This window comes from Pelagimonas sp., assembly GCF_058892305.1.
Genome location: NZ_JBZXVN010000057.1, coordinates 1 through 53,235, shown reverse-complemented (window position 1 = coordinate 53,235; position 53,235 = coordinate 1). Strand labels below are relative to the sequence as shown.

The following is a 53,235-nucleotide window of genomic DNA, read 5'->3' as shown; positions in this document are numbered from 1 at the left end:
AAAACGGGGATGAGATGAAAACAATTCCAGCGCACTTAGACATTCGAGATGACCGATTTTTGCGTTTGGTTCATCCGACTGCTCCGCTGAACAAAGTTGCCGAAGGGTTCGTTTGGACAGAAGGACCAGTGTGGTTTGGCGATCATGAGTGCTTGCTGTTTTCCGACATACCTTCGCAACGCCTTATGAGATGGAGCACTGCGCATGGCGTCACGCTATTTCGTGACCGGTCGGGTTTTAACAACGGCAATACGCGCGATCTAAATGGCCGACTGCTTGGCTGTCGCCACGGGACACGGGATGTTGTGCGAACAGAATACAATGGCAGTTTAACGGTGCTTGCCTCCTCTTTCGATGGCAAGCGACTGAATTCTCCCAACGACTTGGTTGTGTCATCGGACGGGGCTATTTGGTTCACGGATCCGACCTATGGAATACTGTCAAATTTTGAAGGCTATGAAGCAGAGCCAGAACAAGACGCACGTCATGTATTCCGAATTGATCCTGTTACCGGGCAGGTGGCCCCTGTTGTTTCAGACTTCGTGCAGCCCAATGGACTGGCCTTTTCACGGGATGAAAAGCGGCTGTATATTGCCGAGAGCGGCGCAAGCCACGACGTCAGTGTCCCACGCGTCATCCGGCAATTTGACGTTGATGGCGCGTCCCTTGTGGATCGCGGGGTTTTCGCCACCATCGACTGCGGTTTTCCTGACGGGTTTCGTTTGGATGTGGCTGGAAATCTTTGGTCCTCCGCCGCCGATGGTGTGCATTGTTTTGCGCCAAACGGCACATTGCTTGGCAAAATCTTGGTGCCTGAAACGGTGTCCAACCTTTGCTTTGGTGGTAGCACTGGGCACAATATGTTCATCACCGCGACCACATCCGTCTACCAAATCTTTGTGAACCGAAAGGGTCTGGACCATTAGAAGGCGTTCACCAAACGCCCGCAGTATCAGGCAAGGTGCCTTGCGGAGGTATTGGATATGTTTGGTAAAAAATAGTGGGGTAGGGTAAGCGAGGCAATCGTCTTACAGCCAGAGGTGCAAATCTCAGGCGAGGTCACAGTGGGTTGAAAGCGGTTCGCAACGTCAACACACAAAAGTGCTATCGTTCAAGGCTGGCCATCAACTGATGAAACTTTTCGCCTTGTATGGCGATATGGTTGCGAAGAACCTGGGCTGAATTCTCTTGATCGCCGTCTCTGAGAAACTGCAAAATCTCAGTGTGTTCTTGCATGGACTGCTTCAATCTCCCGCGAAATCGCAGTTGAATACGGCGGTATGCTCTGAGACGGCTCTGCAATCTTAGCGCTTGTTTCTCTAGATAGGTATTGGCCGCACCTCGGTATATTATCTGATGAAAGATTTCATTTTCAGCGTAATAGCGATCGTGGTCTTCATCTTGGATTGCTTGCTGGCAGCGCTCGTTAGCAGCCGCCAAGGCCTCCAAGCTCTGATCGCTCATGCGTGTGGCGGCCAAGCGTCCGCAAATGGCCTCAATTTCGGCCATGGTTTCAAACATTTCCATTAGCTCGACGGGGCCGGGCTGACGGATGAAAACACCGCGTCGGGGAATTTGCTCGGCAAGACCTGATGCCACCAAAACCTGTAGCGCCTCGCGAATGGGGGTGCGGGACACGTTGAATTGCTCGGCAAGTTTCAGTTCGTCCAACCGGTCTCCGTCTTGAAACTTCCCGGCAAAAACGAGCTGTTCAAGCTGGTCTGCAATTTGGTCTGTGCGTCTGATTTCCATGGCTAATTGCTATCATGGCGCGGCCTTGAAATGCAATGCTGCATTTCTTGTATACAATATCGTTGACTTGTTATGCGATGCGTGTGACGCTCTCGCTTAATGTCAGCGAAAAGTTGATTTACACCCAGGGAGGGAACTATGAAATTTGCAAAGCTTACGGCAACGGCTATGGCTGCATGTCTGGCGATTGGATCGGCAGCAAGCGCCGAGACACTGCGCCTGTCGCACCAATGGTCAAACAAAGATGTTCGTCACCAAGTCGCCCAAATGGTGGCCGATGAAGTCGCAGCAGCAGATGTTGATCTTGAAATTCAAATTTTTGGATCCAAATCCCTTTTCAAACCGCGCGAGCAATATCGCCCACTAAGCCGTGGTCAGCTCGACATGACTGTTCTGCCGCTTAGTTACGCCGGTGGCCAACAGCCCGCCTACAACCTGACGCTTATGCCCGGGATGGTCAAAAATCACGACCACGCCGCCCGGCTCAGCGACTCGCCATTCATGGCCGCGCTCGAAGAGAAAATGGCCGACGATGATGTTATCGTACTGGTCCACGGCTATCTTGCCGGTGGTTTCGTCGGCAAAGACAAGTGCATCACGTCGCCGGATGACGTGAAGGGCCTGCAAACCCGTGCGGCGGGCAAGGCGTTCGAACAGATGCTAGCCGGTGCCGGTGCGTCGATCGCGTCGATGGCGTCATCCGAGATCTACAACGCAATGCAGACCGGTGTTCTGACGGCTGCAAATACGTCGTCGTCCTCGTTTGTGTCCTACCGAATTTATGAGCAGGTTAGCTGCTATACTCCGGCGGGCGACGTGGCCCTTTGGTTCATGTATCAGCCACTTTTGATGAACAAATCCAAGTTTGATGGGTTAAATGCGGATCAGCAAAAAGCCCTGATGGATGCCTCCGCCAAGGCCCAGGCCTTCTATCTTGAAGAAGCCAAAAAGCAAGATGCCGCCTCGGAGCAGGTTTTCCGCGATGCAGGTGTCGAAATTGCTGAGATGACAGCAGAAGACTTTGAGGCGTGGCGCGCGCTGGCACAGGAAACCTCCTATGCCAAATTCGTGTCCGAAGTTGAAGGCGGTCAGGAACTGCTGGATATGGCGCTTTCCGTCGAATAATTCGACAGTCAGAAGGGCCGCTCCACGATGCATGCGGCCCTTCGTTTTTCTACACTTCCGAGGATACTGTTATGGCGGGCCAAGGCTCCGCTGCGATTGCCCAGACCGGGAATAACCCGTTTCTGCGGCTCGTGGCTGCACTTTCTACACTTGCGGGCTGGTGCTCGGCTGCGATGATTGTCGCGGCTGTTGCGATCACCTGCCAAATGATTTTTATCCGCTTTGTCTTAAACGGCTCAACGGTTTGGCAAACAGAGGCGGTCATCTACCTTGCGATCGGTGCCACATTGATCGGATTGCCCTACGTTCAGCGGTTGCGGGGCCACGTAAATGTCGACCTCATTCCTCTGGCGCTTTCGCGGCGTGGTCGTTTTGTGATGTCGATGTTCACCCTGTCGCTGTCCATCGTGATGGTTGCGATCATGCTCTGGTATTCCTTTGAGTTTTGGCACCTCACATGGGAGCGCAATTGGAAATCCGATACGGTTTGGGGCGTCCGCCTTTGGATTCCGTATCTGGCTTTACCTGTGGGGTTCGCGCTCTTTCTGTTGCAACTCGTTGCGGACATGGCCGCAATCCTTCTGAAAATTGAAAAGCCGTTTGGCATAGAGGAGGTGTAATGGATCCGCTCATTCTTGGCGCGATTGTCGCCATCTGCACTATCTTGGTTCTGTTCTCCGGCGTCTCTGTTGCCCTTGGCCTGTTGATCGTCTCAACCGTGTTCATCATGATCTTTGACGGGGTGCGGTCGCTTGAACTTTTGCCGGAAATCCTTTTCGGCAAGCTCGATAACTTTGCGCTTTTGTCGATCCCTATGTTTATCATTATGGGATCGTCCATCGCCTCAACCCGCGCCGGTGCCGATCTCTACGAGGCGCTGGAACGCTGGTTGACGCGTGTGCCAGGCGGGCTGGTTATTTCCAATCTTGGGGCCTGTGCGTTGTTTGCCGCCATGTCAGGCTCTAGCCCGGCGACCTGTGCGGCAATCGGCAAGATGGGCATCCCAGAGATGCGCAAACGTGGCTATCCCGATGGCGTCGCGGCCGGGTCAATTGCGGCTGGTGGCACATTGGGCATCTTGATCCCGCCCTCTGTCACCATGATTGTTTACGGGATCGCCACAGAGCAATCTATTGGCCGTCTGTTTCTTGCCGGAGTGTTGCCAGGTCTGATGTTGGTCGGCTTGTTCATGGCTTGGTCGCTCTATGCAACTTGGCGGTCTGGTGATCAGCAGTTGCTGGCTCAGGGGAACTATACTTGGAAAGAAAAATTCGAAATCCTGCCGCGCGTTCTCCCCTTTCTGCTGATCATTGTGGGGGTACTTTATGCCATGTATGGCGGCGTTGCGACCCCATCGGAAACTGCGGCTGTGGGCGCTTTGCTTTGCTTGTTGATTGCCATGGTGATCTACAAACTTTGGAACCCGCGTGACCTTTGGACAGTCTTGCGTGACAGCACCAAAGAAAGCGTGATGATCCTGTTCATCATCGCGGCTGCGGGGGTGTTCTCCTACATGCTGTCCAGCCTGTTTATCACACAATCCATCGCTGCGTGGATTGGGACGCTGGATGTCAACCCTTGGGTTTTGATGGCGGCGGTCAACGTGTTTCTTCTGATTGCGGGTTTCTTCCTGCCGCCGGTTGCGGTGATCTTGATGGCGGCACCGATCCTCTTGCCGATCATCACGACCGCCGGCTTTGATCCGATCTGGTTTGCAGTTGTGCTGACCATCAACATGGAAATCGGCTTGATTTCCCCGCCTGTTGGCCTGAACCTATATGTGATCAACGGCATTGCACCGGACATTTCACTAAAGACTATCCTGACCGGATCGTTGCCCTTTGTGGCCTGTATGGTGATCGCGATCATTCTACTGTGCCTCTTTCCGGGCCTTGCCACATGGTTACCAAATGCTGTGATGGGAGTCGCGATATGAGCTATCTTGGTGGTCTGTTTTCCACGGTCTTTGAACGTCGTTTTGCGCGCTCGGTCTCTACTGACGCACAAGGGCTTGGCATAGAAGAACTGTGCCTTGCGCTGCTCGGTGCTCAGGGTGAAATATCAGGCCAAGCCCATGCGGGTCTGATATTTGACAAATACGCAAGCGCTTCGAGCGACGAAAAACAGCGGTTTTTCGAGTTCATGCTAAGCGAGCTTGAAATCGACCCCGTTGAAGTTGTCGAGTGTTTGAAGACGTACAAAGAGATACCGTCCAAGAAAAGTTACCGCGCCTATGCGCGTGCGAGCGAGCCAAGACGGCAGGAATTGCTGCGTAGGCTCAATCGACTTCCTGGCGGAACCCAGCGTCTTGTCGCCATGCGAAAAGATATTTTGAAAATGATGCGTAAGGACAAAAAGCTAGAACCGCTGGACGTGGATTTTCAGCACCTCTTTGCCTCTTGGTTCAATCGGGGCTTTTTGGACCTGCGCCCAATCAATTGGTCCAGTCCGGCAGAAATTTTGGAAAAGATCATCGCCTATGAGGCGGTGCATGCCATCGACAGCTGGGAAGATCTGCGCCGGCGTCTGCAACCGACGGACAGACGGTGTTTTGGTTTTTTCCACCCCGCCATGCCGGATGAGCCATTGATTTTTGTTGAGGTCGCGCTGACCAAAGGCATCCCAGACTCAATTCAGACTCTGTTGGCCTCTGGGCGCGATCCCATCGACGCCGAAGACGCAGATACGGCTGTCTTTTACTCGATATCAAATTGTCAGCCCGGCCTTGCGGGGATATCATTTGGCAATTCCTTGATCAAACAGGTCGCCGCGGATCTGTCGCATGACCTGTCGGGGTTGCAAACATTCGTCACGCTGTCGCCGATTCCAGGCCTGTCCAAATGGTTGGCGAAAACCACCAACACGGCGCTACAGGCGGCATCGGTCCAAGTGCAAGCCGCCCATTATCTGCTCGAAGCAAAACGGGACGACAAACTGCCGGTTGACCCCGTGGCCCGTTTCCACCTTGGCAATGGGGCTGCAATTCACGCGGTTCATGCCGACGCGGATACCTCGGACAACGGAATGGCGCAGTCTGCTGGGGCCATGGTCAACTATCTCTATGAGATGTCTCAAGTCACAACCAACCACGAACAATTTGTGACAGAAAAAACTGTCGCAGCATCGAAAGCAGTGCGCGCACTCAGCGCGTCAGTTTCGTAAGAACCTAAGGAAACAGGTCATGCCAAACCCGCTCTATGATACGCTCTTCGGGCAACATGCGACCAGTGACGCCGTCTTTTTGCAGCTCCCCAAAGGGGCGACGCTTAGCTACCGAAACTTTCTTGAACTGGCGGCTCAATTTGCGGGGCAATTCACAAAATTTGGGCTGCAACCGGGCGATCGCGTTGCGGTACAAGTCGAAAAGTCACCTCAAGCTCTGGCTGTTTATGCCGCCTGTACCCAAGCTGGGTTGATCTTTTTACCGCTCAATACCGCCTACACCGCTGATGAGGTTGCCTATTTTGTGGAGAATAGCGGTGCGGGCATTCTGCTCTGTGATGACCGCAAAAAAGACGTCTTGAATCCGATTGCAAATCGCTGTGACGCGCGGCTCGAAACTCTGAATGCGGATGGCTCGGGAAGCTTTACCCATCAGGCGGCTTCTCAACCGACGACCTATCCGACGGTGTCGCGCGATCTGGATGACCTTGCCGCATTTCTCTATACATCGGGAACGACCGGGCGCTCGAAAGGGGCGATGCTAAGCCAGGGGAACCTGTTGTCCAATGCGCAGACCCTGAAAGATGAGTGGCGCTTTTCCTCTGATGACGTGCTGCTGCACGCTTTGCCGATTTTCCACACCCATGGGCTGTTTGTCGCCAGCAATGTGACGCTTCTGGCGGGGGGGCAAATAATTTTCCTTCCGAAGTTCGACTTGGACCAGATGATCGCCGATATGCCCCGCGCCACGGCGATGATGGGCGTGCCGACGTTTTATACCCGCCTGCTGGGCGATGCGCGGTTTTCCAAGGATTTGGCGGCGCATATGCGCCTCTTTGTGTCGGGCAGCGCGCCTTTGCTGGCCGAAACTCATGTACAGTTCGAACACCGTACCGGGCACCGAATTCTGGAACGCTACGGCATGACAGAAACCAATATGAACACCTCTAATCCCTATGATGGCGAACGCCGGGCAGGGACGGTGGGCCTACCTTTGCCGGGGGTCGAATTGAAAATTACCGACAGCCAGACCGGCGAGCCCCTACAACAGGGCGAAATCGGTGAAATCGAAGTGCGCGGCCCCAACGTGTTCCAAGGCTATTGGCAGATGCCAGAGAAAACCGCCGAAGAGTTGCGCCCGGATGGGTTCTTTATCACCGGTGATCTCGGGCAGATCGATGCGGATGGCTATGTTAGTATCGTCGGCCGCAATAAAGACCTGATTATCTCAGGCGGGTACAATATCTATCCGAAGGAGATTGAGCTGTTGCTGGATGAACAGCCGGGCGTCTTAGAAAGCGCCGTCATTGGCGTACCCCATGGTGATTTTGGTGAAAGTGTTGTCGGGGTGTTGGTGGCAAAACCCGACCACGACCTTGATCTTGAACAGATTGCTGCCAGCATCGGGACATCATTGGCACGGTTTAAGCAGCCTCAAAAACTGATGGTTCTACCGGAACTTCCGCGCAACACGATGGGCAAAGTCCAAAAGAAAGCCCTTAGGGAAACGTTTGCAACGACGTTCAGCTGACCGCTTGTCGGAATGACGGCAAGGTCGCCAGCCGAAGTTTTGAGCCTCCCGCGGGATAGTTTGAAGCGACTTTTCAACGGTTCTTAGGGCCGGCTTGATCCGTATGAGGACATCAAGTCGGCTGGCCCCTCCTCCTCTCAGACCTTCGAGTTGCCACAGCTTTGAGGTGAGCGACTTACCGATGTCAGTCATCGTTCTCATTCTGGGCGGCAATCTCACGTCATGGCGATAGATCATTTCACTTGGATTGGTTTTGGGGGCAACACCAAGAGCAGGAAGATCGTTCTCGAAGCGCTGCCTGCGGATGGAGTTTAATACGACGACACAGCGGGTTGTACCTGAGCCCAGAGGACCTTGGCGTCGCTCTCAAATAGTCAGGCGAGGGTATCGGTCGATCGTAGGCGACCCGTCGCAAGGCCCATGTGATCAATCTGTCACCTTTGCCCCCTCGCGCCTGCACAAAACATGCACATCATATGCGCAAGGTCTAAGCCGCCCTTCGTGTCACCTATGGGGTGGATTGTATATGTAGGAGAGAGTGATGCTCAAATCCCCCGGTCGCCGGTTCATTATTGTCGGCATTCTTGTTTTATTGATGTTCATCCCGCTGTTCTTCGCAGCCGAGGTGATCAATTCACGCAAATTCTATTCCCAAGACACCATTCGCAATGTCGGTATGGAATGGGGCGGGCAACAGACCCTATCGGGACCGTTTTTGGTTATCCCGGTAGAGCGCGAGGTCACAACGTTGAAATCACGCCCCAAGATTGACCCCGACACCGGGTTGGTGATGACCCACGCGGACACCGGCGAAGAGCTTAAGGTGCGCTATGAGGAAACGGTGATCAAATCCGGGCCAAGCGTCTATTTGTTGCCGCGCAAGTTTGATGCCGATTTGGCAACCCAAACCCAGATGCGGGCGCGCGGGATTTTTCAGGTCCCGGTTTATACGGCACAGGTGGGCATGGCGTTTGATTTCGACACAAGCGCCGCCGAACCATTGCTTGCCAGCAATGAGACCCTGTTGTGGGACAAGGCGCGGATCGAGGTCGAGGTTTCCAACAACAAAGCGTTGCGCGGCAAGGCCGAGATGTTGGCGGAGGGTGAGTCCTTGCCTATGGCCCCAATGGCCGGGCGGCACGGGTTCACGGCCACCACGGGCGACCCGCGTGGGCGTGGTGAATACAATCTGGCGCTGGGCCTAAACGGGGCGCAAAGCCTTATGGTGACGCCGGTTGGGCTAACCAGTCAGATCAGCATGACAAGCGATTGGCCACACCCGTCGTTTAGCGGCGCGTTTTTGCCCGATGGCCATGAGGTGAGCGAAAGTGGCTTTACCGCGAATTGGACAATCCCACATCTGGCGCGGCCTTTGCCGCAGGCGGGGCGCGAAGACGTGGCCGCCTCGGCGCGGCAGGTGTCGGGCTTTGGGGTGCGTTTGATCGAGCCGAATGATTTCTACCAAAAGGCCTATCGCGCTGCCAACTATGGCATCTTGTTCATTGCGCTGACCTTTTTGACGATCCTGTTGATCGAACGCGGCGCGGGCAAGCCGGTACATGCGGTGCAATACATTTTGGTCGGCCTGACCCAATCGGTCTTTGTGCTATTGATGGTGGCCTATGCGGAACAGATCGGCTTTGCCGCGGCCTATGCGGTGTCTGCGGGGGCGGTGATCGCGTTGTTGACGATGTTTGGGTTTATGGCGCTGAAACTGGGGCGGCGGGCCTTGGTTTTGGGCGCAGTATTGGTTGTGGTCTATGCGGTGCTTTACCTGATTTTGGATAGCGCGGATTACGCTTTGTTGGCCGGATCGACCTTGGCGTTCTGTGCGATTGCGTTGACGATGTTTGCCACTCGAAATGAGGATTGGTTTGGCCCCGAAAAGGAAAAAGGCCCCGGTTTGATGACGCGGATGTTTGGCCCGACGCGGCCCGTTGCTCCAGTCACACCACCAGTCACTCCGGCGGTTGGGCCTCCGAGCACGGGCCAAACCCCGCCTAAGGACCCGCCCAAGGACAGGTAAACCCCCATGGGCGAAGTTGCGCGCTTTTGCTATACTTATAGCGGAGCGCGCGACACCCTTTGAAAGGACTTCGCCATGGCAAAAGCCTCGACAAAACCCCAAGCCGAGAAGACAAAACCGGAATCGGTTCGATCAGCCTATCAGCCCTATTTGGATGGTGATCCACGCACACGCGGGCCGGTTGAGATGCCGGACTTGGATGGGCTGATGTTGTCTGTTCAAAGCAGCGACCGCAGCGGGGCGCTTGATGATTTCGATTTGGCCGATGCGCCCGCCCCTGTCGATGTCAAAGCCCTTAACCGTCACCTGATCAGCTGCACCGCCTTTACCCGAGATATCAAGGGCAATGTCAGCTTCTTTTCCTCGCTGTTCAAGGCCGAGGCTGAGGGCAAGCAGGTTGGCGTGGTGCAGGAAGCGAAGGTGTTTTACGTTAAGGCGGATAGCAAGGGCGTGGCGGTTGAGCATGGCGTCGCGGTGCGGTTGCAGGTTGATGCGTCTGAGTTTAGCGCCGAGGCCAATGTCTCGATCCCCAATATCGCCGCGGAAGCCCAGCTTGGCATGAGCGAGGCGCAGATGGAGATTAGCGTACGTGGGTTTTCCGGGTTTTTGGGCGATCTGTTGCCCGCGCCCGATACCGTCAATTTGACAAGCTATGCTGCCTATATGGAGGCGTTCCAGAAGATACAGAAACACGTCTTTTGCGAAGAAAACGCCGAGTATCTGGTGCCGGTGGTATTGGGCAAACACCAGCCGGTTGAAGATTTAGCATCTTAGCGAAAGGGCCCCGGTTTGCGCCGGGGCCTTTTGGGTCTATTCCACGGTGATGGTGATCACTTCCGATACGATGGGCGTGCTATGGGGCACATGTCCGGCGTCGCCCATGACCAATTGCAGCGTGTGCATGCCGGGAGAGAGATCAAGCGTGACCTCGGTTTGCCCGCCGCCGAAATGGCGGTGATGGTCATCCGAGGGCAGGCCCATCATCATTTCCTCTTTGCCATCTTCGCCCATGCCAAGCGGCGGGCGATCAATCAAAAGATGGTGGTGACCGGTGTTTTCTTGTTCGACACCAGCGGGCGCAACGCCCATCCCCGAGAGACCAAAGATCACAATCACCGGATTGGTCACCGTGTCACCATCGGACATATTGGCGAAATAGACATAGGCCCCGTCGGGTGCAGGGGTTTCGCCACCCTCGGCCCAAAGCGGCGAAGAGAGCATCAATGACGTGGCAACAAGCGCAGTTCGAAAAAACATGTTTGGCTCCAGTTTGATGAAATCGAATAAGGTGAGCGTAGCATGACTCTTTTGTTTCCCTAACGTCAATTTTGCGGGCTTGCGTGTGACCGGGCTTTGGTGTTTTCAGAACGGGCTACGTGCGCGGCCTCTTGGCCGGGTCGGTTTTGCGCAGGTCATTTCTGAAATGGGGCCACGATGATTTTCACCACAATCCTACTTGGCCTGCTGCCGTCGTTTTTGATGGTTATCCTTGGTGGTTTGCTGCGCAATCGGCTAAGCGAGAATGCTTGGCAGGGGTTGGACAAGCTCAACTTTGAAATCCTGTTTCCGGCGCTGATCTTTGTTGCGGCCTCGGGGCGGCCGATTGCGGTGGCGGATGTGTTGCGCATCGCCCCAGCGGTTTGGGCGATTTTGGCGGCGGGCATGGCGCTTGGCTATTTGGCGCGCCGCTATGGGCCCGAACGGTTCTTGGATTTCGCCGGCGGCTGGCAAACCGCGTGGCGGTTCAACACGGCCATGGGGTTTATCGCCGTGGCGGTTTTGCCGGGGGCGGATTTGGGGATTTTGGCGGTCGCCGTGGGCATGGCGATCCCGATGGCGAATTTAATGGCGGTGACGGCCCTGTCGCGCGGCGGCAGTTTGGGGTTGGGCGCGACGTTGAAAAAGATCGCGGTGAACCCGTTTCTGTTGGCCTCGGTCTCGGGGGTTTTGGTTGGTCTGTCGGGGCTGAAAATCCCGGCCCCGGTTTTGGCCCCGGTCGAGATGTTGTCGGCAGCGGCGATCCCGGTGGCGTTGATTTCCATTGGCGCAACGATGGATTGGCGCGCCTTGGCGCGGTTGGATCGGTTCAGCGCGATCTTGTGCGGTGTGAAATTGATCGCCCTTCCGGCGCTGACCTTTGCGGCCTGTGCCGCTTTGTCGGTTGAGACTAGCCTTATGGGTGTTTTGGTGATCTTTGCCGCACTGCCAACGGCGTCGGCGGCGCATGTTTTGGCGGCCGGGTTTGGCGCGGATCGCCGGTTGGTGGCGACATTGATCGCGCAAAGCACCTTGCTGGCGGCGCTGACCCTGCCATTATGGATCGCGGTTGTGATGCTTGCGGAGTAGGTGCATGCGCGGTTTGGTTCTGGTGGTGTTGTTTTGGTGCAGTGCGGCGGCGGTGGCGGCGGCGGATGACCGGATGGAGCGGCTGCGCAATGGTCAGGCGCTGGAGTGGATCGAGGCAACCGGCCATTGGGACGTGACCTTTTCGGATCGTCAGATGGTGATGATCTGCAAGACATGCGAGGGGATGGTTGAGGTCGTGTTGGATGTGGTCCCCTTGCCGCTTGAAACGCGTCGGGCGGAATGGACAGGCAGGTTCCTTGCCGAACGAATGCTCTTTTGTTCAAAACTTGTCCAAGAAGGTGGACGATGTTTAGGGACAAGGGACGCCAGATATCGAGGAGAGGCACTTCAAGGTTTTCGCTCATCACACTTGGACAAAGATATCAGAACCACTGAGATCGTTTTTTTCAATTGGGATATGTTTCATGGGCCCGAAGTTTTGAGAGCGAGCATTGCCACCAAAGACGGCCAAGGACCACAAGGGACAATGGATTTGATGCTTTCGGCAATGGCCCAGCTGACCCATTATTGGTGAAGTTATGAAGCGTTTAAACTGGCGTGGGTTGCTTATTTTGTTGCTTGGCGTGGTTGCGCCGTTGGCGATCCTTGTGTTCGATCCTGAGCAACAAACGCAGGGAAACATCTCCCGTGCCGTGGTTTACTACTCTTTTTTAGTTGGGTTTCTTATCTGGGCTTGGTGTAAACGCTGATCACTAGCTGCGATCACGTCGATAGTGGCGTTTGACCATCTGCCGAAGCAGGATTTCGACATTGTCGAGCTCAAAGGCCAATTCGTGATCCAAGAGATCAAATAGACGGGTGCCGCCGCCAAGCAAGATTGGGATTTCGGTGAGGATCATCTCGTCGATCAGATCGGCATCCAGAAACCGGCGGATTGTGGCACCGCCATCTATATAGAGGTTCTTGTGGCCAAGCGCGTCGGCCTTTTCCACGATGTCAGCGGGTTTGCCGCGCATCAGGGTGACGTGATCCTCAAACCCCTTGGGCACGTCGCTTAGGGTGCGGCTAAGGACAATCCCCGGTTTGGGATAGGGCCAGCCGATGCCGAAGCCCTGAACCGCCTCAAATGTTGTGCGCCCCATCACCACCGCATCAATCTGCGTCATGAAATCGGCAAAACCCAAATCATCGCCGTCCGGGTTGGGCACGCGGCTTAGCCACTCAAGCCCGCCGTTGCGATCAGCGATATAGCCATCAAGACTTGTGGCGATGTAAACGGTGTTGGTCATGGCGGTGCTCATAAGTGACGTTAGGGTCAGTGTAGCAAAGCGACCGGCAGGTAAAAGCCCAGTCTTGCCCGTTTCCAGAACAAAAACAGAGACCAATAAAACCCCGATATTGTCGCGGGCCTGCCCCAGTCCTGCCCGATTGTCCCGGCAAAACTCATCACAAGAATTAGATGAAGAGGGACCCGAGCATGGATCGCCTGACGGAAATGGAAGCGTTCGCCACAGTGGTGGATCAGGGTGGCTTTACCGATGCCGCCAAGAAGATGGGGATTTCAAAATCCGCTGTCTCAAAACACGTGTCATCACTAGAAGCGCGCCTTGGCGCACGGCTTTTGAACCGCACCACACGCCGGGTAAGCCCGACCGAGATTGGTCTTGCTTATTATGACCGGGCGCGCCGGGTTTTGAACGATGCAGGTGAGGCGGATGCCCTTGTCACGTCGATGCAAAGCGCGCCGTCTGGCTTGTTGCGCATTTCGGTAGCCACCGATTTTGGTGTGAACCACCTGAGCCCGCAATTGGGCGATTTCCTTGCCGAATTCCCCGATATTACGGTGAATATGGTGCTTAATAACCGCTATGTTGAGCTAATCTCGGAAGGGTTTGACATGGCGATCCGCATTGGGGAGCTCGAAGACAGCACCCTGCGGGCCCGCAAGCTTACCGAAACAAGCAAGCGCATGATCGCCTCGCCCAAGTATTTTGAGCAATATGGCCGTCCGCAGCGCATTGACGATCTTAACGAACACAAGCTTTTGCATTATTCGAACCAGTCTTCGGGCAATGTTTGGAAGCTGACCGCGCCATCGGGTGAAAAACGCCAAGTGCGCACCGCCGGTTGGTTGACGGTGAATGACGGGCAGTCGCTCTTGAACGCCTGTGTTGCCGGTCTCGGCATCGCCTACCTGCCGTCTTATTTGTATCACGAAGCCATGGAGCAAGGGTTGGTCGAGGATGCGATCCCCGATCTGCCGCAGGAAACCCAAGGCATCTATGCGGTCTACCCGCCCGGCCGCTTTACCCAGCCCAAAGTGCGCGCCTTTATCGACTATCTGGTGCATGCCTTTGCGGAAAAAGGCCCGAACGCCTGGTGATCGGCCCCTTTAACCTTCTTCCATAGCCCGTTGGATCGGGCCACCTTTTGCCCGGGCCATTTGGTCCGGGTTTTTCCGTTTCCTATAGGTTCGAGCCGGGTGGAACCCACCCGACCCTTTGTAAATGTGTTGCGCGTTGACGTGTCAGGACCGTTTGTCAAACCACATCCGGGACAACAGCCCGTCGCGGCGCACAAATTGGTGATAGAGCGCGGCACCAACATGGCCAAGGATGGTGAGACCTAGCAGGGTGGCAAGGATTCCATGCGCGGCACGGGGCGGGAAGGCCGAGAAATCAGCGGGCAGTGGCGCACCAGAACCGCCAAACACGATGTCAGGCAGGCCAGCCATCAGGGAAATACCAATGCCGGACGCAACCATGCCAAACACCAAGGCATAAAGCCCCCAATGCGCGGCTTGTCCCAATTTGTTGAGCGTGGCGTTGCCGATATCGGCGTGGGGTGGTTTGGTCGTGAACAACCGGGTGCCGAGGCGGATGAGCATCAAAACCCCAATCACCATGCCCAATGACATGTGCATTCTTAGGGAAAACAATTTGGCCGGGTCGGTGTTGGCGGTTTGGGCCAAGACACGGCCGCCCATAACCAGTCCGACAATAACCATAAGGGCGAGGATCCAATGCAGGGCGACAAGTAGCGGGTGATAACGAGTCATGAGGGTCTCCAATCTGTCTAATTGAGTTATAGATTGCATTGGCAACTGTTGCAAATGCAAATGTTGCACGTATGTTGTACGCCAAATAGGAGGTGGCCATGACTTTGCAAGACGAAACGCGCGCCGTTCGGTTGTCTAGCTTTGGCTGGATGGCGCAGAGATTGGTGGCTAACCTGGACCGGCAGATGGCCGCGGAGTTGGAAGACCTCGGGCTGACCATGGCGAAATTTCCGTTGATCATGATGGTGAGCGAGCTTGGACCCGTGACGCAAGCCGACATTGCCCGCCGGTTCAGCCGACCGGCCTATGCAATCAGCCGCAGCCTTGATGATCTTGTCAAAGATGGTTTGCTTGAGCGCCGACCTCATCCGACATCTCGGCGCGCCCATGAGATTGTCGCGACACCAAAGGGGCAAGCTTTGGCTCCGAAATTGCATGCTATCGTGCGGCGGGTGAATGCGCGGGTTTTGTCGCCGCTCTCGCCGGAGGAACAGCAACAGATCACCCTATTGATGGAAAAACTGATCCCGAACGAAGACCGCTATTAGCCCTATTCGGTGGAGATCAGCACTGCTTCGATGCGACGATTGGCTTCGCGGCCTTCGGGGGTGAGGTTGCTGGCCACAGGGGACAAATACCCAACGCCATTCGCGCCGATTTGATCGGCTGGAATGTTGTGGCGGTTGCGCAGATAGGTCACCGCCGCAGAGGCGCGTTTGCGCGACAATGCTTGGTTGCCCTCAAGTGATCCAACCGCATCGGTGTGACCCACAAACAGAATGCGGCGGGTCGGGTTGGTTTTCAGGTAGTCGGCAATCGCGTCGAGTGAGGCCGCCGGACCATCGCCCAAAGACGATGACCCGGTTTGAAAGACCAGATCGGCCAGAATGGCATGGCCGTCTCGCTCCAATTGACTGGCAATATCGCTATTGGTGACAACGCTTGGCGTGATCGGTTTGGCGGTGGCTTGCACGGTGCCGCGCGCATCGCCAGCGCGGATGATTTGCACAAAACCCGCCGTCTTGTCCTTGCTTGCCAAAAGCGAAATCGCCTCGCCTTTGGGGCCGGTGGCGGCGACAAAATGGTAGTCCGTCAGGCTGACAAACATATCCGGCCCCGGAAGCACAAAGGTTTGAAAGCGAAAATCAAACCCGCCGCAGGCATCCGCGATACAGTCAAATTCAACGTCAAACCCCCCGGCCTGCAATTGATCCCGCAAAGGGGTTAGCAATTGCAGCGAGGTGAGACCGGTTGCGTCAATGCGCCAAGCCTGAACCGAAACGGCCCCCTCGATCCGGCGCGTTGGCAAACCGCCTTCTTCGGTCCACGGACCAATAGGAAGCGCATAGGCCCCATTGCGCTGTGACACCTCGCGGGTCAGCTTGGCCCCCTTGGGGAGGGCCAAATCCTGCGCCGCAAGCGGGCAGGCCCACAGCGCACAAGCTGCCGCCTTAGCGAGATTGCGCGTGATAGTCATCATTGGGGCGCATGTCTAAGGCACTTGCTACTCGGTTCGTCATGTTGAAGAAACCCGCCACATTGGCGATGTCCCAGATGTCGCGATCGGTAAATCCGGCGTCGCGGAGCGCTTGGCGATCTTGTTCCATGATCTCGGCGCTGGCTTTGGTCATCTTTTCGGCAAAGGTCAGCATGGCGAACTGGCGCTCCGACAGGTCAGCCACCCGCCAGTTCATCACCATCATTTCGCCAAGCATAGGGTCGCCGGACAACTCACGCACCGCCGCGCCATGGGCGGTCAGGCAGTAAAAGCATTTGTTGATCGAGGAAACGACCACGGCGATCAGCTCGCGCTCAAGCTTGCTTAGCCCGCTATCGGCCAGCATCAGATCGTTATACAGAGTGGTAAAAGCGTTGAGTTTGTCGATGTCAAAGGCATAGGCGCGCAAGACATTGGGCACCATGCCCAGCTTGTCCTGACAAATGTCGAAATACTTCTGGGTGTCCGCCGGAAGAGGATCGGCCATCGGCAGGTTCAGGGCGGTGGGCAAATCTTGGGTCACATGTCCTCGCTTTCGGCATCTCTGAGGATGCGGTAGTGATAATGACCAACGGTATTCAGGTTCAGCGACGCATAAAGCCCGTTGGCATGATCATTGGCTTGGGTCACAAGCGCGCCAATCCAACGCGCGCCCTTGCGTTCGGCCCAGATGGCGGCACAGCGCATCATCCACGCGCCAAGCCCCTTGCCGCGATGTTCCTCGCGGATTTCCAAGGCGTGAACCAAGGCGATCCCATCATGAATGGCGCAAAAGCCCGATCCGGCGGGGCGGTCGCTTACCCGGCCAAATAACCCGGTTTTCGGGGCGCTACAGCGCTCCATTACGTTGAGGCGTGCCGGGTCCAACCCGCCTTCGTCCCAAATCTCGTGCATAACGGCCAGTGGTTCCCAAACGGAAAAGGCCGTCACCGGAGGGAGCGCGCGGTCGGTCAGCGTGTCGATTGGGGCAAGGCGAATATTGGTGGGATCAACCGCATCATAGTCGCGCGCCAATAGGGTTTGATCAAGCAGATCATCGCCTTTGCGGATCATGAAAAGCGGGTCTTGCCCCATCAACCGCATGGCGCTTTCGGCGGCGGCCACATCATCGGGGAGCCACGGGCCGCGAATGGTCGCTGCCGACACCCGTTTTCCTCCGCCGCGCCCTTCGCGCAGCAACCAAGGGCCTGCCTCAACCAGTGCGGCGGCGGGCCATGTGCCATCAACCGCAGCAAAAAGGCGCTCAGCGGTGGGCATGTCCAAATTCGAATATGTCGTCACGCCCTGTTTATGGCGCGGCGCGGCACCACTGTCCATGATCGCGATGCGCTTTGGCCGGTTTGACGCGGAGGATTGTTCAGTCCTGCGGGAAAAGTGCCGCCAAAGCCGACATGGCCTTGTCCACTCGGCCCCCATCGGCACCGCGGATCACTATGTTGGCACCGTAAATGCCATCCTTTTGAAACGGATAGGAGCCGATGGATAGATCGGGATATTCTGCGGCCAGTTTGCCAAGCGGTTCGGCGATTTCGCCCTCGCCCCGGTAAATGCGCAAGGATTGGCTTAGCAATGGGGCACCGCCGGTCAGGTTGGGTAGAAGGCTGGCCACCATGGCCTGAAACACCGCCGGGACACCGGCCATGACATGAACGTTTTCGATGCTAAAGCCCGGTGCGATTGAGACCGGATTGTCGATCAAACACGCACCATCGGGAATGCGGGCCATGCGCAAGCGCGCGGCGTTAAGTTCGGTGCCTTGGCGGTCATAGTGGGCTTGCAACAAGGCGCGGGCGTCGTCGCGAATGTCGATGGGGACGCCAAAGGCCTTGGCCACACAATCGGCGGTGATGTCGTCGTGGGTGGGGCCAATGCCGCCCGATGTCACCACAAGATCATGGGCGGTGCGCAACGCACTGATCGCGGCGACAATGGCATCCGGATCATCGGAGACCACCCGCACCTCTTTGAGGTCAATGCCATGTTTGGTGAACTCACCGGCGAGATAGAACATATTGGCATCGCGGGTCCGCCCCGAGAGGATTTCATCCCCGATGACAAGCATGGCGGCGCTGGGATTGGTCATGGGATGACTCCTTTGTGCTTGTGGTCAAGATAGCGGGCATGGGCGTGGCTGCAAGCGCGGCTTTTCATGTGCTTTTCTTATACGGGGACGCGGGCTATTGCTGGGGCATGAAGTTTGACACGCCCCTGATCCCCGCCACGCTGATCCGCCGCTACAAACGCTTTCTTGCCGATTGCCGGCTTGAGGATGGGCGCGAGATCACCGCCCATGTGGCCAATCCCGGCTCGATGCTGGGGCTCAAGGACGAAGGGCTGCGGATCTGGCTCGAACCCAATGATGACCCCAAGCGCAAGTTGAAATTCGGCTGGCGGCTTGTCGAACATCCCGGCGGGCATTTCACCGGCGTCGATACCGGTGTGCCCAATAAAATGCTCAAGGCGGCGTTGATGGCCGGACAGGTGCCGGGGTTGACGGGTTATGATCTGGTCCGTCCCGAGGTCAAATACGGCGAAAACAGCCGGATCGATTTCCTGCTAAGTGGCGGCGGCAAACCCGATTGCTATGTCGAGGTCAAATCCGTGACCCTATCGCGCCAATCCGGTCTGGCCGAATTCCCCGATAGTGTCACAGCACGAGGCACCAAACATCTGGGCGAGCTGGCCGAGGTTGCGCAATCTGGTGGGCGGGCGGTGATGCTCTATCTGATCCAGCGCACCGATTGCACGTCGATGACGCTTGCGGCGGATATAGACACGAAATATGCCGCCGCCTTTGCCAAGGCGACAGTAAGCGGGGTTGAAACCCTTTGTTTTGATTGCAAACTTTCGCCCGGTGGAGTGGAGCTTGGCACAGCGGTGCCTTTCCGAACCCCTATCTAATAGAAAAAGAGGCGGCATTCCTGCCGCCCCTTCTTGATCTTGCTGGAGAGACTCCGGGGGTACGGGGGCTGGCCCCCGCCTCAATTGATCTGAGATCAGACTTTGAGGTTCGGAATGATCTGCTTTTTGCGGCTCATGATGCCGGGAAGGACAACGGCGTCCCCGTCAACAGTCGCCCCAAAGCTCTTTTCCGCAACGCCTTTGATCACGTCGTTAGGAACCAAAAGGGTGGCTTCTTCTTTCAGAATGTCGACAACAAACAACAACACCTGATCAACGCCATCTTCCGCCTGAACGGAGGCATAGGTTTCCATGATCGACGCTTTGCGGTCCAAGGGGATCTCGGGCGCAGTGGTTTCCAGAACGGAGACGCGGAATTTCACACCGTCGACTTCGTATTCCTTGCTGTCCATGCGGATCAGTTCGGCGTCGGAAAAGGCCGAGACGTCGGATTTTGCGGCGAACATTTCGGCGGCGTATTCGGTGACATTGATGCCCAGATCAGCCGCCAAAGCCGCAACAACGTCGCGGTCGCGATCGGTTGTGGTCGGCGAGCGGAATTCAAGCGTGTCCGAGAGGATACATGTCAGCGCCGCGCCTTTGATGTAATCGGGCATCTTGGCAACATCGTCGCCCATCAGGTCAAACATGATGGTGGCGGTGCAGGCGAGCGGACGGATGGTGATGTCGATGGGGCCTTTGGTTTCCAGACCACCAACCAGCTTGTGGTGGTCAATGATGGCCTGAACGTCGGCACCGTTGATGTTGGCGGGCAGTTCGGCAGGGTTGTTGGTGTCAACAATCACACAGGTCTGGCCGTCTTCGACATCGGAGATGATGCGTGGCTTGGGCAGGTCCCAACGGGTCAGCATCCAGGCCGCTTCGGTGTTGGGTTCACCCAACAATGCCGCTTCGGCGGAGCCGCCTTTGACTTCGTTCATGTACCACGCCCAGATGATTGGGCTGCCGGTGCTGTCGGTGTCGGGGGATTTATGGCCAAATACCAGGGTCGTCATGATGCATTCCTTGAACAAAAGGTCCTGTTTGCGCGCCTTCTAGCGCCCAGCGCGGCCCTTGTCACCCTGTACGAACTGGGGTGCGACCCTAAAGGCCTGCGCCCCAAATTTCATTGATGAAATTTGCAAATTCCGTGCACGGAATTTGGCGCTCACCTCGGCATTGGCGTTTTTAGCTTGTTGTAGTCGGACCAATCGGTGACTTCGGGGTAATACATTTGCCGCCAGCGTTTCACTTTGGGGTTCATGACCTTTTTCCACAGCGGCGGCATCATCGCGCAAACCGACATGAACGGATAGCCATAGGGCAGTTGCGGTGCCTCGGCGTCGGAATAGTTTTGCAACAAAGGAAACCGACGGTCCGGTTTGTAGTGGTGATCGGAATGGCGTTGCAAGTTGATCATCAACCAATTGGTGGCCTTATGCGCGGCGTTCCAGCTGTGATGAGGTTTCACATGTTCGTATTTGCCGTCGCCAAGGTGCAAGCGGGTTAGACCATAGTGTTCGACGTAGTTGACGACTTCAAGCTGCCAGATTGCGACGCTTGCCTGGAAGATGAACAGCAAAACCCCAAGCCATCCGCCGACGACAAAGGCGCAGAGCATCATCACAAGCTGAAGCCCCCAATAGCGCCAGAAGGGGTTGGACTTGTGATGCCAAGGCAGGTTTTTGCGGGCCAGCATATCGCGCTCGGCCTTGAAGGAAGACGTCAGGCTTTGCCACAAAACGCGCGGATAAAAGCGGTGAAACCCTTCGTTGTAGCGTGCAGTGACCGGGTCGCGCGGGGTGCCGACATAGCGGTGATGCACCAAAAGGTGTTCAGAACGGAAATGCGAGTAGAGCACCATCGCCATTAGTAGATCGCCCAGCAGGCGCTCAAACTTGTTCTTCTGGTGCATCAGCTCGTGACTATAGACAATGCCCACCGTGCCGCTCATCACGCCAACACCAAACATCACCCCAAAAACTTCCCAACCGCCAAGATGTTCGGCGCGAACGGTGTAGGCGATCAGCCCCATCATCGTCAGGAATTGCAGCGGCACCCAAATTTGGGTGAGCAGTTTGTACCAGTAAAGCTGATCCTCGGTGGTTTCCAAATCGGCGTTTTCGGTGTTGAGCCCGACCAGCAAGTCAATTGCCGAAAACAGGTACCATGTGACAAGCGGTGTGATCACCACCCACCAGCCGCCCAAAAGCGCCCCGGTCCAGACCAAGGGTATGAGGATAAAGGACAAAAAGAACGGCAAGGCCGATGTGAATTTGGCGATTTTTGCGGCGGGGATCATTGCTTGGGTCATGTGACGCGCTCTTGCATTTGGTTTGGCGCAGCGTGGCCCTATCGCGGCGCTAAGGCAAGGCCAAGCGCTGCGTCATTCGGTTTTGGCAAGATCATAGGCTTTGCGCATCACAGTGGGCAGGTTGTCGCGATCAAAGGTTTCCGCGTCGACAAACTCTCCGCGGGTGGGGGTGCGATCCATTGGCACAAGCGCGGTCAAAATCCGCAGGCGCAAATGGAAATGGGTAAAGGTGTGGCGGGCTTCGCCAGCAACCTCTTTCCATTCGGCGCGAATGGGTGGAGCCTCGGCTGGATCATCGCCCCATTCGGAACCGGGCCAGCCGAGCATCCCACCAAGCAAGCCCTTGTCGGGGCGGGTTTCGAGCAACCATGCACCATCAACGCGCCGGGCGAGATAGGCGAAGCCCAATCGGGTTGGCTTGCGCTTCTTCGGGGTCTTCTTGGGGAGGTCGGTTGCGGTCCCGGCCAGCCATGCGGCGCAATTGCCCCGCCAAGGGCACAACCCACAGGCAGGATTCTTGGGTGTGCAGATCGTCGCGCCCAAATCCATCACTGCCTGAGCGTAGTCACCGGGGCGCTGTTGTGGGGTCAGTTGGGCGGCATAGGCGTGAAACACCGGTTTGGCCGCGGGTAGGGCGGTATGATCGTCAAAAATCCGCGCCATCACCCGTTCGACATTGCCATCCAACACCGTTTCGCGCGCGTCAAAGGCGATCGAAGAGATCGCCGCCGCCGTATAGGGGCCGATGCCGGGCAATTTCAAAAGCGCGTCATGGTCGTTGGGAAAGCTGCCGCCATGCTCGGCGGCGACAACCCGCGCACATTTTAGCAAGTTGCGCGCACGGGCATAATAGCCAAGCCCGGCCCAAGCCGCCATGACATCCGCATCTTCGGCATTGGCGAGATCGGTGACGGTGGGCCAGCGTGCGGTGAAGGCTTCGAAATAACTTTTGACTGCAACAACAGTGGTTTGCTGCAACATGATCTCGGACATCCAGACCCGGTAAGGATCGGGATCAACCCCGGCCAAACGCGCCTTTGGCGGCACACGCCACGGCAAATCGCGGGCGTGGCGGTCGTACCATTTCAACAGGTCGTCTGATTTCGGCAAGTCACGCAATGGTGAGTTTCCTTTATTTCATCATATCGGGGCTAGCACCCATTGTCCGGACAGATACAATAGCGCCCGTCAAAGGGATTCACACTATGCCAAAGCGCAAAACAACCACATATGGCTTTGCCCGCACGTCAAACCTGCTGCAAAATCAGGTGCGCAAGGCATCCGAAAGCCGTGGTTTCGCGCAAAGCCGGGTGTTGACCCATTGGGAAGAGATCGTCGGCGAAGACGTCGCCGGCATGTCGCGACCCGTCGACATTAGCTATGGGCGGGGTGGATTCGGCGCGACGCTGTCGGTTTTGACCAACGGCGCCAATGCGCCGCTGTTGCAGATGAAACGCGAAGAAATCCGCACGCGTATCAATGCGGTCTATGGCTATAACGCCATCGCCCGTATCCGCGTGACCCAAACCGCCAAGACCGGATTTTCCGAAGGGCAGGTGGATTTCACCCACCGCAAAAAACCACAAAAACCCGCGCCAAGCCGCGAAACAATTGCCAAAGCCCAAGAGGTTACGCATGAGGTTGCTGATGACAGCCTTCGCGCGGCGCTTGAACGCTTGGCAACAAACGTCATATCGAAAAGCAACCGGGCCTGACCCGGATCGCCACCAAAGAGGAAGAGGCAAGAATGATGAACAAGATCCTTCCGGCGGGCGCAGTTGCGCTGGCCCTGATCGCAGGCGGTGCCTGGTATATGACCCAAGGGTCAACCCCCGGCACTTCTGCACTTCCTGGCGCGGCCAACGCACAGGCGTCTGATGTTGATACTTCGGCTGTGATTGAAATGGTCGAAGGCAATGCCGATGCGTCGGTTCAGGTGATTGAATATGCGTCCTTTACCTGTCCGCATTGCGCCACGTTCCATGAGAACACTTACAAGCAGCTCAAGGCCGATTATATCGACACCGGCAAGATCGGCTTTACCTTCCGCGAAGTCTATTTCGACAAGTTCGGCATGTGGGCGTCGATGATCGCACGCTGTGATGGGCCGGAGAAGTTCTTTGGCGTGACCGATCTGATGATGAAAGGTCAAAGCACCTGGGCGCGCGCCGGTTCCGAAGCGGCGATTGCCGATGAACTGCGCAAAGTGGGCCGTTTGGCCGGTATGGAAAGCGACCAGATCGAAGCCTGTCTGACCGATGGTGACAAGCTGCAAACACTGGTGGCGTGGTACCAACAGAACGTGACCGAGCACGACATCGAGTCGACGCCGTCGTTCATCATCAACGGTGAAAAGTTCTCAAACATGAGCTATGCCGATTTCAAAGCGGTTTTGGACGAGAAACTCGGCGAATGACATCAGCAGTGGTTTCGGCCCCTAACGGCCCGCTTGAAGGTGTGAAAGTCATTGAATTGGCACGCATTCTGGCTGGCCCTTGGGCTGGTCAGACCCTCGCCGATCTTGGGGCCGAGGTCATTAAAATCGAAGCCCCGGCGGGGGATGACACCCGCCAATGGGGCCCCCCCTTTATTGAGCGCGAGGATGATACCTCAGCGGCTTATTTCCATTCCTGTAACCGTGGCAAAGCCTCTGAGGTGGTCGATCTGACCTCAGAGGCGGGGCAAGCGCGGATGCGAGAGTTGGTTGCAGATGCGGATATCCTGATCGAGAATTTCAAGCTCGGTGGGCTGAAGAAATACGGTATGGACTATGAGAGCCTGTCGGCGCTCAATCCGCGGCTGATCTATTGCTCGATCACCGGATTTGGCCAAGACGGCCCCTATGCGCATCGCGCCGGGTATGACTACATCATCCAAGGCATGAGCGGTTTCATGTCGATCACCGGCGACCCGGACGGCCAGCCGCAACGCGCCGGCGTAGCCATTACCGATTTGTTTACAGGGCTTTATTCGGTATCGGGTATCCTTTCGGCGCTCTATCAACGCGAACGCACCGGCAAAGGCCAGCATATTGATATGGCGTTGCTTGATTGTGCGGTGTCGGCGATGGCGAACCAATCGTTGAACTATCTCAGCACCGGAACACCGCCGGGTCGGACCGGGAATTACCACCCGAACCTGACGCCCTATCAGGTGTTTGATTGCGCTGATGGTCATATCATTATCGCCACGGGCAATGACGGCCAATACCAACGGCTTTGTGGTTTGCTGGGGTTGGATGACATGGCAACCGACCCGGATTACCTGAAAAACGCCGACCGTGTCGCCAATCGTGATGCCATGATCGCACGGCTATCCGCGGCCACTGCGACGATGACCAAGGCAGACCTTTTGGCCGCGTGTGAAGCCCAAGGGGTTCCGGCTGGGCCGATCAATGACATGGCTGATGTCTTTGCCGACCCACAAGTTCAAGCCCGAGGACTGCAAATCAACCCCGATGGCACCCCCGGTGTGCGGAGCCCGTTCAAGTTTTCAGATGCGGATTTGGTTCTGGATCGGTCTGCTCCGAAATTGGGCAAAGCAGAAGAGTGAAGCCCCAACGCTTCTCAGTGTATCATCGGGGCGATCTGATTGGGCATTCTTATCTGTAAGAAGGTGATGCCCCGATGAGTTGTGCAAACGGGGTTTTCATCGCGACGCCGACATTTGCCGCGTTGAAACACCGGTTTAAGCGCATTTCGAAACGGAGAGACCCTGTGGTTCTCTTTGGAGGATTTGAGGTGCGAGAAGACCTTGGCGATTCTATCGAGTGCAAGGACGTCGTCATTTACGACAGTGTGATGGACATCCCTGCACACGTAGATGTGATTGGCATGATGGCAGAGCGGTATGAGCAACTCTTTCCTCACCATCTGGAAGCGTCCGGAAGATGACTTGCGCGAGGGGGATTGCCCCTCGCACCGAAGTTTAGAGGTGATCCACGACCATAACATGCTGGGCCAAGGTCTGGACTTCGTCCATCCAGCGGCTCACCAATTTAGGGTCTGACGGAGCGGCCATGACGCCAACCGGAACTTCGCGGTTCAGCACCGCTTCGACCGCCAGAGACACCGGAACCGACACCAAACGCGCCATGGCTGTGCCGCGCTCATCGCCCCAAGCATCCATCGCATAGGTTTTGTGCCAGACCGGAACACCGTCTTTTTCCGCCATAAACGACACGCACATGATTACGCGGTCGGGTTCGCCTTCGTCATAGGCGTTGTCTTTGAGCAGTTGATCGGCGATCTCGGTCAGACGCTCATCGGTCGCGGTGCCTGCTTCGGCAAAGATGTCTTTCCAAGCCTCGGACCAGCCATTCAGGCGAAGGGTGCCACGGACGAAATCTTTGATCGGCCATTTGGGATCAAAGTTGTATTCTTCCATAAACGGGATTGAATCCCGATTTGGGTAAACCTCAAAGCTTTCCGGTGTCGCCAGTGGCGCGTCATAACGGGTGATCGCATCCCAAGGTTTGGAGACGTTGAGTTCGGAAAAATGCCGAATGGAGCGTGATGGCGAGCGCAAAGCCTTGAGCACGCCAACCGGGGCCCAGCTGAACTTGTAACGAAAGGCATTGGCGATTTTAGGAACACCGCCGCAATAGGAGGTAAAGCTAATGGCATTGTCGGTGTCATAGGCCGGGGACGCTTTGTAATCAGCGACCAAAGCATGCGCCATCAGATGGTCGATGCCCGGATCAAGGCCGACTTCGTTGATCACCCGAACGCCTGCGGCACGCGCTTTGCTATCCAAATCGCGCATCACCGGCGCGATATAGGACGATGACACAAAATGCGCGCCGGTATTGATGGCCAGCTCCGCCAAAGGGACATGCCAATCACCGGGCAGCATCGAGACAACGATGTCCTCTGCCTTTAGGTCGGCCCCCAAGGCGTTGATGTCAAAGGCTCGGATGTCTTTTGTTAGATCGCCAACCGCCTCTTCGGCCTTAGCGATTGTGCGGTTCCAGACAGTCACGGGATGACCGGCTTCGATCAGGCGACGCAGGCCGGGGATGGCCGAAAGGCCGGTGCCACACCAATGGATTGTCATGTCTTAAACCTCGGGTTTGTACTGTGAATAGGTGTCAAATGCGCGGCCCCAAACGCCGCTGTTCAGATCGTCCAGCGTTTCCAGATGGGGGAGCAGTTGGCCGGCGAAATCTTCGGAAGATTCGAGGGGCAAGAGCGAGGGCAGGTTGTCGATAGCCATCACATCAAGCGGCGGCGCGTCATAGGCGCGGGTCACCGGATTGGTCCAAGTGGTTTCTAGGTCATAGACCTTGACCGGGGAAAACTCGCTTTGTGGATCGCAGGCAATGTCGCCAATCACGGCCAGACGGCGCAGATCGGTTTTGGCCGATGCGGGGACAAAGACCGGGCAGCCGGGAGCGGCGAGGATACAGTTAAAGAACAAGTCATGTTCCAAGATTTGCGGGAAGGGGCCGCCGGATGCGGTTTCGGCCATATCCCAATCGGTTGTGGCAACTCCCATCTGTTTGCAAAGATCGCGCGCGCCGGTGCCGACGCGACCCAGCGCGCCAATAACGATGGCGTTGGGTCGTTCACTGCTGGCGCGGTCAAGCGCGGCTGTCAACTCGGTTTGCAAGCTCTCGGAATTGGGCCAAGTCGAAACAGGAGGACAGGTACCGCCCTGTTTTTGCGCCGCCCACGCAAAGAGCGACACAGCCGCGCCAGCGTAGCCCGCCCAATAGCCAAAGGCGGCAACACGGCGACCGTTTTGCTCGACCAGATATTCCAGATCATAAAGCGCGCCACCGCCTGCGGCGAAACGTTGTAGCAAACGCGCGCCGGCCTCTTGACCCTTGTAGGCATGGCCAAACATGATGTGGCGATGGATCAGTGGCGTGTCGGCTTCGGGGAGTTCTTTGAGGCCAAAGATGATCGCATCCTGCGGTGCTTCGGGCCAGCTGCCCTCTTCGGCCAACTCGGCCCCAGCGGCAACAAAGGGGGCGCTTGGCATGATGCGGGTTGCGCTATCCTCAATCGTGACACGAAAGCCCTTGGCGACCAGCTTGGCGACCCCTTCCGGGGTGATGCCCACTCGTTCTTCGTTGGCGCGGCTTTCGGCGCGAATCCATAGATGGGTCATTGCCTCTCCCTCATTGCAATCACAACGGATTGGTCATTTCACACCCCTGCGTCCGGGCGCAAGAATTTTCCAAAATTCTTGTAAAATTCGTGTACGAATTTTGGGCGGTGCCCTTTAGAGGTGCGTGCGGGCAAAGGCGCGTTCCGGGGTGTCCAGATGCGGGATCGCGTTGAATTGCGTCATCACCAACCCGGTCGACATCGGCTGGACACGGTGCAGCGAGCTATTTTCGATCGATAAGCACATATGCGACAGCGCTTCGATATCGAGCCGCAGGATCAGGCGCATTGCCATGCCGATCAACCCGCCCGAGGTCACAACCAAGGCCCGTCCGTCGCCCTCGGCGATCTCATGCAGAGCGTCACGCACTCGCGCTTCGAACTCCGAAAACCGTTCTGGCACGTCTTCGATTTTGTCCTGCTGCCAATAGGTGAACAGCTTGGGCAGATGTTCGATAAACCCCTCGCGCTCACCGGGAATGGCAAGCCCGTGTTGTTCCTCAAGGCGCTGGGCGACATCGAAATAGCTCATCTCGTTCAGGCGGGCATCATGGACCATCTCAACCGGACAATCCGCATCAATCCCCTGCGCGGTTTCGATGTGGCGGGTCAGGGTGCCGGTATAAACGCGGGCAAAGACCTCGCCGGTTTGACGAAAGTGATCGCCAAGCCAACGCGCCTGCTGCCAGCCAAGATCAGAGAGTTTGTCATAGCTGATCTCGTCGCGGGCTTCGGTGTTGGCCTGACCGTGGCGAACAAGGGTGATATGGGACATGTGCGCGCTCCTTTAAGCCCGTCTTAGGGGGAATGTGTGACAGGGAAAAGAGGCGTTTGCTCTGGTCTTGGCCCCTCAAAGCCCCTAAGTATCGGCAAAGTTTTGATGGAGCGTTTCGTGATGAACGATAAAGGCCGTGTAACCCGCGACGGAATTCGGATTTACCAACCCGGTGATTTTGCCGGAATGCATGCGGCCGGGCAAATCACAGCGCAGATTCTTGACGAAGTTGCGGAGCATGTCTTTGTCGGTCAAACCACCGGCGCAATTGATGATTTTATCCGCAAACGGGTCGAAGAGCTTGGCACAACGTCGGCCACCATCGGCTATAAGGGCTATCAGCACGCCAGCTGTATCAGCGTCAATCACGTGGTTTGCCATGGTATTCCGGGCGAGAAAAAGATCAAAGACGGCGACATTTTGAACATTGATGTCACGGTGATCAAAGACGGCTGGTTTGGTGATTCATCGCGCATGTATGTGGCCGGAAAACTGTCGCGCAAGGCCGAGCGTTTGATCCAAGTGACCCATGACGCGTTGATGATGGGGATTGATGCGGTCAAGCCCGGCAACACCTTTGGCGATATTGGCCACGCAATCCAAACCTATGCAGAAAGCCAACGCATGTCGGTTGTGCGTGATTTCTGTGGTCATGGCTTGGGGCAGGTGTTCCACGCGCCGCCCAACGTGTTGCACTATGGCCGGGCTGGCACGCGCGAGGTGCTTGAGGAAGGCATGTTTTTCACGATCGAGCCGATGATCAACCTTGGCCGCGCCGAAACCAAGGTTTTGGCCGATGACTGGACTGCCGTGACCCGCGATAAATCCCTTTCGGCGCAGTTTGAGCATTCTATTGGTGTAACTGCGGATGGGTGTGAGATTTTCACCCTCTCCCCCGGTGGGATGTTTCACCCGACCTATAGCAAGGGGTGACGTAGCGGCGTACCGCGGCCAACCGGTCACTCGACTAGACGCGTCGAATGACCGGTGCTTTGTTGTTCTTTAGCTGTTCGCAGTTGCTTCGATTTCAAACAGCAGGCTTGGGATCGCCAAACGAGTCACACCCAAAAGCGTCATCGGTGGCGCGACTTGGTGGGGGCCAAATCGCATCCCCATCAGGTCAAAGTTTTTTAGCGCCTCATCGACATCCGTCGCATAGACGACAAGACGGGTGACATTGCTTAGGTTCATCCCGGCTTCGGTCAACACGGCCTCAAGGTTATCCAAAGCCAGAGCGATCTGAGCGCGCATATCGCCGGGATGTTGTGGGGAGCCTGCTGCGTCGACGGCGGTTTGACCGGCGCAAATGACCTGACGCGATGCGCCTTCGATCACCTCGGCCTGATTGTAACCAAGCTTCAAAGACCAGTCCCAGGGGTTAACAGCCGTGCGTTTCATGAGGTGTTTCTCCTTTTTGCGTATCGTTGAAAAAGGCTTAGAATGAAATAGTGCCAAAATATGGCATCATTTGTGCTATGCTTGCAAAATGACTGTTCGACTTAGACATGATGCCATCGTGCGAAGCCTCCGCCGCAACGGAACCTCAACCATTGATAAGTTGGCGGAGGAAGTCGGCGCGTCGCGCCGCACGGTGCTGCGCGATATCAGCGCTCTTCGGGATGAGGGCTTTGTCATTCACTCTGATGTGGGGCGTGGCGGCGGCCTACAGCTTGACCCACTTTCGATGCAAACCACCGCTCGGCTTTCGGTGCCCGAAGTTTTTGCTCTGTTGATCAGCGTTGCCGCGATGCGGGCGGCGGGAAACCTGCCCTTCTCTGACCTTGCGGATACAGGGTTGGCCAAGATCGAAAAGGCTTTGCCGCGCGAGAAGGTGAGAGATTTGCGCTCTTTCCTTGCCTGTCTCCATATTGGCAAGCTTTCGCCGCTACAAGACCTGTCAGATGTCGGAAAAATGGATTCCGAGCTTTTGACTGTTTTTGAGATTTGCTTTTTGAAGCAGCACTACATTCACTTTGAATATCGCGACGCAAAGGGCCGCAAGACCAAGCGAGAGGTCGAGCCTCAAGCCATGCTGATCTTGCCGCCGCTTTGGTATCTCGTCGCGTGGGATCCGACACGCGATGATTTTCGCCATTTTCGGATGGATCGGATAAGCAACCCTGTGGCGGTGGACACACGCAGCTTTCGCCGCCGTCATGTGCCTTTCGAAGATGACGTATGCCCTTACAGCGATCTGGCTCCCTGACGTCCTTTTAACAAAGGCATATGGCGGTGCTTAAGTCGCACTCCAAGAGCTGGAGTAGACTTGGGTCACCATTTCCAAAGTGCGGGCACAAACCGATAGGCTTCGCCGTCTTTCATCACGTTGCCCACGCCCGGAAATGGGAAGTGGTAGCCAAGAACCGCGATGTCATCGGCAACGGCCATATCAAGCAACCGGCGGCGGGTGGCGGCGGTTTGGTCGCCGTCCATGTCAAAGCCGTTGACCCAATCGGGATGGGCAAAGTTCATCCAAGCGTGGTTCATCGCGTCGCCCACAGCCATCAATTGCTGGCCATCCGATTCAACCACCACGGCCATATGCCCGGGTGTGTGGCCCGGCGTGTCGATGACGCGGATGCCCGGAGCGATCTCGCCGTCATTGGACATAAGCTGCCATTCGGCCCCGTCGACATTGATCGAGTTCTGTGCCCCAACGATGAATTGCTGGGCCTCAGGCGGGGCAGAGGCGAGCAGGTCGTCTTGCATCCAATGGGTGTGTTCAGTGCCGCCGATGAAATATTGCGCGTCGGGAATGATCGCCTCGTCGAAATCATCGCGCACGCCCCAGATGTGATCGGGGTGGGCGTGGGTGATGACGACATGGGTGATGGTGCTGGCGTCGATCCCGGCGGATTCGAGATTGCCCATCAAACGCCCGGCGGTATCAAGAAACCGATCCCCAGAGCCGACATCAACGAGGACTTTGGCATCGCCTAGCTCGATTAAAAGGTGGTTTGTGTGGCTGTAATTCGTTGTCGTGGACAGGAAATGCGCCTTGAGAAAGGCTTGAACCTCGGCCGGGTCGGCGTTGACACCAAGCCCGTTGGTCGGGGTGGCAAGATGCCCGTCGGAGACAACGGTCAGTTTGGCTTGCCCAAGGGTGAAGCTAAAATGACTGGGGTTTGGCGTGGCCGGCGCGCCAAGATTTGCCCGCGCGATGGACGGCGCAAAAGCGGGCAGGGTGAGCGCAGGCATAGCGGCGGCCATGCTAAGGATGTCGCGGCGGGTCGGGCGAAAAACGGACATGGAGCCTCCATCATGCATTAATTTGAATGTGATGATACGATGTCAGGCCGAAAAATCCAGTCGCGTTTTTGACCTGCGGCTATTGGGCCTCAAGAAAGGTAATCCATGTGTCGCCGTAGCGTTTGTGATCGAGAAGGTCAAAACCGTCTGGGGCCTCTTGGGCGCTACTTTCTTCCCAAACAATCAAAGCCCCGGAGGCGATCCAACCGGTTTGATGCGCGGTCAAAAGAGCTTTTTCGCCCAACTCTTTGCCATAGGGCGGATCAAGAAAAATCAGCTGGCAGGCGGTGTCGGCTTGGGGCAAGCGGGTGGCATCGCGGCTGATGAGCTTGGTCTCGGCTTTGCAGCCCAGCGTCGCGATGTTGTCGCGAATCAGCTTCCCCGCCGCGCGACCATCATCGACAAAGGCGACATGCGTCGCCCCGCGCGATAGTGCTTCTAGCCCCAGCGCACCGGTGCCGGCAAAAAGGTCGAGGACATGCACATCCTCAATTGGCTCGCCAAACCGTCCGCCACTGAGCGTGTTGAACAGGCTTTCACGCACCCGGTCGGTGGTTGGACGCAAATGCGCCCCGGCGTCGCCTTTGCCCACCGAGGCGAGCCTGCGACCGCGAAACTCTCCGGCGATGATCCTCATGCCTTCAGCAGGGCCTTGAGGTCGGTTTCCGGATCGGCCACAGCATCCGGGGCGGGGGATTTTCCAGCCTCGATCAGACGTTTACCGACCATATAACCGCGCGGGTCATTCATGGCATCCACCGCCAAAAGCGTGTCACCGGCGTAGTACCAATGTGACCGTGCGCCGTTGTTGTCGCGCACAACCACGCGGTCATAGCCAGTGTTCAGCCCGGCGATTTGCAGTTTCACATCGTATTGATCGGACCAGAACCATGGCTTGGCGGTGTAGATCCGTGCGCCACCCATGATGTTGTCGGCGACCAACTCGGCCATGTCGACGGCATTGCCGACGCTTTCAAGGCGCATTTGCCCATCGGTACCCGGATAGGAGGCGCAATCCCCGGCGGCCCAAATACTTGGGTCGGATGTTTGTCCCAAGGCATTGGTCTTGATACCGTTGTCGAGCGCGAGACCGGCGGCTTCGGCCAATTCGCTTCCCGGTGTGATACCGACACCGACGATAACGAAATCCACCTCAAGCGAGCTGCCGTCGGTGAGGTCCGCTCCGCTCACGTGGCCGTCGCCGGTGAGTTTAACCAAACCACAGCCTTCGCGCAGATCAACCCCGTGTGATTTGTGCAAGTCACGGAAATAGGACGAGGTTTCAGGCGCGGCGACACGTTGCAAAATCCGCTCTGCGGCTTCGACTAAGGTGACTTTGAGGCCGAGTTTGGCGGCAACCGCTGCGGCCTCGAGCCCAATATACCCGCCGCCGACGATCAAAACCCGCGCGCCTTTGGTGCACCGTGGGGCCATGTCAGCGACATCCGCCAAGGTGCGCACTACGCTGACGCCAGCAAGGTCGCCGCCAATTGCAGCCGGCAGACGACGCGGTTCAGAACCGGTGCACAACACCAGATGGTCATAGGGTACGGTCTTGTCTTCGGCGGTAACAGTCTTAGACGTGCGATCAACGCTATCGACCCGAATTCCGGTGCGCAGGTCGATGTTATTGTCCGAATAAAAACTCTCGGGGCGTAAAAACAACCGCTCTAGCGCCATATCGCCAAGAAGGTAGGCTTTGGACAACGGCGGCCGTTGATAGGGGGGCTGCGGTTCATCTCCAAAAACGGTGATGTCACCCTCAAACCCTTGGCCACGGAGCCGCGCCACCAGAGATGCCGCCGCTTGTCCGGCCCCGATCACAACAACCTTGGTCATTTTTTCATCCTTGCCTTTGCTTGCTGGCAACCTATCGTTTTCAAGGGACGAAACGCAATCGCAAGGATGAAACGATTATGACGATTTCCGTTGGGGATAGGCTGCCAGAGGCACAACTTGGTCGGATGGGGGGCGAGGGCCCAGAGTTATTGGCGCTAAGTAGCCTCACCAAAGGGCGCAAAGTTGTGATCTTTGGGCTTCCGGGGGCGTTTTCTCGCACCTGTTCAGCCTCGCATTTACCAAGCTTTATGCGGTGCGCGCAGGCGTTTGCCGAAAAAGGTGTTGAAGAGATCATTTGCTTGTCGGTCAACGATCCCTTTGTGATGGCCGCCTGGAATGAGGCCAGCGGAGCAAGCGAGGCGGGTGTGACCCTGCTTGCTGATGCCGGTAGTGAATTTACCAAGGCGATAGATATGGCGTTTACTGTCCCTGAGATCGGGTTTTACGATCGTTCGCAACGCTATGCGATGCTGGTCGAAGATGGGGTCGTGAAGGTATTTCAAACCGAAGAGAAACCCGGCGTCTGCGAGTTAACTGTTGGTGAAACGCTGTTGGAAGCGATCTAGTGGCAAGGCTGGGCGCGCTCAAAATCCATGCATGGATTTTGTAAATTCCGTGCACGGAATTTGGGTGTGGTCCCTTGTTAGGTGGTGTGTGGTTCCTGTCCGGCGAGACAGTCCATTTTACGGGCCAATTTGGCGTCCAAAGCTGACAGGCCATCCACATCGTGGGTGGTCAATTTGACATCCACGGTTTTGTAAACATTGCACCATTCCGGGTGGTGGTTCCATTTCTCAGCATACATAGCGACGCGGGTCATCCAGCCGAAAGCCTCAGTGAAATCTTTGAAAATGAACCGTTTCGTCAAGGCATCGCGCCCCTCGACCATCGCCCAACCATTGGACAACAACGGGTCAAGCACGGTTTTGCGCGCCGTATCAGATAGTCGTTCACTCATTCCTGTTCCTCCCGTACTTCACGACGAAATGGACCATATGACGTGAGGATTTCGATATCCTCATCAATGGCGGCGCGCTCGGCTTCTAGATAACGTGCCACGGCTTCCGAAAAGCCGGGATTGGCCAGCCAGTGCAACGAATGCGTCGCGACCGGCAAGTAGCCGCGCGCCAGTTTGTGCTCCCCTTGCGCCCCGGCTTCAACACGTTCCAATCCCTGCGCGATGGCGAAATCGATAGCCTGATAATAGCACGCTTCGAAGTGCAGGCAGGGATGATCTTCGACACAGCCCCAATAGCGGCCAAAAAGCGCCGCGCGTCCAATGAAATTCAGCGCCCCAGCAACGGGTCGCCCATCGCGGGAACAAAGAACTAGCGCGATGTCGTCACGCAAATCCTCATGCGCAATGTCAAAAAAGTCGCGTGTCAGATAGGGGGTGCCCCATTTTCGCGACCCGGTGTCTTGGTAGAACTGCCAAAACGCGTCCCAATGCTGTGGTTGTATCTGATCGCCGGTCAGGGTTTCAATTTGGCCACCAAACCCATGGGCGCGGGCACGTTCCTTGCGGATATTTTTGCGTTTGCGCGACGAGAGATTGCCCAGAAAGGCGTCGAAATCGGCGTAATTGTCATTCACCCAATGAAATTGTTGGCTGGTCCGGCGCAACAGGCCCATTTCAGCCCCGGCAATCGCTTCGGCTTCGGTGCAAAAAGTAATGTGAAGCGAGGAGAGTTCATTGTTCGCACCAAATTGAACCGCGCCTTGAATCAAGGCTGACATACCGGCCGCCTCGTATCCGGGACGGGTTAGGAACCGCCGTCCCGTTGCAGGGGTGAAGGGCACGGCGATCTGTAGTTTTGGGTAGTAACTGCCACCGGCTTGTTCAAGCGCGTGTGCCCAATTGTGGTCAAAGATGTACTCGCCCTGACTGTGGCTTTTGGCAAAAAGCGGTGCGACAGCAATCGCCAAACCGTTTTGTTCGGCCACCAAATACCGCGGATCCCAACCGGTGCCGCGTCCAACCGACCCGCTGTCTTCGAGCGCTTTGAGAAAACGATAGGTGGTAAAGGGATCGTTGGGACGGCCGTCTTGGGCCTCGGGACAGGCACAGGCATCCCAATCTGACGCCGCGATTTGATCAAGCGACGTCAAAATAGTGATGGTGATTGTGCCGCTGTCGCCCTGATCCATGCCGTTCAATTTGGCATGTTTATACCGCTGTTCAAGCGGTGTAGCCCTCAAAGGTCACATTATCTGCCACTTTTCGCGCCTCTGCCTCTTGTTGTGCAGAACGAACGGTCCAGCACAGGATTGGAAACCCCGCCTCATGACGTTTTGTGACGTGGCGTGATCCGAGATCATCGACGTTATGGCTGATGAAACAGGCTCCGACACGGTCGACATCTGGTAGGCTGCGCAGTTCCTCCAAGCGCTCTTGTTTAACGGTCTGCCAATCATCCCGATTGAAGCTGCAAGTGGTCAATCCACGCGGGCGATCCGGGGCCACTTGCGCCAATTCGGCGACCATATGCGGGTTAAACGACATCAGCGCGACGTCACCGGAATATCCCTCAAGCGCTTTTGCGGTTGCCCTTTCAAGCGCTCCGTCACCGCTGCCAAGCCCACCCTCTTGATCCTTGAGTTCGATCAAAAGCGGAACTTGCCCGGCAACGAGATTAAGTACCTCGGGCAGGGTTGGCACGGTCTCATCACCACCCAAAAGCGTGATCTGCGCCAACTCCTCGGAACTACGCAGTTGCACGGGGCCGGGTTGCCCCACAAGCCGCCGCATATCGTAGTCATGAAAAACGATGGCCTGTTTGTCGCGCGATAACTGCAGGTCAATCTCGATTGGATATCCAGACACCATCGCCGCACGAATGGCGGCACGCGAGTTTTCAGGCCGACCGTGATCAAGATCGTGCAGTCCACGGTGGGCGATGGGGCGGCTTAGAAGGCTATCGGGCAGCATCATGCGATTTCGAAAATGCCTTCGATCTCAACCGCTACGTTGAAAGGGAGGGCCGCAGCCGACACGGCTGATCGCGAATGACGCCCGGCATCTCCCAAAACCTCGACCATCAGGTCAGAAGCCCCATTGATCACCTTAGGTTGGTCGGTGAAATCAGCGGGAGAATTCACAAAGCCGGTCAACTTGATCACCCGTTTAAGCCGTGTCAGATCGCCGTCACAAGCAGCTCGAACCTGCGCCAAAAGGCTTAACGCACAGGCTTTGGCGGCGTCGGCCCCTTGCTCAACTGTGAGGTCAGCCCCGACTTTGCCCGTGATAAATCCGTCCGGCCCCATGCTGATTTGACCCGAGACAAACAGCTGATTTCCCGTCTGAACGTAGGGCACGTAGTTTGCCGCCGGAGCAGGCGCATCAGGCAGGCTCAGTCCAAGCTCTGCAAGGCGCGATTCGATTGCATTTGTCATAGTGCGTTTCCTTCCCGTTTGGACGGGACGCTAGTTGTGCATTTGAGAAATGAAAAGGGGCCAGTCGCCGACTAAAGCAAATCGAAATTGCCGATTACTTGTCCGCTGCAATCAGGTCCCGTACTTTGATCGCTTTTTCAAAGTGATCCAGTTTGTGACGCTTGATCCACCATTCAGCGGCCTCCATCAACATGTCCGGATCGTCATTCTTGTTTGCAAAGAACGCGTAGAAGGACAGGCCAACCCCGTCCCCCTTTTTCGCGATTTTTGCATCGCAAATGGCGATGGCCTTTTTCCGCAAGGAGTCCCGCATCAGCTTTCCCGGAATGCTTTGGCGAAATAATCGGTGAAAGGTTTCACAAGGTAAGCCAGCGGAGTGCGGTCTGCGGTTCGGATAAACGCTTCGACCGGCATACCCGGGATAAGCGTCGACCCTGAGGGTAGACGATCTATTTCGCCCTCATTGAGCACGATTTCAGCCCGATAATAGCGTATGCGCGACGTTTGATCTTCGAAGGCGTCGGCCGAAATTTGCACAACGCTACCAAAGAGTTCTGGTGTCTCTCGCTGATCAAGGGACGAAAAGCGCAATGACACTTCTTGGTCGACAAAGAGCTGATCAATGTGGATTGGTTCCACCTGCGCAGCGATCACAAGCGGGCGATCTTGGGGAACAAGATACAAGACAGGATCAGCCGGGCGAATGACGGATCGGGGCGTGAATACCGTCAGGCCATAAACGACCCCCGAAACCGGGGCAGTGATGTCCAGCCGGCTTAGACGTTCACGCAGGGCGCGGCGTTGTTCGGCAAGTTCACGTTCGCGAAACTGGAGGTCGCGAAGCGTTGTAATCGCCTCTTCGCGCCGCTGGTTTTCAAGGCTTAGAATTTGGATGTCGATTTCCGTGATCCGCCCTTCGGCCTGTGCCTTTTGCGCTGTCAACTCTCCAACCTGACCGGCAATTCGGGCCTGTTCACGTTGCAGTGATAGAACACGGCTCGCTTGTGCCAAGCCCTTATCCAACAACTCCTGTTGATCGGCCAGTTCTTGTTCAATTAGGTTTAGCTGGGTCGCAAGGGCGGCTTTCTGGGCATTTATCCCGACGACTTGATCGGAAATTTGATCTTTGCGTTTTCCCAGCTGTTCAACCTCACGCTCAGCAGTATCTTGCCGGGCCGCAAACAGGTTGCGTTGACCCGTCACCAAGTCTTGAACTTCCGGGTTTGTTTCCGCTTCGGTGAGGATTTCGGTGTCAAAAACGATCTCATCGTTTTTATCGCGTTCGGCCACCAATCGGGCGCGGCGCGCGCCAAGTTCAAAAAACTGCCCATCGGCAATGGCCAATTCCGAGTTGATCAAGGTCGGATCAAGTCGCAACAAGACATCGCCGGTTTTAACCGTATCCCCTTCGTCAACAAGGATGTCCTGAACAATGCCGCCGTCGATATGCTGAACAATCTGACGGTTTTGATCGACCTCGATAGACCCACTGGCGATAATGGCCCCGGAAATATTTGTCGTGGCGGCCCAGGTCCCGAACCCGCCCAGCAAAATAGCCAGTGCAATCAGGCCCAAAACCATAGGGAAGCGCATCGAATAGCTTGCGTGCTTGCTCATCTCACACCTCCCGGATTGGGGCTTGTCTGAATCTGTTCATGGTTTTTCACCATCTGTCGCAGCACTTCGTCTTTGGGGCCAAAGGCGGCGCGCGTGCCGTTTTCAATCATCAACAACAAGTCACATTCCTTAATGGCGGCGGGGCGGTGTGCCATGATGAGCACCGATTTCCCGTTTTCCTTGAACGCTTTGATGGCCTTGTTCACGGCTTCAGAGCCCTCGTTGTCGAGGTTCGAATTTGGTTCATCCAAGACCAAAAGCACCGGGTCCCCATACATTGCACGGGCAAGGCCGATGCGCTGCATCTGCCCACCGGACAAGCGGCCCCCGGCCGCGGTGACGCGGGTGTCATAGCCATCGGGCAGTTTCAGGATCATCTCGTGTGCGTCGGCTTTCTTGGCCGCAGCGACAACTTTTTCGGCGTCCGGTTGTTGTGACAAGCGCGCAATGTTTTCGGCAATGGTGCCATCAAATAGGGTCACACGTTGTGGTAGATAGCCAATATGTTGACCAAGAACATCGGCCCCATATTGATCAATTGACGCTCCATCGAGGCGGATTTTACCGCCAGCGGGGCGCCAAATTCCGGTTAGGGCACGCGCCAGCGTTGATTTACCCGATCCAGACGGGCCGATGACGCCGACGGCCTGACCGGGTTCAAGGTTGAAGGATACCAATCGTAGCGACGCCTGCTGTTCGCCTGGGGGGACTACGGTGATCTGTTGAACCTCGAGTTTCGCGCGAGGGCGCGGCAATTGAGTGCGTTCCGGTTCAGGCGGGATTTCACTGAGCAACTGGGTTAGGTTTTCCCACCCTTTTCGCGCCCGTTCCACGGCGGCCCATTGGCCAATCGCCAGTTCGATCGGGGCCAAAGCCCGTCCCATCAGGATAGAGCCGGCGATCATGGCACCGGGAGTAAGCTCACCCAAAAGCACCAGATAGGCACCAAGGCCAAGCATCGCGGATTGCAACAATAGGCGGAAGGATTTGGTTAGGGTCGAGAACAAGCCAGTCAGGTCTGAGCTGCCGATCTGACCCGAGAGAGCCTGACCGCGTGCCATCATCCAGCGGGTAAAGGCGTTGCCGCGCATCCCCAAAGCCTGCACCATTTCGGCTTCGGATTGAATTTGTTCGGCCGATTTTTCCGCAACCATCACCGCCATGTTGGACTTCAGGGTTGGAGTGCGCGTGACCATTTGGTTCACGACCGTAACGATGATCAGAAAGCCACCACCGGCAAGCGCCAAATAGCCGAGCCAAGGGTGGAAAACCATAATGCCGAGGATGAAAAACGGCGTCATCGGAATATCGAACAGCGCCAAAGTCACGGGTGAGGCCATCAGCCGTTGGATGGATTCCAAATCCTTGAGACCGGTTTGCGAGAGAGAATCGGGTTTGATCGCGGCGCGTCGCACAACCGCATCGAACACCCGTAAGTCCAAGGCTGATTGAAAGCGCGCCGCAACGCGCCCCATCACCCGCCCTCGGACAAAATCCAGGATGCCCATCATGCTGTATAAAAAGATCACCAATACGGACAGCGCGATCAGAGTGGCTTCGGATCGAGAGCCAAGGACGCGGTCATAGACCTGCATCATATACATAGGCCCAGTTAACATGAGGACGTTGACGCAGATGCTGAAAATCGCGACGAACCAGTAATACGGTCGACTTTGCCGCCGCGCGGCCAGTAATTCATCGCGGCCTGGCTTTGTTTGAGATGCGCTCATATGGTAGAATCTACTTCGTTTATTCGGGTTTAGCCTGTCGGGCCTTTAAATCATTTTAGGCGGCATGTCGCCAATGTGCCACATGACAGTTGAAACAGGGTGACTGCATTGGGTCTTATGACAAAACTTACTAAGTAGCCTTTTATGGAAGCTTGTCGGCTTCCCCAAGATTTTTGAAGGGATTTGACGCGGATGGGTCTGATGCGTGCGTCTTTGGCCACTCTTGCCATGGTGTTGGCAGCTGCTTGCAGCAACACTGTGCCTACGGGAGAGGCTTTTGATCCCTATGAAGAGCAGAATCGCAAAATGCATGCGTTTAATGCGAAGTTCGACAGCTCAGCTGTGCGAGGGGCCGGGAACGGCTATACGAAAATTGTCCCCGAACCGGTTCAAGACAATATTGCGAACTTTGCTGATACTGTGTCGTTGCCGCAAACCGTTGTGAACCAAGTTTTGCAAGGGCGGATTGTACGCGCAACCAAAAACACGCTTCGGTTTGGAATCAACGCAACGCTGGGTATTGCCGGACTGGCCGATGTCGCTTCGGATTTCGGTTTGGAAAAAGATGAAACGGATTTTGGTGAAACGCTTTCTGTATGGGGCGTGCCCGAAGGGGCCTATATCGTTTTGCCGTTCTTAGGCCCCTCAACGGACCGTGATACGGCTGGAATGGTGGTCGATTTGTTCACCAACCCGCTAGATTACATTGTGCCAGCGCCGGAGAAATACTTGGGAACTGCGGCAAAGATCGCCGAGGAGGTTGGTGATCGCGGTCGCTATTCGGATACATACGATTCTGTGATCCACGACAGCGCTGACTCCTATTCTCAGGTAAAACTCATATATCTGCAGAATCGTCGCTACGAGTTGGGTGAAGCGCCTCCTGAGGATGACATTGACCCGCTGGCGCTGGATACAGAAGGATTTTGACTATGATGCACTCTATGACCCGCCGGTCCTTTGTGTTGGGCACTGTGGCCGTCACGTCTCTGCCCGCCCAAGCTTTTGCGTTGAACGAAGGCCAAGCGCGTGGTTTGGTTGATGGGTTGGTTGGAGAGATCAACCGCGTCATCGATTCCGGCAAGTCTGAAAAAACGATGATTAAAGATTTCGAGAAGATCTTTAAGAAATACGCGGACCTGCCATATGTCGCGGCCTACGCGATGGGGGCCGATGGCCGCCGTGCGAGCAAATCGCAAAAAAAGGCGTTTACCAAGGCCTTTACCGGGTACATGTCGCGCAAATACGGGCGCCGATTCCGGGAGTTTGTCGGTGGGCGTTTGGAAGTGTCCAAGGTGCGCAAGGTCAAGAATTACTATGAAGTGACAACGATTGCCTATCTGCGGGGGGAATCGCCGTTTGATGTGTCGTTCCATGTTTCGGATCGTTCGGGCAAGAACCTGTTTTTCAACATGTTCATCGAAGGTGTGAACCTTTTGTTGACAGAGCGGGCCGAAGTCGGCGCGATGTTGGACAAGCGCCGTGGCGACATTGATGCGATGATTGGTGACTTGAAAAAGGCCGGTTAACCGGAGCAGGCGGGAGGGGCGTTGCCCCTCTTGGCCTTTGGCCAATTCACCCCGGGATATTTGGGGAAAGAAGAAGATCGCCGCAGGCTAGAATATGGTTTTTTCGCCGGTGGCGGCGTCATAACTGGCGGCCATAGCGTGGCGCAGGACAGAGACGTTTTCGTCCGTGCCTAGGTTTGGGTCTGGTTCGATCTGATCGAGAATGTCGATGGTGATCGTACCGGCCTTGGGCAAGAACGCCCCGCGCGGCAGCAGCTTGTCAGACCCAATGATGACAAACGGGCGAACGGCGCGATCTGTGGCCTGAGCAATCAACACAGCACCGGGTTTGAATGCGGGTAGGCCGGGTGTACGGGCGCGGGTCCCTTCGACGAACAAGATAGGGGAGCGGCGGCGCGGCATGTCGGCCACCGCCTCGGTCAAGGATTCTAGCGCATGACGGCCGTTTTCGCGGTCAATCTCAAGAAGGCCTGCGCCCTGAAACCCGCGTTTCAACAAGGCGGCGCGGCACAATTCCTTTTTGGCCCCAAAGGTCACCCATTTTTCATCCGGGATGACATGTAACATGCAAAATCCGTCCAAGTGGCTGCGATGATTGACGGCGATGACGCTGTTTTCATCCTCGGCCAATGTGCGAATGGCGGCCTCGCTGATCTCAACTTTGACATCAAGGAACCACAATAACCAAGAACAGCTGCGCGAGACTGTGCGCCAGAACCAGCCGCGAAACCCGCGTCGTTTGCCACAGATCGCCGGGACAAAGGCCACAAAGAGGAAGATCAGAGGCCCGACAAAAACCAAAGCGATGCGTTTCAATAGTCGCAAGAACATATTAGGCCCTTTTCGGTTTGGGTGGTGTCCCAGCTCGGCCTGACCTGATACAACTGTCGACCTTCCCGAGGTCTAGGTTCTATGAGCCATCTCAGCGGTGCAAAGGCAAGCCCGAACAGGGCGGGCTTGGCGTTCATTGGTATAGCGATGTGTCGCGGCCCCATGTCGTGACCCGAAGTTTCAGCCGAGATCAGTTGCCGCCAAGAATATCGCGCAGCACCTGATTGAGGATGGAATCGCGGACCTTTTTGTTGGGTCGGCTGTCGTCGCGGCGATTGTCGACCTGAGGCGCGGGTTGCGGCTCTGGCTCTGGGGCAGGGGCGACTGGGGCCTGTGCGGGCAATGGTGTGATCGGAAGGCCATCGTGGACCCGAACCATGACTTCGCGCCAGATTTCAGCAGGCAGACCGCCACCGGTCACCCCCGAAAGCGGGGTGTTGTCATCATAACCCATCCAGACCCCGGCGACATAGTCGGCAGTAAACCCAACAAACCAAGCATCACGGGCCTCTTGGCTGGTGCCGGTTTTGCCTGCGGCGGGACGGTTGCCCAAACGGGCGCGCGCGCCGGTGCCTTCTGACACGACCTTTTCCATCATCCAGATCAATTCACCAGCAGCGCGGGGTTGGATCACCCGTTCGCCAATACCGCCGCCCGCACCCATCAAAGGCGTGTCATCCCCGCGTAGGCGCAGTTCGGTTAGCCCATATGGTGTCACCGAAGAGCCGCCATTCAAAATACCGGCATAGGCCCCGGTCATCTCAAGCAGGGTCGCCTCGGAGGTGCCGAGGGCCATGGCTGGGGTGTTTTGAAGATCGCGGTGAATGCCAAAATCGCGCGCAACCCGCATCACCAATTCGCGTCCGACGGATTCGGAGATTTTGACCGCTGGGATGTTCAAGGAATGCTTGAGCGCATCGGTTAAGGTCACCCGACCTTTGAATTTTTTGGTGTAGTTCTTGGGACACCATTCGCCGGAACCGGGGATGTTCATGCAAAAGGGTTCGTCCAGCACGGTGTCGAGCGGGCCATACCCCAGCTCAAGCGCTGTGGCGTAGATAAAGGGTTTGAAGGCTGACCCGGTTTGACGCACGGCCTGAGACGCGCGGTTGAACAAGCCCGATGCATCGGTATCGCGCCCACCAATCATCGCCCGCACCGCGCCATCGGCGGACATCACCACAACGGCGACCTCGGCCTTAGACCCTTTGCGGACCTTTTCGGCAAAGACCTGTTCGACCGCTGCGGCGGTTGCGGCCTGAAGGCGTGGATCAAGCGTTGTGCGGATCAGAACGTCTTCGGTGGTGTCGCGCGTGAAGAATTCAGGCCCGGACCGCATCACCCAATCGGCAAAATAGCCGCCCGCCGACATCGTCGCCTCGGCGGCCAATGTCGCCGGGTTGCGTTGATAGTGGCGGGTTTCCTCATCGCTCAACAGCCCCTGTTCGTTCATCAGGCGCAAAACCGTCGCGGCGCGGTCTTGGCTACGTTTCAGGTTGGCCGTGGGGGCCATGCGGGTTGGCGCAGTGAGCAGACCAGCAATCATCGCTGATTCTGCTGGGGTCAATACAGCGGCGGTTTTGTTGAAATACCGCTTGGCGGCGGCTTCGGCCCCGTAGGCCCCACCACCCATATAGGCGCGGTTCATATAGATCGAGAGGATCTCGTTTTTGGTGTATTTGCTCTCCATCGCCATCGCATAGATCGCTTCTTTGATCTTGCGTGACAGCGACCCGCGGCGGCAATCGGCGACATATTCGGCTTCGTTTTTCCAGTCGGCCGGATCAAAGACCACACCAAGACAGAGCAGTTTCGCGGTCTGCTGGGTTAAGGTTGACCCGCCGTGACCCGACAGCGGCCCACGTCCTTCGCTCATATTAATGCGCACCGCACTGGCAACGCCGCGCGGGCTAATGCCGAAATGGCTATAGAAACGTTTGTCTTCGGTGGCGACAATGGCGTTGCGCAAATGCGGGGAAACGGTTTCGGCGTTGACGGCACCCCCATATTGATCACCGCGACGCGCATAGACCGCGCCGTCACGATCTAACAGTGTCACCGACCCGCGCGCGCGCCCATCCACCAATTCGGACACATCCGGCAAACCGCTTCGCACATAAAAGACCGCTGTGCCGATCACCATGGCCATCACCAGGGAGGCAAAAACCGTGGTCCGCCAAACCAGCCGCCAGATCCAGCGAAAAATCCCGATAAAGAAGGCCGCGATTGGATTGCGTTTACGAACCGCTTTGCGTTTCGCCGGTTTACGACGAGGGGCCGGTTTTTTGGCCGCTGGTTTCTTTTTCTTGGTCGTGGTGGGGCGCCTATAGCGCTTGTCAGCCACAAGCTTGCCCGGCTTACGTCCTGAGGTACTCATCAATTCTGCCCGCCTGATTGGGCCCATCGGGGCCTGTTCGCGTTTTGCTTTTGCGCGATTCTATCTGGTTCTTAACGGAATGTTGACCACCCGAAATTGCCATTTGCACTTTTTGTTCAGATTAAAAATTAGGCATTAACCCAACTTTGCGCAAAAAATGTGCGCTAATGCTGGTTTTTTGCCCGTTTTTGCGGCCCAAAGCTTCAAAACGCGCCGCCCTCAGGCTTTTTCTGCAGATGCGAAATACGCGAGGGGTGCTGGGACGCGACCCCGGTGAGACGAAAGGGACATACGGTGAAACTGATCATTGCAACGATCAAGCCATTCAAGCTCGAAGAGGTGCGCGAAGCGCTGACCGATATCGGCGTGCGCGGCATGATGGTAACGGAAATCAAGGGCTTTGGCTCTCAGTCCGGCCATACCGAAATCTATCGCGGCGCAGAATACGCCGTCAACTTTGTACCCAAGATCAAACTGGAGATCGTCGTTTCGGCCTCCATGGCGGATCAAGTGGTCGAAACCATCAAATCCACTGCTCAGACAGGCAAGATCGGCGACGGCAAGATCTTTGTTCTCGATGTGGCACAGGCCGTGCGCGTGCGTACCGGCGAAACAGATGCGGACGCGCTTTAACGCGCTTCGCCAAGATCTCTCCTGATAGTCAAGGGACGAAAAGAATGACAAATTTCAAAACACTCGCTGCGGCGGCTGTTCTGCTCGCGGTGCCTAGCCTAGGCATGGCCCAAGAGGCAGACGTGACGCCCCCCAACTCCGAAGTTGGGTTCATCTTTACCACCTTCATGTTTCTGGTCGCTGGTTTTCTGGTGTTCTGGATGGCGGCTGGTTTTGCCATGCTCGAAGCGGGCCTCGTACGGTCCAAGAACGTTACGATGCAGCTGACCAAAAACATCGCGCTGTTCTCGCTTGCTGCGATTGCTTACTATGTTGTTGGCTACAACCTGATGTACCCAGGCGACGGTTGGTCCGTTGATGGTATCATTGGTGCCTTCTCATTGGCCGCGCTTGAGCCAGTTGGCCTCGCCGGTGCTGAGCCTGATTTGACTTACGCCTCGGTTGGTTCGGACTTCTTCTTCCAGCTGATGTTCTGTGCGACCACGGCTTCGATCGTGTCGGGCACCTTGGCCGAACGTATCAAACTGTGGCCCTTCCTTGCCTTTGTGATCGTTCTGACCGCGTTCATCTACCCAATCCAAGCCTCTTGGAAATGGGGCGGTGGTTTCCTTGACGCCGGTGGTTTCCAGGATTTCGCTGGTTCGACTGTTGTACACTCGGTTGGTGGCTGGGCGGCTCTCGCTGGTGCACTGATCCTTGGTCCGCGTATCGGCAAATACAAAGAAGGTCGCACCATTCCATTCATGGGGTCGAACCTGCCATTGGCAACTCTGGGTACGTTCATCCTGTGGCTCGGTTGGTTTGGTTTCAACGGCGGTTCGCAGCTGTATATGGACACAGCCGGCAACGTTGCTGACATCTCGCGCATCTTCTCCAACACCAATACTGCCGCCGCTGGTGGTGCCGTTGCAGCCCTTCTGCTCACCCAAGCTCTGTACAAAAAGGTCGACCTGACCATGGTACTGAACGGTGCGCTGGCTGGTCTGGTGTCTATCACAGCCGAGCCGCTGACCCCAACATTGGGTCAAGCCACTCTGATCGGTGCCGTTGGTGGTGTGATCGTGGTCTTCGCGGTTCCAATGCTCGACAAGCTGAAAATCGACGACGTTGTTGGTGCGATCCCTGTTCACCTTCTGGCCGGTATCTGGGGCACCATCGCGGTTGTGTTCACCAATGACGCGGCTTCACTTGGTCAGCAGCTCTACTCGATCGTTGTTGTCGGTGCCTTCACCTTCGCGGTTAGCTTTGTAGTCTGGTACATCCTGAAACTGACCGTTGGTATCCGGGTTGGCGAAGAAGAAGAGATCACTGGTCTCGACATGGCCGAACTGGGCATGGAAGCCTACCCTGAGTTCTCCAAGAGCTAATTCTTGAAAACCAGTAAAAACTGAAAAGTCCGGGTGGAAACGCCCGGGCTTTGTGCATTTTTGGTGGGCAGGTCGGCGAAAAGTCACCACAAATGCCCGTCTTTGGTGAAAATTGACAGATTCTCCTTTCCTTTTTGGCCCGCAGCCCCTAGCTCCGTGGTGCGACGTTACTTCTTTCGGCTTCTTTGCTCTTTGTGGCTCAGTTCTCGATACATGACTGACATTGCCGCGCTGCCAAGTTTCTTGGGCAGATAACTTATAGGAGAAGATCAAATGGCCAATGGCACCGTAAAATGGTTCAACACAACTAAAGGCTTCGGCTTCATCGCACCGGACGGCGGCGGCAAGGACGTGTTCGTACACATCTCTGCTGTTGAACGTGCTGGTCTGACCGGCCTGTCCGACAACCAGAAAGTGACTTTCGACATCGAGCCCGGCCGTGACGGCCGTGAGAGCGCGTCGAACATCGCTCTGGCATAAGCCAGTGGCCCTAACGGGCGCTAGTTGAGACATTCTAAAGGGCTCACCGATTTCGGTGGGCCCTTTTCTATTGAGGGACTGAGCTCTCGGCTGGGCACCCAAAAGTTTTGCAAAACTTTTGAAAATTCCGTGCACGGAATTTGGGTGCGTCTAGGTCAACGGTTGTGTTCCCGTTCCAAGCGTTGCTTGGCGATGACCTCGTGCTGTTCGGTCTTGCGATTGGATTCCAGTGATTCTTCGACAAAGCTTAGATGGTCTTGCACGGCTTTACGGGCTTCGGCCGGGTCGCGCGCCTGTAGGGCGTCGTTGATCCGTTTGTGCTGCTCCAAAAGCTGATCACGGGTGGTGCGTTGGCGGAACATGATAGTGCGGTTGTAAAACACCCCTTCACGCAGCAGCTGATACATCGACCGCATCATATGCAGCATGATCACGTTGTGGCTGGCCTCGATAATGGCGAGGTGAAAGTCGGCATCCAGATGCGCTTCGTCCGCCGGATTGCGTTTGGAATGCACGGCGCACATTTTGTCATAGATTTTCTGGATCACTTCCAGATCGGTGTCTGACCCGTGTTTGGCGGCACGCTCGGCCGCCAGCCCTTCCATGTCGCGACGAAAGGACAGGTAGTCAAACACCGCTTCGTCGTGATTGGCGAAGAGTTGGGTCAATGCTTCGGAAAAAGCAGATCCCAAAAACTCGGTCACGAAAATCCCGGCACCGGCTTTGGTTTCGACAAGGCCGCGATCCTGCAATGTGGCAATCGCCTCACGCAAACTTGGCCGCGATACACCCATCCGTTCCGAAAGCTCCCGTTCCGAAGGCAGCCGTTCACCGGGGCGTAAAATGCCGCGTAGAATCAGCAATTCAATCTGATCAATGACAGCTGAGGAAAGTTTTTCGGGTTTAACGGGGGCAAAAGGCATGGGGCGCTCGTCTTGAATTGGTAAGATGAGCTTACCTACGCCACGCGCAAATTACCAGCGATCCAGCGCGGCCTCGTCTTCATCCTTGGCCGCGACCCAACCGGCGTCTTGTGCGGTGTGTTCTTTCTTCCAGAACGGCGCGCGGGATTTCAGATAATCCATCAGGTATTCAGCAGCCTCAAACGCGTCTTTGCGATGACGCGCCGCCGTCGCGACCATCATGATTTTTTCGCCCGCGCCCATGCGGCCATAACGGTGAATCACCAAGGCATCGCCAAGCGACCAGCGGTCAACCGCCTCGGCGGCGATCTTCTCTAGCGCTTTTTCGGTCATGCCGGGGTAATGTTCGATCTCCATGACATCAAGACCACCGGCAATGTCGCGCACGATCCCGGCAAAGGTCACGATCGCACCCATGTCGTGGCGGCCATCGGCAAAGGCCTCGGCCTCTTTGCCATAGTCAAAAGGGGTTTCTTGGACCACAACACGCATGGCTTAGCCCCCGGTCATCGGTGGGAAAAACGCCACTTCGCGCACGCCTTCCAAGGGGGCGTCAAATTCCGAGAGCTCTTGATCCAAAGCAACACGCAGGGCGGTCAGATCGGCAAAGGCGGCGTCGTAACGCTCTTCTCGGCCGCGCAATTCGGCAATCAGGTCGTTGACGGTGGCGGCCGTGGTTTCGATTTTCTCTTTGGGAACGCCAATGCGTTCGCGCACCCAGGCGAAATACAAAACGTCCATCTCAACCATCCTCTTTCAACAGCGGTACCGCCTTGCGGAAGTAATCGGCCCCGGTGATCAGGGTCAGAGCCGCCGCAATCCAGAGTAGGCCAACCCCAATAGTCCCCGACCAAATCATGCCAGTGTATTTCCAACGCAGGCCAAGCACGTCTTCTTCGGTCCCATCTAGTATCGACTGAAATAGCGCCTGATCCATGCCGATGGCAGACATACCAAGGTAGTGTTCAAACACGCCTTGCGCAAAAAGGACGGCAATGGCGACCATTTGGGCGGTTGTTTTCCATTTCGCCAATTTGGTCACTTTGAGGGTTCCGGCCACGTCACCTAGATATTCCCGCAAGCCAGAAACAAAAACTTCGCGGAACAAAATGAAGGTGGCGGGCAGGACAAGCCATGGCGACATCGACGAATAGCCAACAATCACCATCAATGCGATAACCACCATGGCCTTGTCGGCAATTGGGTCTAGCATGGCACCTAGTTTGGTTTCCTGCTTCCATGTGCGGGCCAGATGGCCGTCAAACCAATCGGTTACAGCCGCCGAAACAAACAGGATCAGAGCAGCCCAATCCGCAAAGGGGCGCGAAAAATAGAGGAACATCAGCGCGAGCGCTGGGGCGGCGACAAGGCGCAAGGCCGTCAGTATATTTGGTATCGTCCAGGTCATTACGCCCTTCCTATCGTGGATTGCAGGGCAGCGAAAGAGAGCTTAGGCCGCTTGTCCAATGGGTCGCGGCATCACATGTATGACAAAAGCACAGGGGTTAAAGATGCGCAGGTTTGGAATTGGGTTGATTTTGGTGCTTGCTGGTTGCACCGGAGACGAGGGCGTGCGGGCGTTTGGAGCGGCGGATATGGCTTGGACTTTGAAAAGTATCGATGGGACCGCCTTTGGTGCCAGAGCGACGCTGGAATTCCCCGAGGCAGGGCAGGTCATCGGAATGGGGCCTTGTAATCGTTGGTCAGCGTCCCAGTCTGCGCCTTACCCTTGGTTCAAGTTAGGCCCAATCAGATCGACACGCCGGGCGTGCCCCGACATGGACGCCGAGCAACGCTTTTTCATGGCCTTAGAGGATATGACCATTTCGGAAGTGTCCGGAAATGTTTTGGTGTTAAGCAATGACGCCGGGCGTGAGATGGTTTTTCAGGGCAAAGCGATTGAGTAGAGGGGCAAGGCGTCCCAACATTCTCTGAATGTTGTCGGCTTCTGTCAGCCCGGGGTGTTGAGGAACAGAAAAACCCTTTGGTCGGGTTCTGGTCAAGGGCGGGTCATAAGTTCCACACGGTCGACAAACGCGGCGCGTGCTGTTGGCAAAGGTTTGTCAGATAGGCTCACGGCGAGGTGGTTTTCGATGAAATGCCCTGTGGTTTTCAAAGCCGTGAGAATTTCGAGTTCGTCGCGCGGGCTATCGCCCAGCATAACGGGGGGCAAGGGGAGTAGCTTGTCGACCCATTCACCGGCACCCGAAGCCGTTACCGCGCGACCGGTGCGCGGCGAAATATAGGCGAGATGATCATTGGCTCCGGTCACAGCGCAGGCATTGAGATCAAGCCCAAAGCCCATCTGTTCCAAGAGGGTCATTTCCCAGCGCAAATACGCCAGAGGCCAGATGTCGGTCTGGCCGAGCAGGTCTAGTAAGTCTTCGGTCTGTTTATAGAGGGCGGGGTAGGGGGCGCGATCGGGGAGGCAATACCCCAAAAGCGCAACAACCGCGTTGAGACCGGCGAGGGCAAGCCGATCCGCCATCGCCACCGCCGCCCGTGAGCGCAATGGCTCAACCGTATAGATGCCAAGCTGATCTTCGAGCCGGGCACGCCAGCTTAGGTCAAGCTGCCCGCCGGGTTGCAGATGAGGGGTATGTTTTCGCGATACACCCCCGCGCAACACGCCGGCATGGCGCCCATGATTGGGGGTGAAGGCATCCAAAATCAACGAAGTCTCGCCATGTTTTCGGGTGCCAAGCAAGATGCCAGTATCGCGCCATTCCATTGCTATATCGTGACGCCTGTTGTGCTTGGATACAAGAGGTCGGCGCTAGCTGTTGCGCCAGATGGCTCGGGCCAGCACCGTGAGGGCAAGCCCCTGTGCCAAAGCACCTAGCAGTAGGCCTTCGACCGGGGTGGCGTAGCCTTGATAGACCCCGCCAACCATGGCGATCAGGATGATGAGGGTAAAAGCGAAGACGTGTAGAGTACGCGCCGCGGATATCGGTGCCTCAAGTACGCGCATGACAAGGAGGGACAAAAGCGCCGTCACCGTTGGGAAAAAGCCTAGCATCATGACGTTTTGCAAAAGCGGGGAGCCGGGCAGGGCATAGGCCGCCAAAGCCGCCCCGGCGTAGAAACTTAGGACCGTCGCGAATAGCCCGCCCACAACAAAAGACAGGCGCGGGTTGAGCAACAGATACATCATGCCAGCCCCTCCTCATCCAAAAGGTGGCGTCCCATTCGGTCTTCGACTTCAATCACCCAGAGATCGGGATCAAACCCGCGCTGTTTGGCGATGCTGTTGTCGACGTCGGCTTCGGGGCCAGAGGCCAGTTCGGCCCAAACCCGCTCGCCGCTCATCAAATCGAAGCTGCGGGTAAAGGCGCAGGCGCTTCCGTCAAGTGTGTTGAGCTTGATCAGAACCGACCCGGCGGTGTCGTCCCCATGGGACACAACAAACGCCGGGATGTCCTGAAAGCGCAGTCGCGCCAGATAGGCATCCACCCAAAACCGGGCAGTCAGTCGTGTCATTTGTTGCCGTCTTTGAAATTCAAACCCATTTCCGAATAGCGCTCGGCCTCATCAAGCCACTTTTCTCGGACTTTGACCTGAAGGAAGAGGTGGATGCGACGACCAAGAAACTCTTCAAGCTCTTCGCGGGCGGCTTTGGAGATCGCCTTGATCGATTCACCTTTGTTGCCAAGGATGATTCCCTTGTGCCCATCGCGTGCCACATAGACCACCTGATCAACACGGGCCGAGCCGTCTTTGCGCTCCTGCCAGCTCTCGGTTTCAACGGTAAGCTGGTAGGGCAATTCTTGGTGGAGGCGCAGAGTGAGCTTTTCACGGGTCATTTCGGCGGCAATCATCCGCATTGGGAGATCGGCAATCTGATCCTCGGGGTACAACCATGGCCCTTCGGGAAGTTGACCGGCAAGCCATGTGCGCAGCGCCTCGACACCGTGACCCTTTTCAGCAGAGATCATAAACGTCTCGGCAAAATCGTAGCGTTCGTTAAGATCCTTAGAAAGCGCCAGAAGGACTTCGGCTTTGACCCGGTCAATCTTGTTGATTGCCAAGGCAATGCGCCGGCCTTTGCCAATGTCCTCAAGCCCTTCAAGAATGCGTTTGACGCCATCGGTCACGCCGCGATGGGCTTCGATCAGCAACACGACAATGTCCGCATCTGCCGCGCCACCCCAAGCCGCGGCCACCATGGCGCGATCCAAACGGCGTTTGGGTTGGAAAAGGCCGGGGGTGTCCACAAAGACCAGCTGGCTCTCACCTTCAATGGCCACGCCACGAATGCGGGCGCGCGTGGTTTGCACCTTATGTGTCACGATCGAGACCTTGGCCCCCACCATACGATTGGTCAGGGTGGATTTGCCCGCGTTGGGCTCTCCGATCAGGGCAACGAATCCGGCGCGCGTGGTCATGGCTTATGAGTACTCCGTAAAAGCAGACGCTGTGGGATAGCCTAAGTCCGCGCTTTTGCAAAGGCGGCAGAGTCGCGACCTCAGGGCTTACATATATATGACCGCAAAAATCGGCGCATGTATCGGGGCGGCATAGAAGGTGTCAGGGGAGAATCTCACTTGGCGACTCAATTGTGGACTTGCGCGGGCTGCGATTCCGGTAGGTTTGTGGATAGTTTTGTGGGTAACTCTGTGTGTGCCTCAATATTTGGTAAACGCAGGCCTTCTGGCCAACTGGATTTGAGCTGCCTTAGCAAGCCAAAATGAACCAGCTTCAGAAA

The 53,235-nt window shown here is 56.3% G+C and carries 62 protein-coding genes; 27 read left to right on the top strand and 35 right to left on the bottom strand.

Annotated elements, in window-relative coordinates; all coding sequences use genetic code 11:
* Positions 1–14: 14 nt before the first annotated feature.
* The gene (locus AC5EFR_RS20945) at positions 15–926 is read left to right on the top strand and encodes an SMP-30/gluconolactonase/LRE family protein (RefSeq protein WP_493577671.1); all 912 of its coding nucleotides are present in this window, start codon (positions 15–17) and stop codon (positions 924–926) included.
* A 178-nt stretch (positions 927–1,104) separates the two neighbouring features.
* Here AC5EFR_RS20945 and AC5EFR_RS20940 read toward each other — a convergent pair whose 3' ends face one another.
* Positions 1,105–1,752 (bottom strand): GntR family transcriptional regulator, encoded by a 648-nt coding sequence (locus AC5EFR_RS20940; RefSeq protein ID WP_493577670.1) that lies wholly within the window; start codon positions 1,750–1,752, stop codon positions 1,105–1,107.
* A 138-nt stretch (positions 1,753–1,890) separates the two neighbouring features.
* Between AC5EFR_RS20940 and dctP the strand changes: the two genes are divergently transcribed.
* From dctP to AC5EFR_RS20905, 7 genes are all read left to right on the top strand, one after another.
* Positions 1,891–2,877, top strand: a complete 987-nt coding sequence (gene dctP, locus AC5EFR_RS20935) for a TRAP transporter substrate-binding protein DctP (protein WP_493577669.1) — start codon at positions 1,891–1,893, stop codon at positions 2,875–2,877.
* Positions 2,878–2,948: 71 nt separating this feature from the next.
* Entirely contained in the window at positions 2,949–3,497 is a 549-nt protein-coding gene (locus AC5EFR_RS20930; protein WP_493577668.1) for a TRAP transporter small permease, read from the top strand.
* Complete coding sequence (locus AC5EFR_RS20925; protein ID WP_493577667.1) at positions 3,497–4,813, top strand: TRAP transporter large permease; 1,317 nt, start codon at positions 3,497–3,499, stop codon at positions 4,811–4,813. Before AC5EFR_RS20930 ends, AC5EFR_RS20925 begins: the two co-directional genes overlap by 1 nt.
* Positions 4,810–6,039 carry a malonyl-CoA decarboxylase gene (locus tag AC5EFR_RS20920; RefSeq protein WP_493577666.1) on the top strand — a complete coding sequence of 410 codons (1,230 nt, stop codon included), beginning with the start codon at positions 4,810–4,812 and terminating at the stop codon, positions 6,037–6,039. Before AC5EFR_RS20925 ends, AC5EFR_RS20920 begins: the two co-directional genes overlap by 4 nt.
* Before the next feature lie 19 nt (positions 6,040–6,058).
* On the top strand, positions 6,059–7,570 hold the full coding sequence (locus tag AC5EFR_RS20915) for a malonate--CoA ligase (RefSeq protein WP_493577665.1): 1,512 nt from the start codon (positions 6,059–6,061) through the stop codon (positions 7,568–7,570).
* Positions 7,571–8,111: 541 nt separating this feature from the next.
* The gene (gene creD / locus AC5EFR_RS20910) at positions 8,112–9,596 is read left to right on the top strand and encodes a cell envelope integrity protein CreD (protein ID WP_493577664.1); all 1,485 of its coding nucleotides are present in this window, start codon (positions 8,112–8,114) and stop codon (positions 9,594–9,596) included.
* A gap of 75 nt (positions 9,597–9,671) precedes the next feature.
* The gene (locus AC5EFR_RS20905; RefSeq protein ID WP_493577663.1) at positions 9,672–10,370 is read left to right on the top strand and encodes a hypothetical protein; all 699 of its coding nucleotides are present in this window, start codon (positions 9,672–9,674) and stop codon (positions 10,368–10,370) included.
* Between the two features lie 36 nt (positions 10,371–10,406).
* Here the strand turns inward: AC5EFR_RS20905 and AC5EFR_RS20900 are convergent, their stop codons facing one another.
* The gene (locus AC5EFR_RS20900; RefSeq protein WP_299923139.1) at positions 10,407–10,853 is read right to left on the bottom strand and encodes a DUF4399 domain-containing protein; all 447 of its coding nucleotides are present in this window, start codon (positions 10,851–10,853) and stop codon (positions 10,407–10,409) included.
* A 177-nt stretch (positions 10,854–11,030) separates the two neighbouring features.
* On the opposite strand from AC5EFR_RS20900, the gene AC5EFR_RS20895 reads away from it, so the two are divergent.
* The 3 genes from AC5EFR_RS20895 to AC5EFR_RS20885 are packed head-to-tail and all read left to right on the top strand — an operon-like array spanning position 11,031 to position 12,652.
* Positions 11,031–11,942, top strand: a complete 912-nt coding sequence (locus AC5EFR_RS20895) for an AEC family transporter (RefSeq protein ID WP_493577662.1) — start codon at positions 11,031–11,033, stop codon at positions 11,940–11,942.
* Positions 11,943–11,946: 4 nt separating this feature from the next.
* Positions 11,947–12,477: a hypothetical protein gene (locus AC5EFR_RS20890; protein WP_493577661.1), complete on the top strand. Its 531-nt coding sequence runs from the start codon at positions 11,947–11,949 to the stop codon at positions 12,475–12,477.
* A 4-nt stretch (positions 12,478–12,481) separates the two neighbouring features.
* The gene (locus tag AC5EFR_RS20885) at positions 12,482–12,652 is read left to right on the top strand and encodes a hypothetical protein (RefSeq protein ID WP_493577660.1); all 171 of its coding nucleotides are present in this window, start codon (positions 12,482–12,484) and stop codon (positions 12,650–12,652) included.
* Between the two features lie 3 nt (positions 12,653–12,655).
* Here AC5EFR_RS20885 and AC5EFR_RS20880 read toward each other — a convergent pair whose 3' ends face one another.
* Complete coding sequence (locus tag AC5EFR_RS20880) at positions 12,656–13,192, bottom strand: dihydrofolate reductase family protein (RefSeq protein ID WP_493577659.1); 537 nt, start codon at positions 13,190–13,192, stop codon at positions 12,656–12,658.
* A gap of 188 nt (positions 13,193–13,380) precedes the next feature.
* Between AC5EFR_RS20880 and AC5EFR_RS20875 the strand changes: the two genes are divergently transcribed.
* The gene (locus AC5EFR_RS20875) at positions 13,381–14,286 is read left to right on the top strand and encodes a LysR family transcriptional regulator (protein WP_299923144.1); all 906 of its coding nucleotides are present in this window, start codon (positions 13,381–13,383) and stop codon (positions 14,284–14,286) included.
* A gap of 144 nt (positions 14,287–14,430) precedes the next feature.
* On the opposite strand, the gene AC5EFR_RS20870 is transcribed toward AC5EFR_RS20875, so the two are convergent.
* Complete coding sequence (locus AC5EFR_RS20870; protein WP_493577658.1) at positions 14,431–14,961, bottom strand: cytochrome b; 531 nt, start codon at positions 14,959–14,961, stop codon at positions 14,431–14,433.
* 98 nt (positions 14,962–15,059) lie between these two features.
* Between AC5EFR_RS20870 and AC5EFR_RS20865 the strand changes: the two genes are divergently transcribed.
* A complete protein-coding gene (locus AC5EFR_RS20865) occupies positions 15,060–15,509 on the top strand; it encodes a MarR family winged helix-turn-helix transcriptional regulator (RefSeq protein ID WP_493577657.1) in 450 nt (149 codons plus the stop codon).
* A gap of 2 nt (positions 15,510–15,511) precedes the next feature.
* Here AC5EFR_RS20865 and AC5EFR_RS20860 read toward each other — a convergent pair whose 3' ends face one another.
* Genes AC5EFR_RS20860 through AC5EFR_RS20845 form a run of 4 tightly spaced genes read right to left on the bottom strand, consistent with a single transcriptional unit; the run spans position 15,512 to position 18,542 of the window.
* Positions 15,512–16,441, bottom strand: a complete 930-nt coding sequence (locus AC5EFR_RS20860; protein ID WP_493577656.1) for an OmpA family protein — start codon at positions 16,439–16,441, stop codon at positions 15,512–15,514.
* Entirely contained in the window at positions 16,413–16,946 is a 534-nt protein-coding gene (locus AC5EFR_RS20855; protein WP_493577655.1) for a peroxidase-related enzyme, read from the bottom strand. Before AC5EFR_RS20855 ends, AC5EFR_RS20860 begins: the two co-directional genes overlap by 29 nt.
* A 32-nt stretch (positions 16,947–16,978) precedes the next feature.
* On the bottom strand, positions 16,979–17,776 hold the full coding sequence (locus AC5EFR_RS20850; protein WP_493577654.1) for a GNAT family N-acetyltransferase: 798 nt from the start codon (positions 17,774–17,776) through the stop codon (positions 16,979–16,981).
* A 40-nt stretch (positions 17,777–17,816) separates the two neighbouring features.
* Positions 17,817–18,542 carry a competence/damage-inducible protein A gene (locus tag AC5EFR_RS20845; protein WP_493577653.1) on the bottom strand — a complete coding sequence of 242 codons (726 nt, stop codon included), beginning with the start codon at positions 18,540–18,542 and terminating at the stop codon, positions 17,817–17,819.
* A 107-nt stretch (positions 18,543–18,649) separates the two neighbouring features.
* Here AC5EFR_RS20845 and sfsA point away from each other — a divergent pair, with 107 nt between their 5' ends.
* Entirely contained in the window at positions 18,650–19,360 is a 711-nt protein-coding gene (sfsA, locus tag AC5EFR_RS20840; RefSeq protein ID WP_493577698.1) for a DNA/RNA nuclease SfsA, read from the top strand.
* Between the two features lie 95 nt (positions 19,361–19,455).
* On the opposite strand, the gene AC5EFR_RS20835 is transcribed toward sfsA, so the two are convergent.
* The 3 genes from AC5EFR_RS20835 to mutY form a co-directional block, all read right to left on the bottom strand.
* Complete coding sequence (locus tag AC5EFR_RS20835; RefSeq protein ID WP_493577652.1) at positions 19,456–20,376, bottom strand: manganese-dependent inorganic pyrophosphatase; 921 nt, start codon at positions 20,374–20,376, stop codon at positions 19,456–19,458.
* 152 nt (positions 20,377–20,528) lie between these two features.
* The gene (locus AC5EFR_RS20830) at positions 20,529–21,674 is read right to left on the bottom strand and encodes an alkane 1-monooxygenase (protein WP_299923160.1); all 1,146 of its coding nucleotides are present in this window, start codon (positions 21,672–21,674) and stop codon (positions 20,529–20,531) included.
* A 72-nt stretch (positions 21,675–21,746) separates the two neighbouring features.
* Positions 21,747–22,793 (bottom strand): A/G-specific adenine glycosylase, encoded by a 1,047-nt coding sequence (mutY, locus tag AC5EFR_RS20825; RefSeq protein WP_493577651.1) that lies wholly within the window; start codon positions 22,791–22,793, stop codon positions 21,747–21,749.
* A gap of 86 nt (positions 22,794–22,879) precedes the next feature.
* Between mutY and AC5EFR_RS20820 the strand changes: the two genes are divergently transcribed.
* The 4 genes from AC5EFR_RS20820 to AC5EFR_RS20805 all read left to right on the top strand — a co-directional run bounded on the left by AC5EFR_RS20820 (position 22,880) and on the right by AC5EFR_RS20805 (position 25,567).
* Complete coding sequence (locus tag AC5EFR_RS20820; protein WP_299923163.1) at positions 22,880–23,389, top strand: DUF721 domain-containing protein; 510 nt, start codon at positions 22,880–22,882, stop codon at positions 23,387–23,389.
* A gap of 35 nt (positions 23,390–23,424) precedes the next feature.
* Positions 23,425–24,090, top strand: coding sequence for a DsbA family protein (locus tag AC5EFR_RS20815; RefSeq protein ID WP_299923229.1), 666 nt, complete (start codon positions 23,425–23,427; stop codon positions 24,088–24,090).
* Positions 24,087–25,226, top strand: a complete 1,140-nt coding sequence (locus tag AC5EFR_RS20810) for a CaiB/BaiF CoA transferase family protein (RefSeq protein ID WP_493577650.1) — start codon at positions 24,087–24,089, stop codon at positions 25,224–25,226. The genes AC5EFR_RS20815 and AC5EFR_RS20810 overlap by 4 nt, the downstream gene beginning before the upstream one ends.
* 74 nt (positions 25,227–25,300) lie before the next feature.
* Positions 25,301–25,567, top strand: a complete 267-nt coding sequence (locus tag AC5EFR_RS20805; RefSeq protein ID WP_493577649.1) for a hypothetical protein — start codon at positions 25,301–25,303, stop codon at positions 25,565–25,567.
* Between the two features lie 34 nt (positions 25,568–25,601).
* On the opposite strand, the gene AC5EFR_RS20800 is transcribed toward AC5EFR_RS20805, so the two are convergent.
* The 3 genes from AC5EFR_RS20800 to AC5EFR_RS20790 form a co-directional block, all read right to left on the bottom strand.
* Positions 25,602–26,729, bottom strand: a complete 1,128-nt coding sequence (locus AC5EFR_RS20800; protein ID WP_493577648.1) for a saccharopine dehydrogenase family protein — start codon at positions 26,727–26,729, stop codon at positions 25,602–25,604.
* Positions 26,730–26,732: 3 nt separating this feature from the next.
* Positions 26,733–27,788: a saccharopine dehydrogenase gene (locus AC5EFR_RS20795; RefSeq protein ID WP_493577647.1), complete on the bottom strand. Its 1,056-nt coding sequence runs from the start codon at positions 27,786–27,788 to the stop codon at positions 26,733–26,735.
* Positions 27,789–27,902: 114 nt separating this feature from the next.
* Positions 27,903–28,562: a histidine phosphatase family protein gene (locus AC5EFR_RS20790; RefSeq protein ID WP_299923171.1), complete on the bottom strand. Its 660-nt coding sequence runs from the start codon at positions 28,560–28,562 to the stop codon at positions 27,903–27,905.
* A gap of 120 nt (positions 28,563–28,682) precedes the next feature.
* Here AC5EFR_RS20790 and map point away from each other — a divergent pair, with 120 nt between their 5' ends.
* Entirely contained in the window at positions 28,683–29,495 is an 813-nt protein-coding gene (gene map / locus AC5EFR_RS20785) for a type I methionyl aminopeptidase (protein ID WP_493577646.1), read from the top strand.
* Positions 29,496–29,564: 69 nt separating this feature from the next.
* Here map and AC5EFR_RS20780 read toward each other — a convergent pair whose 3' ends face one another.
* Positions 29,565–29,960 carry a RidA family protein gene (locus tag AC5EFR_RS20780; RefSeq protein WP_493577645.1) on the bottom strand — a complete coding sequence of 132 codons (396 nt, stop codon included), beginning with the start codon at positions 29,958–29,960 and terminating at the stop codon, positions 29,565–29,567.
* Between the two features lie 88 nt (positions 29,961–30,048).
* Between AC5EFR_RS20780 and AC5EFR_RS20775 the strand changes: the two genes are divergently transcribed.
* Complete coding sequence (locus AC5EFR_RS20775) at positions 30,049–30,768, top strand: helix-turn-helix transcriptional regulator (RefSeq protein WP_493577644.1); 720 nt, start codon at positions 30,049–30,051, stop codon at positions 30,766–30,768.
* Between the two features lie 65 nt (positions 30,769–30,833).
* Here AC5EFR_RS20775 and AC5EFR_RS20770 read toward each other — a convergent pair whose 3' ends face one another.
* The 3 genes from AC5EFR_RS20770 to AC5EFR_RS20760 form a co-directional block, all read right to left on the bottom strand.
* Positions 30,834–31,811, bottom strand: a complete 978-nt coding sequence (locus tag AC5EFR_RS20770) for an MBL fold metallo-hydrolase (protein WP_493577643.1) — start codon at positions 31,809–31,811, stop codon at positions 30,834–30,836.
* 79 nt (positions 31,812–31,890) lie between these two features.
* Positions 31,891–32,448, bottom strand: coding sequence for a 16S rRNA (guanine(966)-N(2))-methyltransferase RsmD (gene rsmD, locus AC5EFR_RS20765; protein ID WP_493577642.1), 558 nt, complete (start codon positions 32,446–32,448; stop codon positions 31,891–31,893).
* Entirely contained in the window at positions 32,445–33,650 is a 1,206-nt protein-coding gene (locus AC5EFR_RS20760) for an NAD(P)/FAD-dependent oxidoreductase (RefSeq protein WP_493577641.1), read from the bottom strand. Before AC5EFR_RS20760 ends, rsmD begins: the two co-directional genes overlap by 4 nt.
* 77 nt (positions 33,651–33,727) lie before the next feature.
* Here AC5EFR_RS20760 and AC5EFR_RS20755 point away from each other — a divergent pair, with 77 nt between their 5' ends.
* On the top strand, positions 33,728–34,216 hold the full coding sequence (locus AC5EFR_RS20755) for a peroxiredoxin (protein WP_493577640.1): 489 nt from the start codon (positions 33,728–33,730) through the stop codon (positions 34,214–34,216).
* A gap of 77 nt (positions 34,217–34,293) precedes the next feature.
* Here AC5EFR_RS20755 and AC5EFR_RS20750 read toward each other — a convergent pair whose 3' ends face one another.
* The 7 genes from AC5EFR_RS20750 to AC5EFR_RS20720 form a co-directional block, all read right to left on the bottom strand.
* Positions 34,294–34,608: a 4a-hydroxytetrahydrobiopterin dehydratase gene (locus AC5EFR_RS20750; RefSeq protein WP_493577639.1), complete on the bottom strand. Its 315-nt coding sequence runs from the start codon at positions 34,606–34,608 to the stop codon at positions 34,294–34,296.
* A complete protein-coding gene (locus tag AC5EFR_RS20745; protein WP_493577638.1) occupies positions 34,605–35,798 on the bottom strand; it encodes a GNAT family N-acetyltransferase in 1,194 nt (397 codons plus the stop codon). The genes AC5EFR_RS20750 and AC5EFR_RS20745 overlap by 4 nt, the downstream gene beginning before the upstream one ends.
* A gap of 31 nt (positions 35,799–35,829) precedes the next feature.
* A complete protein-coding gene (locus AC5EFR_RS20740) occupies positions 35,830–36,582 on the bottom strand; it encodes a glycerophosphodiester phosphodiesterase family protein (RefSeq protein WP_493577637.1) in 753 nt (250 codons plus the stop codon).
* The gene (locus AC5EFR_RS20735; RefSeq protein ID WP_493577636.1) at positions 36,579–37,043 is read right to left on the bottom strand and encodes a RidA family protein; all 465 of its coding nucleotides are present in this window, start codon (positions 37,041–37,043) and stop codon (positions 36,579–36,581) included. The genes AC5EFR_RS20740 and AC5EFR_RS20735 overlap by 4 nt, the downstream gene beginning before the upstream one ends.
* A 94-nt stretch (positions 37,044–37,137) precedes the next feature.
* Complete coding sequence (locus tag AC5EFR_RS20730) at positions 37,138–37,356, bottom strand: DUF6500 family protein (protein ID WP_493577635.1); 219 nt, start codon at positions 37,354–37,356, stop codon at positions 37,138–37,140.
* Entirely contained in the window at positions 37,356–38,660 is a 1,305-nt protein-coding gene (locus AC5EFR_RS20725; RefSeq protein WP_493577634.1) for an HlyD family type I secretion periplasmic adaptor subunit, read from the bottom strand. Before AC5EFR_RS20725 ends, AC5EFR_RS20730 begins: the two co-directional genes overlap by 1 nt.
* Positions 38,657–40,390, bottom strand: coding sequence for a type I secretion system permease/ATPase (locus tag AC5EFR_RS20720; RefSeq protein WP_493577633.1), 1,734 nt, complete (start codon positions 40,388–40,390; stop codon positions 38,657–38,659). Before AC5EFR_RS20720 ends, AC5EFR_RS20725 begins: the two co-directional genes overlap by 4 nt.
* 201 nt (positions 40,391–40,591) lie before the next feature.
* Between AC5EFR_RS20720 and AC5EFR_RS20715 the strand changes: the two genes are divergently transcribed.
* On the top strand, positions 40,592–41,320 hold the full coding sequence (locus AC5EFR_RS20715; RefSeq protein ID WP_493577632.1) for an MlaA family lipoprotein: 729 nt from the start codon (positions 40,592–40,594) through the stop codon (positions 41,318–41,320).
* Positions 41,321–41,322: 2 nt separating this feature from the next.
* Positions 41,323–41,919, top strand: a complete 597-nt coding sequence (locus AC5EFR_RS20710; RefSeq protein WP_493577631.1) for an MlaC/ttg2D family ABC transporter substrate-binding protein — start codon at positions 41,323–41,325, stop codon at positions 41,917–41,919.
* Between the two features lie 87 nt (positions 41,920–42,006).
* On the opposite strand, the gene AC5EFR_RS20705 is transcribed toward AC5EFR_RS20710, so the two are convergent.
* Entirely contained in the window at positions 42,007–42,750 is a 744-nt protein-coding gene (locus AC5EFR_RS20705; protein ID WP_493577630.1) for a lysophospholipid acyltransferase family protein, read from the bottom strand.
* A gap of 190 nt (positions 42,751–42,940) precedes the next feature.
* Positions 42,941–45,127, bottom strand: coding sequence for a transglycosylase domain-containing protein (locus AC5EFR_RS20700; RefSeq protein ID WP_493577629.1), 2,187 nt, complete (start codon positions 45,125–45,127; stop codon positions 42,941–42,943).
* 294 nt (positions 45,128–45,421) lie between these two features.
* Between AC5EFR_RS20700 and AC5EFR_RS20695 the strand changes: the two genes are divergently transcribed.
* The 3 genes from AC5EFR_RS20695 to AC5EFR_RS20685 all read left to right on the top strand — a co-directional run bounded on the left by AC5EFR_RS20695 (position 45,422) and on the right by AC5EFR_RS20685 (position 47,607).
* Positions 45,422–45,760 (top strand): P-II family nitrogen regulator, encoded by a 339-nt coding sequence (locus tag AC5EFR_RS20695; protein ID WP_299923205.1) that lies wholly within the window; start codon positions 45,422–45,424, stop codon positions 45,758–45,760.
* 44 nt (positions 45,761–45,804) lie between these two features.
* Entirely contained in the window at positions 45,805–47,127 is a 1,323-nt protein-coding gene (locus tag AC5EFR_RS20690; RefSeq protein WP_493577628.1) for an ammonium transporter, read from the top strand.
* 273 nt (positions 47,128–47,400) lie between these two features.
* Complete coding sequence (locus AC5EFR_RS20685) at positions 47,401–47,607, top strand: cold-shock protein (protein ID WP_097805225.1); 207 nt, start codon at positions 47,401–47,403, stop codon at positions 47,605–47,607.
* A gap of 155 nt (positions 47,608–47,762) precedes the next feature.
* Here the strand turns inward: AC5EFR_RS20685 and AC5EFR_RS20680 are convergent, their stop codons facing one another.
* Genes AC5EFR_RS20680 through pgsA form a run of 4 tightly spaced genes read right to left on the bottom strand, consistent with a single transcriptional unit; the run spans position 47,763 to position 49,938 of the window.
* Positions 47,763–48,530: a FadR/GntR family transcriptional regulator gene (locus AC5EFR_RS20680; RefSeq protein ID WP_493577627.1), complete on the bottom strand. Its 768-nt coding sequence runs from the start codon at positions 48,528–48,530 to the stop codon at positions 47,763–47,765.
* A 51-nt stretch (positions 48,531–48,581) separates the two neighbouring features.
* Positions 48,582–49,022, bottom strand: coding sequence for a molybdenum cofactor biosynthesis protein MoaE (locus AC5EFR_RS20675; protein WP_493577626.1), 441 nt, complete (start codon positions 49,020–49,022; stop codon positions 48,582–48,584).
* Positions 49,023–49,025: 3 nt separating this feature from the next.
* Positions 49,026–49,271, bottom strand: a complete 246-nt coding sequence (gene moaD, locus AC5EFR_RS20670) for a molybdopterin converting factor subunit 1 (protein ID WP_493577625.1) — start codon at positions 49,269–49,271, stop codon at positions 49,026–49,028.
* 1 nt (position 49,272) lies between these two features.
* Positions 49,273–49,938, bottom strand: a complete 666-nt coding sequence (gene pgsA / locus AC5EFR_RS20665; protein ID WP_493577624.1) for a CDP-diacylglycerol--glycerol-3-phosphate 3-phosphatidyltransferase — start codon at positions 49,936–49,938, stop codon at positions 49,273–49,275.
* 79 nt (positions 49,939–50,017) lie between these two features.
* Between pgsA and AC5EFR_RS20660 the strand changes: the two genes are divergently transcribed.
* Positions 50,018–50,437, top strand: a complete 420-nt coding sequence (locus tag AC5EFR_RS20660; protein ID WP_493577623.1) for an META domain-containing protein — start codon at positions 50,018–50,020, stop codon at positions 50,435–50,437.
* A 92-nt stretch (positions 50,438–50,529) separates the two neighbouring features.
* Here the strand turns inward: AC5EFR_RS20660 and recO are convergent, their stop codons facing one another.
* Genes recO through era form a run of 4 tightly spaced genes read right to left on the bottom strand, consistent with a single transcriptional unit; the run spans position 50,530 to position 52,915 of the window.
* The gene (gene recO / locus AC5EFR_RS20655) at positions 50,530–51,261 is read right to left on the bottom strand and encodes a DNA repair protein RecO (protein ID WP_493577622.1); all 732 of its coding nucleotides are present in this window, start codon (positions 51,259–51,261) and stop codon (positions 50,530–50,532) included.
* 45 nt (positions 51,262–51,306) lie between these two features.
* The gene (locus tag AC5EFR_RS20650; protein ID WP_493577621.1) at positions 51,307–51,684 is read right to left on the bottom strand and encodes a hypothetical protein; all 378 of its coding nucleotides are present in this window, start codon (positions 51,682–51,684) and stop codon (positions 51,307–51,309) included.
* Positions 51,681–52,010, bottom strand: a complete 330-nt coding sequence (locus tag AC5EFR_RS20645) for a DUF1491 family protein (RefSeq protein WP_493577620.1) — start codon at positions 52,008–52,010, stop codon at positions 51,681–51,683. The genes AC5EFR_RS20650 and AC5EFR_RS20645 overlap by 4 nt, the downstream gene beginning before the upstream one ends.
* Positions 52,007–52,915 (bottom strand): GTPase Era, encoded by a 909-nt coding sequence (gene era / locus AC5EFR_RS20640; RefSeq protein ID WP_493577619.1) that lies wholly within the window; start codon positions 52,913–52,915, stop codon positions 52,007–52,009. The genes AC5EFR_RS20645 and era overlap by 4 nt, the downstream gene beginning before the upstream one ends.
* Positions 52,916–53,235 lie beyond the last annotated feature (320 nt).

What these genes read in the sequence shown, in the direction of transcription:
- AC5EFR_RS20820 (WP_299923163.1), top strand. Translation starts at nt 22,880, where the DNA reads ATGCCAAAGCGCAAAACAACCACATATGGCTTTGCCCGCACGTCAAAC.
- AC5EFR_RS20715 (WP_493577632.1), top strand. Translation starts at nt 40,592, where the DNA reads ATGCGTGCGTCTTTGGCCACTCTTGCCATGGTGTTGGCAGCTGCTTGC.
- AC5EFR_RS20650 (WP_493577621.1), bottom strand. Translation starts at nt 51,684, where the DNA reads ATGATGTATCTGTTGCTCAACCCGCGCCTGTCTTTTGTTGTGGGCGGG.
- AC5EFR_RS20645 (WP_493577620.1), bottom strand. Translation starts at nt 52,010, where the DNA reads ATGACACGACTGACTGCCCGGTTTTGGGTGGATGCCTATCTGGCGCGA.
- AC5EFR_RS20885 (WP_493577660.1), top strand. Translation starts at nt 12,482, where the DNA reads ATGAAGCGTTTAAACTGGCGTGGGTTGCTTATTTTGTTGCTTGGCGTG.
- map (WP_493577646.1), top strand. Translation starts at nt 28,683, where the DNA reads ATGAACGATAAAGGCCGTGTAACCCGCGACGGAATTCGGATTTACCAA.
- AC5EFR_RS20925 (WP_493577667.1), top strand. Translation starts at nt 3,497, where the DNA reads ATGGATCCGCTCATTCTTGGCGCGATTGTCGCCATCTGCACTATCTTG.
- AC5EFR_RS20835 (WP_493577652.1), bottom strand. Translation starts at nt 20,376, where the DNA reads ATGACGACCCTGGTATTTGGCCATAAATCCCCCGACACCGACAGCACC.
- AC5EFR_RS20815 (WP_299923229.1), top strand. Translation starts at nt 23,425, where the DNA reads ATGAACAAGATCCTTCCGGCGGGCGCAGTTGCGCTGGCCCTGATCGCA.
- AC5EFR_RS20945 (WP_493577671.1), top strand. Translation starts at nt 15, where the DNA reads ATGAAAACAATTCCAGCGCACTTAGACATTCGAGATGACCGATTTTTG.
- rsmD (WP_493577642.1), bottom strand. Translation starts at nt 32,448, where the DNA reads ATGAGGATCATCGCCGGAGAGTTTCGCGGTCGCAGGCTCGCCTCGGTG.
- creD (WP_493577664.1), top strand. Translation starts at nt 8,112, where the DNA reads ATGCTCAAATCCCCCGGTCGCCGGTTCATTATTGTCGGCATTCTTGTT.
- AC5EFR_RS20775 (WP_493577644.1), top strand. Translation starts at nt 30,049, where the DNA reads ATGACTGTTCGACTTAGACATGATGCCATCGTGCGAAGCCTCCGCCGC.
- AC5EFR_RS20735 (WP_493577636.1), bottom strand. Translation starts at nt 37,043, where the DNA reads ATGACAAATGCAATCGAATCGCGCCTTGCAGAGCTTGGACTGAGCCTG.
- AC5EFR_RS20900 (WP_299923139.1), bottom strand. Translation starts at nt 10,853, where the DNA reads ATGTTTTTTCGAACTGCGCTTGTTGCCACGTCATTGATGCTCTCTTCG.
- AC5EFR_RS20705 (WP_493577630.1), bottom strand. Translation starts at nt 42,750, where the DNA reads ATGTTCTTGCGACTATTGAAACGCATCGCTTTGGTTTTTGTCGGGCCT.
- AC5EFR_RS20920 (WP_493577666.1), top strand. Translation starts at nt 4,810, where the DNA reads ATGAGCTATCTTGGTGGTCTGTTTTCCACGGTCTTTGAACGTCGTTTT.
- AC5EFR_RS20675 (WP_493577626.1), bottom strand. Translation starts at nt 49,022, where the DNA reads ATGCGTGTTGTGGTCCAAGAAACCCCTTTTGACTATGGCAAAGAGGCC.
- AC5EFR_RS20760 (WP_493577641.1), bottom strand. Translation starts at nt 33,650, where the DNA reads ATGACCAAGGTTGTTGTGATCGGGGCCGGACAAGCGGCGGCATCTCTG.
- AC5EFR_RS20795 (WP_493577647.1), bottom strand. Translation starts at nt 27,788, where the DNA reads ATGACCCATCTATGGATTCGCGCCGAAAGCCGCGCCAACGAAGAACGA.
- AC5EFR_RS20890 (WP_493577661.1), top strand. Translation starts at nt 11,947, where the DNA reads ATGCGCGGTTTGGTTCTGGTGGTGTTGTTTTGGTGCAGTGCGGCGGCG.
- AC5EFR_RS20725 (WP_493577634.1), bottom strand. Translation starts at nt 38,660, where the DNA reads ATGAGCAAGCACGCAAGCTATTCGATGCGCTTCCCTATGGTTTTGGGC.
- moaD (WP_493577625.1), bottom strand. Translation starts at nt 49,271, where the DNA reads ATGGACGTTTTGTATTTCGCCTGGGTGCGCGAACGCATTGGCGTTCCC.
- AC5EFR_RS20830 (WP_299923160.1), bottom strand. Translation starts at nt 21,674, where the DNA reads ATGACCCAAGCAATGATCCCCGCCGCAAAAATCGCCAAATTCACATCG.
- AC5EFR_RS20790 (WP_299923171.1), bottom strand. Translation starts at nt 28,562, where the DNA reads ATGTCCCATATCACCCTTGTTCGCCACGGTCAGGCCAACACCGAAGCC.
- AC5EFR_RS20740 (WP_493577637.1), bottom strand. Translation starts at nt 36,582, where the DNA reads ATGATGCTGCCCGATAGCCTTCTAAGCCGCCCCATCGCCCACCGTGGA.
- AC5EFR_RS20875 (WP_299923144.1), top strand. Translation starts at nt 13,381, where the DNA reads ATGGATCGCCTGACGGAAATGGAAGCGTTCGCCACAGTGGTGGATCAG.
- AC5EFR_RS20895 (WP_493577662.1), top strand. Translation starts at nt 11,031, where the DNA reads ATGATTTTCACCACAATCCTACTTGGCCTGCTGCCGTCGTTTTTGATG.
- pgsA (WP_493577624.1), bottom strand. Translation starts at nt 49,938, where the DNA reads ATGACCTGGACGATACCAAATATACTGACGGCCTTGCGCCTTGTCGCC.
- AC5EFR_RS20660 (WP_493577623.1), top strand. Translation starts at nt 50,018, where the DNA reads ATGACAAAAGCACAGGGGTTAAAGATGCGCAGGTTTGGAATTGGGTTG.
- AC5EFR_RS20860 (WP_493577656.1), bottom strand. Translation starts at nt 16,441, where the DNA reads ATGATGACTATCACGCGCAATCTCGCTAAGGCGGCAGCTTGTGCGCTG.
- AC5EFR_RS20915 (WP_493577665.1), top strand. Translation starts at nt 6,059, where the DNA reads ATGCCAAACCCGCTCTATGATACGCTCTTCGGGCAACATGCGACCAGT.
- AC5EFR_RS20800 (WP_493577648.1), bottom strand. Translation starts at nt 26,729, where the DNA reads ATGACAATCCATTGGTGTGGCACCGGCCTTTCGGCCATCCCCGGCCTG.
- AC5EFR_RS20680 (WP_493577627.1), bottom strand. Translation starts at nt 48,530, where the DNA reads ATGCCTTTTGCCCCCGTTAAACCCGAAAAACTTTCCTCAGCTGTCATT.
- sfsA (WP_493577698.1), top strand. Translation starts at nt 18,650, where the DNA reads ATGAAGTTTGACACGCCCCTGATCCCCGCCACGCTGATCCGCCGCTAC.
- AC5EFR_RS20850 (WP_493577654.1), bottom strand. Translation starts at nt 17,776, where the DNA reads ATGGACAGTGGTGCCGCGCCGCGCCATAAACAGGGCGTGACGACATAT.
- AC5EFR_RS20685 (WP_097805225.1), top strand. Translation starts at nt 47,401, where the DNA reads ATGGCCAATGGCACCGTAAAATGGTTCAACACAACTAAAGGCTTCGGC.
- AC5EFR_RS20855 (WP_493577655.1), bottom strand. Translation starts at nt 16,946, where the DNA reads ATGGCCGATCCTCTTCCGGCGGACACCCAGAAGTATTTCGACATTTGT.
- AC5EFR_RS20845 (WP_493577653.1), bottom strand. Translation starts at nt 18,542, where the DNA reads ATGACCAATCCCAGCGCCGCCATGCTTGTCATCGGGGATGAAATCCTC.
- AC5EFR_RS20755 (WP_493577640.1), top strand. Translation starts at nt 33,728, where the DNA reads ATGACGATTTCCGTTGGGGATAGGCTGCCAGAGGCACAACTTGGTCGG.
- AC5EFR_RS20805 (WP_493577649.1), top strand. Translation starts at nt 25,301, where the DNA reads ATGAGTTGTGCAAACGGGGTTTTCATCGCGACGCCGACATTTGCCGCG.
- AC5EFR_RS20905 (WP_493577663.1), top strand. Translation starts at nt 9,672, where the DNA reads ATGGCAAAAGCCTCGACAAAACCCCAAGCCGAGAAGACAAAACCGGAA.
- AC5EFR_RS20940 (WP_493577670.1), bottom strand. Translation starts at nt 1,752, where the DNA reads ATGGAAATCAGACGCACAGACCAAATTGCAGACCAGCTTGAACAGCTC.
- era (WP_493577619.1), bottom strand. Translation starts at nt 52,915, where the DNA reads ATGACCACGCGCGCCGGATTCGTTGCCCTGATCGGAGAGCCCAACGCG.
- AC5EFR_RS20710 (WP_493577631.1), top strand. Translation starts at nt 41,323, where the DNA reads ATGATGCACTCTATGACCCGCCGGTCCTTTGTGTTGGGCACTGTGGCC.
- AC5EFR_RS20690 (WP_493577628.1), top strand. Translation starts at nt 45,805, where the DNA reads ATGACAAATTTCAAAACACTCGCTGCGGCGGCTGTTCTGCTCGCGGTG.
- AC5EFR_RS20810 (WP_493577650.1), top strand. Translation starts at nt 24,087, where the DNA reads ATGACATCAGCAGTGGTTTCGGCCCCTAACGGCCCGCTTGAAGGTGTG.
- recO (WP_493577622.1), bottom strand. Translation starts at nt 51,261, where the DNA reads ATGGAATGGCGCGATACTGGCATCTTGCTTGGCACCCGAAAACATGGC.
- AC5EFR_RS20865 (WP_493577657.1), top strand. Translation starts at nt 15,060, where the DNA reads ATGACTTTGCAAGACGAAACGCGCGCCGTTCGGTTGTCTAGCTTTGGC.
- AC5EFR_RS20745 (WP_493577638.1), bottom strand. Translation starts at nt 35,798, where the DNA reads ATGGATCAGGGCGACAGCGGCACAATCACCATCACTATTTTGACGTCG.
- AC5EFR_RS20750 (WP_493577639.1), bottom strand. Translation starts at nt 34,608, where the DNA reads ATGAGTGAACGACTATCTGATACGGCGCGCAAAACCGTGCTTGACCCG.
- AC5EFR_RS20770 (WP_493577643.1), bottom strand. Translation starts at nt 31,811, where the DNA reads ATGTCCGTTTTTCGCCCGACCCGCCGCGACATCCTTAGCATGGCCGCC.
- dctP (WP_493577669.1), top strand. Translation starts at nt 1,891, where the DNA reads ATGAAATTTGCAAAGCTTACGGCAACGGCTATGGCTGCATGTCTGGCG.
- AC5EFR_RS20780 (WP_493577645.1), bottom strand. Translation starts at nt 29,960, where the DNA reads ATGAAACGCACGGCTGTTAACCCCTGGGACTGGTCTTTGAAGCTTGGT.
- AC5EFR_RS20870 (WP_493577658.1), bottom strand. Translation starts at nt 14,961, where the DNA reads ATGACTCGTTATCACCCGCTACTTGTCGCCCTGCATTGGATCCTCGCC.
- AC5EFR_RS20730 (WP_493577635.1), bottom strand. Translation starts at nt 37,356, where the DNA reads ATGCGGGACTCCTTGCGGAAAAAGGCCATCGCCATTTGCGATGCAAAA.
- AC5EFR_RS20720 (WP_493577633.1), bottom strand. Translation starts at nt 40,390, where the DNA reads ATGAGCGCATCTCAAACAAAGCCAGGCCGCGATGAATTACTGGCCGCG.
- AC5EFR_RS20930 (WP_493577668.1), top strand. Translation starts at nt 2,949, where the DNA reads ATGGCGGGCCAAGGCTCCGCTGCGATTGCCCAGACCGGGAATAACCCG.
- AC5EFR_RS20880 (WP_493577659.1), bottom strand. Translation starts at nt 13,192, where the DNA reads ATGACCAACACCGTTTACATCGCCACAAGTCTTGATGGCTATATCGCT.
- AC5EFR_RS20700 (WP_493577629.1), bottom strand. Translation starts at nt 45,127, where the DNA reads ATGAGTACCTCAGGACGTAAGCCGGGCAAGCTTGTGGCTGACAAGCGC.